Here is a 57671-nt window from a genome sequence, read left to right on the forward strand (position 1 = left end):
ACTCAAATAAAAATTGCTGGTTTACTTAAATGTATTTATCTTATTCTGTTCAATTTTCAAAGACCAATTTTCTTTCTAAAGCCTGCTGTTACAAAGCTTATGAGTCTCTGTCGTTTCTGACAGCTCACTCAGTATATCACCGCTTTCGAGGCTTGTCAATAATCTTTTTAAAAACTTTTTGAACTTCATTTTCTCGAGTTCTTTCAAACTTTAAGCTATTGATTTCGCATCACTCAGCGAGGAATTACATCATATCATCACCACTCGACATTGTCAACAACTTTCGTAGAAAACTTTTAATTTCTTCTTTATTAAAATCTTTTCAAGTCTTAAGTTGTTTTGTTCATATCTCTTAGTGACGTGTTTTATCTTAACACCTCTGGCATATATTAATTTCTTATCTTCTTACATTTTTGTGAAGTTATTCTAATTTTTCGCTATTATTCGCTAATATGCTAACTAATACATATGTTGATACACTAGAAACAGTTGTATACACCGAATATTCTAACTTAAATATTAAAAAATCTAGTCTCCTTACTTTTGATATTTTAAAAATATGAAACCTTAATTTATAAATTCTTTCAATTCACTTTATATACTATTCAGAAACATTTGCATACAAGGTTATATCTAAAATAAAATAATAAAAAATTGATGATATAAAACATTTTATATCATCAATTTTTATTAAACTATATTTATTATTTATAAATGTATATATAAAACCTATTCTCTAACCCACAATCTCATTTAGACTTTCCTCTTTGAAATAAAGTCATACCCACATTTTTTAAACTCACTTATTAATACTTATTGAAACCGCCATTATATACTACAAATCCTGATTTAGTATTTGCGCCTTTAGACGTATTATAAACTACACTCAACTTACCATTTTTACGATACAGTGGTGTCGCATTCTCACCAGGAGATAGTGATCCTATTACATTTCCATTAGAATCATAAACAGTTTCCGATGTAGAACCATTTTTCCAAGCTCCAGCATTAAAATATTTAATTATATTTGTAGCATTTGCAACATATCCTGTCCTTACTCCACTAGGTGTTGGATATTCTATCAAAGCCAATTGAGTTGAATAACTAACATCCAATACTGTTATTTTATCCCCATCATCAACTCTACGGCCAGGAATAATATTCCCACTCGAATCTCTTACGTAAAGAAAATCTCCTGATACTTGAGCATTATTTGGATAAGTAAATCCACTTTGTGTTGGATCACTCGGCTCAGACGGATTACCCTGTAGATATATGAATCCAAGAAAATTCGCAGATCTGCTCTTAAATGCTGATACTGTCTGATTTTCCTCTGCGCCATCATATGCCTTACTCACATGATAGTTAGCTTCATTAAAGTATATTGTGTCACCAGAAACACTTTCAATAAATACAACATGCCCCGCACTGCCATTCCCGAATACGGCTATGGAATTAGCAGATGGTGTTTGTCCTTTCGGATAAGTAGTTTCATTCCACCATTGTTTTGCATTCCCATAAAACTGAGAGTTTAACTTTATTCCTAATTTCTCATATGCACGTCCCCATACAAACCATGTGCATTGTCCTTTGTAACCACTCTGCGTAAATATGTTTTCGCTGTTATAAGCACTACTTGATATGTTTGGTGAAGTTGCAGCGAAAACAATGTTAGGAGTTTGTCCCAAAAGCATTAATAATGATACAGCTAAAATCATCACTTTTCTAAGTTGTTTTTTCATCTTACCTCTCCCCTCTTAATTACTAGCATTATTAACAACACTATGAGCTTAATCTAATCGTTAATAACACTCTTTACCACATTTATATATTCTCATATTGCTAAACCTAAATAAATAGTGTTTACTCTAAACATACAATATAAAGTATTAAAAGCAACGCAATAAATTATTTGCTTAATTATTAAGTAATTATTCTTTTCATTCCAAAATTTGTACGTTTTATTCCAATAATATTGTAATTTTATCCAATATACTTTATAAAGATATTGTTCACTAAATAATCTAGAGAGGTTAAAATGATAAAATTAATATCAACTTTTATAACAAGGTACTTAGAAGAAAATAACTCTTCTTTAATTAAAACAGATTTACTAAAAATCCAATATACATTAGAGGTTATTTTAGGTAATTTATTTGATTTTGTAGTTATATTATTAATATTTCTAGGCTTGAATAAAGTTCCTATACTTTTACTATCTTATGTTATTTTGATTTCAATTAGGCCCTTTATGGGAGGTGTCCACTGTAAAACTTTTATTTCATGTTTATTTGTTACTACAATGTACTTCATAATGGTAATGCTATTTACTACATTAGCACCTAAGCTAAATAATAGTTTTAATATAATTTTCTTTACAATATCTTTTATTATAGTCGCAGCTTATGCGCCATGCCGTAATTTAAAGAGACCTGTAAAAAATAAAGCGACATTAAAAATAATTTCTTTAATATCGCTAACATTTTGGATTGTAGTATTCTTTACCCTGCCAAATGTGCAAATATGTAATTGCATATTTGCAAGTATATTCATACAAATACTTCAAATAATTATTATTAATACGAAAGGAGTGCTTTCAAATGCAAAAATCTATAAACATTTTTTCAGCTATACTTCTTAAGCTATTTAACTTAGCATCTAAATCAAGCTGTGCAGGCGTATGGGGCGAGCCAGATTACCCTGAAGAATTATTAAAATAAATATCAAAAATAATTTCATTACATTGTATATTAATTTTAATATATCCCTTATGTAAATCAACTATTTGTTGTACATTATATAAACCATAACCTCTTGTATCTGTATTTTTAGTAGAATAGCCTCTTGTAAAAATCTCATCTAAGTTAATGTCACTAGGATTTACTACTTGATTCTTAACTATTAGATGAGATTCTTTATTTTCATTAAAAATCTTTATTTCAATACATTTTATTAAACAATCTTTTTGGGTCACCTCATCAAAAGCATTATTTAGCAAATTATTTAATATATTAGAAAATTCATTATAGCTTAATATATGATCTAAAACATTATTTTCTATTTCATATTTAAAAGCAATATTATGCTTTTTTGACCTGCACATGTTTCTATATATTATAGATCTAACAACTACATTATCAATATATATAAGTTCATTTATTTTACTATCATATATATCTTCGTCTTTCATATAGGTTCTAATAGCTTCCTTTAAATCTTTTTCACTTAAAACTTCCACCATTCCCCTTATTGAATTTTTATAATTAACAAAATCATGTTGTCTCTGTTTTATTTCTTGAACTATTTCATCGATAACAGCATTATACTCATTTGAAATTTTTAATGATTCTTTTTCTCTTGTCACCTTAATAAAATACAAGTATATCAAAACTTGAGATAAAGCCAATATGCCAAATATTAAAGATGAAAGAAATAAATTGTTTAAAATTACTATGTTATCATAATACCAACTAATCTTAAAAAGCATAGCATATATACTGCATATTAGAATAGAATAAATAAAAACGACATTATCCTTATTCTCAAAAATAAAATTTTCATTTAATAAATTTATCTTTGAGAATATAATCTCTCCTACCAATATTATTCCTTCCACACAAATTTCCTTGACTATATTATCGTAAATAAACTTATCAATAAGGGCCGCAAATATTAATTCTAAACTCATTACTGCAATCAACACTAAAAAAAATCCTAGTATAACTTGTTTAAAATCTGCCTTATATATAATTTTTATACTCAAGATAACTGCAATATACTCTATAATAAAGTTCAATTGTAACACTTCAATAACTGTAACTAAAATCGAAGCAACAAGTACACTTGGCACTAATTTAAGCATATTATTATTTTTCTTGGTTAATGTTGCCCATAAATAAATTATATTGAATGTATTCATACCATTTATAATCGCTGAACTTAACATATTATCACTTTTCCTTTTTTAAATTCAGACATAATGCTATTTTTAAATTTGTATCCTAAAAACGCTGTCTTGCTACATTCATTAAAATATACTTCGCTAAGTTTAACGTCTAGTTTTTCTATCTTGTATATATAATTCGTGTTTATTGCAAAAGCTCTATGGCTTTGAACTATATAATTGCAGTCAATTAACTGTAATATTTTTTTTAAACTTATGTTATATGCAGTATAAACTCCATTGTAAGTATTAATATCGCAGTTTTTACCATCAACTTCTATAAATATAATATCATTTACCTTTATTCCAACGTACACGCCATTTTTTAATGTGATTACAATCTCTTTATCTTTTTCCTTGCCATAATTATCAACTTTGTTATTCAAATCGCTTGTTTCATTAAGAATAATCTTATTCAACATAGCTTGTACATCATTTTTATCATATGGTTTTACAATATAATCATAGCAATGAGTTTGTTTAAATGCTTGGGTTATATATTCCATGTGTGTTGTTAAAAATATGATTTGCCTAAATTCGTATTTAGCTATGCTTCTAATCTTCATAGCAAGATCCAATCCTGAAGATTGTTTTAAACTAATGTCTATTAAAAACATATTAATATCATTATTCAAAATTATTTCTAATGCTGACATCTCGCTATCAGCCTCATAAATTTTTACAAAGTCACATACAGATAATATCATTCTCTTTAAAATGTCTCTTTGTATAGAATCATCCTCTACTATAATAATAGAATACAAAAGTACCACTCTCCAATCCATATACAATCTAAAAAATATGTCAATAATACTGTCTCATATAATCATGAGGTTAAAGGCTAATTTCCCTTAATCTTATTTTTTATTAGATTATTAAAACGCCTCTACCTATATAATACAATATTATATAATTATATACAATTATCCCACTTTTGTGTAATTTTTATTTATTATTCTTTAAAGACAGTGATAAAACGTGCTGTATAGACTATTTAATCTTACTCAGCACGTTTTAATTATAATTATTCTTATTAAATTTTTTCTAAAATTAATTATATAAAAATCACTATTTTTCAGAAATAAATATATCTAATTGCCCATTTCCTTCATACTATAATCTGCATATGAAGCATACTCAGTTTTAGGATATTTATCTTTTACCTGCCTAAAATATGTAAGAGCATTGGAATAATCATTTGTCTCTTTATAGCATATTCCTATTTGATACATTAACCAAGGCATAATATCTATGTCAGAATCGATTTGTGAAGTCATTTTTAATTTAGGAAGTGCTTCTGCATACTTTTTTTGTTTATATAACTTATTTCCATCATTGTATATAGGCCAGAGTCCACTTATCTTTAAATCTTGCCATAATTTATCGAACTTCGCTTTCGTATCATTATCAAGATTTTCGTTCTTCAAATTTATTAAATCCTCAGCAGCCATTTCATATTTTCCATCTCCAATTGATTTCTCAGCATCATTTAGCATACCCAAGATATTATTTTTATAGCTATCGCTTTTTACTTTCTTATCTTCTGAATCTATTTTAGCTTTCTCACTACTTTCAAGATTTACCATATTCTCTTCTAACGAATCATCTACTTTGTTCTGATCTTTATCCACTTCCTCTTTCTTTACTATTAGTTTATTATTTATACTAAGCTTATTCAAAAATTCTTGAGTTTCGATAGGAACCTTTGCCATTGCTATCTGAATAAACTTTGGATAAAAATAATTCATTGCAATACCGCCCATAATGATTACTATGCTTAATATAGCCATAATTTTTTTCCCTGTGGAACGCTTTGGTTCTGTAGAGTACTCATTCCATATATCACTATTAGTATGATTTATAACATCCATATTATTTACATTTCTTCCTCTAGATGATTTTATTTTTAGGCTTTGTATATAATCATTTGCTAAACTATCGTATATAGCGTATTTTTTGAGTTTCTTAAAGACCTTTTCTGCATTTCTATATTGCTTCATGCTAACATAGCACAATCCAATAAGCTTAATTGCATCTGAGAACCCCTTATTATAAGATAAAGCTTTTTTCAAATCATTTACAGCCAACTCAAAGTTGCTTTTTTTTATTTCTCCTATTGCCGAATTATATAGAATAATGGATTTCTTAATGTCATTATTAATCTTATATCTATTCAATTCCATTTCCTTTATATTGATTGGATTTATTTTTTTAATCTCCATCTCAAAATTAACCAAATAATTACCTCCTAAAATATTACACAATAATACATTAATGTTTAAACAATAATATCCTCCCATTAAAATCAGAAAAACTTTGCATTTGCATTTAAAATTTAATTTATTTCTATGTATAAATCTTAGCAAATTATGTAATATAATTCAATATAAAGTCTTATTGGTAAAATATTTTCTAAGATATTTTTAAACGTACACAAAATTATTTAATATCTTCATTTTAAAAGTTGTATAAAAAACTTAAGACTATGTATAAGCTTAAAACAATTCTCTCTTATACATAGCCTTCTTTCGCTTCCAAATAATATTTTATTATAAGCAATTTCCTTAATTTAAATTTTGCCCGCTTCCAATTTGTATTCCTTGAGGAAATTTAAACACCTCATACGGATCATATTTCAATTTAACTTCTCTTAATTTTTCTAAATTTTCTCCATAATACTCTTTTTCATAATCCTCAATATCTGCGCATGGAAAATTAATATATGAACCTGTTGTGATACTATTTATGTATTTAAGCTTTTCTTTAACCCATTCTATATTCATAGGCGCATACTCAGCTTCTTCCCAAACAGATTGAAGTCCCATTATAAATTTCGCATCTCTATAATAAAAAGCTGTATCATTTTTATCTTTTTCCATAATTGCTCCACCTAATCCATATAGAGAAACAGCTGCATATACTGCACCTTTAGCCCTCTCTTCAACAAGTTCTATGATTTTTTTCATTTCACTTCTACTATAATCCTTATATACGAATCTTCCTGCCGATTTATATTTTTCATATGGAGGATGACTATCTTGAATCCTTCTATTTACATCTAAGACTGAAGTATAGTTAAAATCAAATACTCCTTTTTTAGAAATATTCTTAAAGTCGCCTAAAATTACATCTGCCTCTTCTCTGGTACCATATAATATTCCTGTAATTCTGACTCCTCTTCCTTTTATTTTTGAATTATATATCCCCATCTTTAAATTAACTCTTTTATTTAAACTCATATATAAATGTGTCCAAGTCTCAAATATATCTAATATCTCATGATCATCAGCACCTATATAATCTATATCTATTAAAGTTGCCATCTTAATTTTCTCAGGAAGTTTAAATATCATGCTAGTAACTACTCCAAAATTTCCTCCACCAGCACCTCTTAAAGCCCAAAACAAGTCTGTATTAGATTTATCTGTAGCAACTATTCTTTCCCCCTTATAATCTATCAATTCAATTTCAAGTAAGTTATCAGAGGCTAATCCAAGTAATCTATTTGAATAACCCCATCCGCCGCCTAAAGTTAGTCCAGAAACCCCAACCGTTGGACATCCTCCTCCTGGAAATGGATAGCCTAGTTCTCCCAAAACCTCGTAAAGTTCCCTATTCCTAACTCCGCCTTGTATTTTTACTATTCCTATTTCTTCATCTACAATAATCGCATTCATTTTACTAATATCAATGACCAAAGCATCATTCCCTGTTGAATATCCCTCGTAGTGATGTCTGCCTGACCTTATTCTAATTTCTACTGAATGCAATTTAGCCCAAGTTATTGCATTTATGATATCATCATTAGTATGGCAATATACAATTGCTAATGGATATTTTTCTATAGCTCTATTCCAAGCTTTTCGTTCTTCTTCATAACTAAATTCCTCTTTTGTAATGATATCTCCGGTCAATCCTCTGTAATCAAAATCTATCAAGTCTATCACCTTCTACTTTTCTGCAAATTATTTCATCTACTTCCATAATAACATATTATATTTTTTATAATAAGCGTATTCTATCTAATAAAATACTTTTTTTATACAATCTTTTGATATAAAAATAAAATTTATATAACCCTACCATGAATTTCATAGTATCAAATATATCCTTTAGGATATGCTAATATCATAAAGGATATAACAGTTAAGCAAACAAATATGTTTGAAAAACAATATACTTGTTTATCAGAATTTAATACAAGTCAAAAGACTTGTATTAAGATTAGATGCGATTTTATAGGGTTAGGAAAAGTCTTATTGTAGTAGATTAATTTTATTATAATAAGATTCCAACTTATCTTATAAGGTCAAGCTAAGATTATATTTGGTAGTGTAATAATCATATATAGTCAAAAGATTATATATGGTCGTGTAAGTATCTTATTTAGTCGAACAAAATATTAATATGGGTATTGCACTGTTTAATTATGGTCGAAAGATTATAATTAGATACTAAGTTATCCATATTAGTGTGAGTTATACTGTTATATTCTTTATTTAATGGCCATAAGTAAATTTACATAAATTTACTTATGGCTTTTATTTCTACTCATTTCCTATAACAAATCCTTCTTTGCCTTCTAACTATCCATACAATAAAGTTTTTTCCATATACCAATAAAAGTACATGGGAAGAAGTTACTTTTAGTAAATCTTCACATGTACTTTTATTTTATGTTGGAATATTTGCAAATAATAAAATTCATACAAATTATTTTTAAAGGTAATTTTTCTTAGTTATTTATTAATTTAATTTTGCCAGAAAAAATATACAACTTAAATTCAAAGTTATAAATTAATCAATATACAAATCTAGTTCTATTTTTCTGCTAATTTAACTAATTGTTCACCGAATTCTTCTGCTTTCATATCTGGTACCCATAGCCCAGATTGTGCATCCTTCTTAAATTTATAGGTACCCTTATTGGTCTCAGATGAAGGTTTAGCGCTACCTAATTCAGCTAATAAATTTTCTATATATTTATCTTTAAATTTATTAATTGCTTCTTTTTGATCAGTAATGCCTAATGCAATGGTTGAATCCTGTGCATCATTAGTTGCTTTGGTATCCATTGCATTAAAATCGATGTATGGTGTTGTTATTGTTATTGTTGCTTCACTTCCATTTTCAGAACCTGCCTCAACAGTTGCATCTAATGACTTTAATGCGTTATATTGAGCTTCTGTTATCTTGTCCAATTCTTCATCTGAAATAAGAATCCCAGCCTTAGTAAAATTCATTCTAGTTTGGTTTTTAGTTGCATCCATTTGAGTCTTGATTATGTTATTAGCATCATCTTCTTTAATGCCAAACTTACCTATATCTGTTTTATCATGTTTTATTAAAAAGTTAAAAAAGAACTTTCCACTTTCACTAGCAGTTGGTTTTTTGCTGCATCCAGCTGTTGTCAGTATAATTCCTATACATAATAAAGTAATTAGCATTAATACAATTTTTTTATTAATTTTCATTTTAAATTTTACCCCTTTTTTATTTTTTGTAAAACTTTAAAAATAAAGTATTTAATGTTTTATTTTTACAATTTTCCACTTAAATATTATATCATAAAGATTCTCAATTTCAATAAGTACTGCTTATATCTAGACTAAGAAAAATAAGCGTAAATTTAGTATTTTTTATATCATTTTTAATTTAAGAATCTATTGATCTTAACTATATATCAACCTCTTATATCTGCTTCAGAATTTTCTTTAAATAAAATTTTATCCGAATTCAATTCAGTTTCATCATGTATATATGGCTTTTTCCTAAATGCCCTTATCACTTTACCGAATAGACCTACTATGCCGGCTAAAACAAATATCCATGCTTTCTTAAATATTATTAGTATTTTGGTAAGCAAACCTGTCTTAGACACTGTACCTCCGACAATTAGTGCTGCCAATCCTACTTCTGCTACTTTATCACCCTTTATGTAACCTGAGTATCTTTTTCCTTCTTTATAAGCATAATTTTTAATAATATTTTCTAACTTAGGTTTAACTGCTGCCATTAATTCCTTTGCATCTTCTCCATCCGCAAAAATGTACTCACTAGGCAGATTTAATTTCGCTAAGTCAGTTCCTACATTTACAGTCTTCGAACCTTTAGTCCAATTTATTCCTGGAACACCTATTAAATCATAAGCATATGAGATAATTGGAATAAACGTAAATATAGTTAAAGCAGCTAATGTTCTTAATATTTTTTTCAACATTTTTATCCCCCTATGTACTAAGTTACATTTCTTATTCTAAAGTTATTTTCATTTGTTGTATATTATACTTTTGTATACTTTTTCGCTTTCAAATAATACAAGGATTATGTAAAGAAATATATTCTATAATTAGAAATATATTGAGATATTTAAAGTTGATCATCTAGAAAAAATTCAAGAATTAATAGAAAAAAGTATCATTACTAGTTTACAATTCGTCCACCATTTTTTATCGCTAATGTCAGCGCAGTATCACCTGCAGCTATTTCCATGAAGCAATCTCTACCTTTTCTTTGGGATCCATATCATAACAACACAACTACGTAAAAATTCATGGTAATATTTACAATTCAAATTCATCCTCTTAACTCTGTATATTTAATTAAGTTATGCAAATACTAACTTCGAATGATTTATATAGGAGGTGTTAAATATGCCAGGAACAGCTAAACAATATGTTGACCAAAGCGTATCTTCTTGTAAAGATACTATTAACTCACTACAACAAGCACTTAGCTCTGCAGAAAAACAAGATAATAAGAATAAAATTCAACAAGCAATAAACTCTCTTAATTCTGCATGCCAACAATTATCTGAGTATCAAGACTAATTCAAACTTAGATGTATTGTTAACAATATAATAAACCACTTTATTCTGATTAATTTAGAATAAAGTGGTTTATTATCTTTTATCTTAAATATTTCTTAAAGTTATACTTTATAAAACATAAAATTAATATAATCAGACTTATTAGAAATAGCTGTTATATCAAAACCATGATTCTTTAACAGATTTATCACAGCATTAAAATCTTATGCCAAATTTCTTTTAACAACTTCTTTTGTTTCTGCTTTTGATTTAAGTCCTTTATGAATCAACCAAAGCATAATGAACCATACAGGTGTTACAAATAGAGCTACACGAGTTTCATTATTAAATGCTAATGTAATTATAACAAAAGCTAAAAATGCTAAGATTATATAGTTCATAATTGGGTAAAGTGGCATTTTAAATTTGTTCTTAGCTGCAAGTTCAGGATTAGTTTTGCGATATTTCAAATGGCAAACAACAATAATTGCCCAAATAAAGATAAAACAAAATGTTGATATACTTGTAATTAGAACAAATACTCCTTCTGGCATAATGTAATTCAAAATAACTGAAATCAAGATAACAATTGCTGAAAACATTGTGGAATTAGCAGGTACTTGATTAGAAGTTAATTTATTCATCGACTCTGGCGCATTACCTTCTTTTGCAAGAGAATAAACCATACGGCTTGTACTGAAGATGCCGCTGTTACATGCAGAAGCAGCTGATGTTAATACAACGAAATTTACAATACTTGCTGCTGCAGCAATTCCCACTGCTGAAAACACTTGAACAAATGGACTTTTATCCGGATTAATTGAAGTCCATGGATATATGCTCATGATAATAAAAAGTGCTCCAACATAGAAAATAATAATTCTAATCGGAATATTATTAATAGCCTTTGGAATAACACGTTCTGGATCTTCTGTTTCACCAGCTGTAAGTCCTACTAATTCAATTCCAGTAAAAGCAAACACAACCATTTGGAATGAAAGAATAAATCCAGTTGCACCCTTTGGAAACAATCCGCCATGACTCCAAAGATTTGTAAAGCTAGCTGCACCAGCATCTGTAGAAAATCCTTTAATAACCATAAATATACCTATTATAATTAGAGCTAAAATTGCAACAACTTTAATTAAAGCAAACCAGAACTCCATTTCGCCGAATAACTTTACTGCTGTAAGGTTCATAATCAATAAAACGATAAGAATTATAAGACTTGGAACCCATTGAGCTACATTCGGGAACCAGTATTGTATATAAAGACCTGCAGCAGTTACATCCGCCATCGCAAGTGAAATCCAACAAAACCAGTAAGTCCATCCAGTAATAAATGCTGCTCTCTCTCCTAAATAATCATATACAAAATCTACAAATGAATGATAGTTTAAATTAGAAAGTAATAATTCCCCAAGGGCACGCATAATAAAAAAACAAATTATTCCTGTTATCATATACGCAAACAATATAGATGGTCCTGCTAAGTGAATAGACCTTCCTGAACCAAGGAATAATCCAGTACCGATTGCTCCTCCAATTGCGAGTAATTGAACATGACGATTTTTTAGTCCTCTTGATAAGTTTTGATTTTCTGATTTTAATTGATCCATTTTATCCCTCCATCTTAGTTAAAAGGCATGTACTAAAAAGCCCTTTACTAATATAAATATTTTGTGATTTGAGATATAAATGGGAATAGATAAGATCTAAATGAAGTAATCTATAATATATTACTTTGATAAGATATGTTATCTGTCCCCTGTCCTTTTACCTGAGAGTTTCGCCTTTACAACTTTCTCCTTCGGTGCTCTTTTCGAGTCTCTCCAAGGTTTCATCCAATAGCGGTCATCTCTAATTAAATAGGTACCTGAAAGATTTACTTCTTCGGTGAATGACTATAGTCATTACTCTCCCGCTATCTTCATCTGAACTTTTAGATTTTACTGTTATATAGTAATACATTTTTAATAAAGTTGCAACATTTTTTTCATTTTAATCAGAATTCTTAAGTATTTTTATCATAATTTTAAAACCATAACAAAAAGAACCCTATTTCTAGAGTTCCTAATTTTTGATATTTTATGTATCACTAAATATTTTTCCTTAACTCACATTATTTATCTTCTTTTATATAGAAATGATTTGGATATCGCTCTTTTTTAAGTTCCTTTTCAGTCCCCAATTTACACGCCATGGTGAAATAATCAACCTTGTAATTAATATGTTCCATATATTTATTTAATTCATCTATCTTCTTTTGAACATTTTCCCTGTGCTTTAATATTAACTCCAACCTTTTATATAATGTACAATCACCTTGGCTATTTAAAACAACGAATTCTTTTATCTGCTCAATGGGCATATTCGTGTTCTTTAGACAATTAATTACTGCTATCCACTCTAGATTTGACTCATCATAATATCTATGTCTATTTTCAGCTCTTTTAATATTAGGCAATAATCCTTCAGATTCATAATATCTTAAGGTAGATGCTGTTAGTCCTGTAATTCTAGCTGCTTCTTGTATAGAATATTTCATAGTTTCTCTCCTTATACTAGAAATTTCTAAGATAAATTATACGCCAAAATTACTATTTTTAGAATAGAAAGAAAAAGAAAATGTATACATAAAACTTGATTTTTTATCCCTAGCCTAGTTAGCACTTATTTCATCAATCATCCTTAACTCTTCATCTGTGAATTCAATTTTATGAACTATTCCTACATTTTCAATGATTTGCGATGGTTTTGATGCTCCAATAAGTACACTTGTTACTTCTGAATCTTTTAGTACCCAGCTAAGCGCCATTTGAGCAAGAGTTTGCCCTCTATTTAAAGCAATATTGTTTAATCTCCTAATTTGCTCTAACTTCTTCTCTGTCAATATATCTTGCTTTAAGAATCTTCCATCCACCTTTATCCGGCTATCGTCTGGAATTCCATTTAAATACTTATCTGTTAATGTCCCTTGGGCTAATGGACTAAACGCTATAATTCCTTTTCCGTTTTCTTTTGCTGCTCTTTTAAGTCCATTATTTTCAATAGTTCTATCAAATATAGAATATCTATTTTGATTAATTACAAATGGACATTTTAATTCATTTAAAATCGCAGCTGCCTTTTCCATTGTCTCTCCATTATAATTTGAAATTCCTGCGTAAAGTGCTTTTCCACTTTTTACAGCTGTATCAAGAGCCATCATAGATTCTTCTAATGGAGTATCAGGATCCATTCGATGGTGATAGAATATATCTACATATTCCAATCCCATACGCTTTAAGCTCTGATCCAAACTTGCTAATATATATTTACGGCTTCCAAAGTCTCCATAAGGCCCTTCCCACATCTTATAACCTGCTTTTGTGCTAATCAATAATTCATCACGATATAATGCTAATTCCTCTCTTAAAATACGCCCAAAATTTTCTTCTGCACTTCCTGGAACTGGCCCATAGTTATTTGCTAAATCAAAATGAGTTATTCCATTATCAAAAGCAGTAAAACATAATTCTTTCATGTTATTATAATCTGCATTGCTCCCAAAATTATGCCAAAGGCCAAAGGATATCATAGGAAGCTTCAAACCACTTTCCCCACATTTACTATACTTCATCTCATTATATCTATTTTTTGATGCTTGATATTTCATTCTCTCAACTCCTTTGTTTTTATAACTTTACTTTAACACTTAAAGTTAACTTTAAGTCAATATTACATTTTTAGATTTTTGTAAAATGAAAAACTAACTTCTTGATTGCAAGAGTAAATTCATTATTAATGACTTTAATCTCGCACTACTTTTTTTGACAAAAGGATTGAAGCCTTGTATTTTCAGAAATTATCAAAGATCAAGAATTTACTTATTCACTTAATGATTTTTAGATTGTTTAAAATATATTATGCAAAAATAAACTACCTAAACCAGGACTACCATAAACATTTAGTATTTTATATTGCATAATATATATTTTCATTTAAATTGAATTGTATACCTAATTAGCATTTGGATAAATCGAGGTGTCCCATGAATGATCTGCACTTATTTCTTGGTCTGTTAAGTTATAATAGTCATATTGTATAACATCACCGTAATTAGATACAGGATCATCCCACGTACAGTCCACATGACGCCATTTGTTATTTATATAAACCAAGTTCCATGCATGAGCCTGTCCATCAGCAGTACCCTCTACAACCATTGATTTAATTCCTGCAACAGTAAACATTTTTTGAGCTAAAAGAGAATATCCCTCGCAGACTCCAGTATGTTTAATTAAAGTATTATAAGGATCATATATAGTTAAAGATTGATCATATTTTGTATTATTTATTATCCAATCATGTATCGCACGTTCTTTCTCTGGCTGACTCATGCTATCTGGAGCAATCTGTGCGACTATGGACCTCACTTTCGAATCCAAATCTGCTTCCATTCCTGCTGTCATTTTATAATTGCATTTAACCTGTATTCCAATATTACCTGATCCATAGCTTGTCATGGTTACATCATAATCAGATACATTAAACATTTCATAAGAGTTAGTGATTTTTAACTTACTTATCTCATCTTTAATAATATTTTCTAGGTTGTTAATATCCACTCCACTACTTGGACACTCTATATAAAATGATGGATTTTGAATACTGACATTCTTTAATATTTCTTGTCCTATTAATGTATTTACTGAGTCAATCCACACTCCTCTGGAATTCAAGTAATACCCATCAATAGTAGTGTTCTGTGCCATATATCCATTTTGGTAGAAATAATACCAAAAGCCATCTATCTTTCTCCATCCAGCGGCATACGAATTACCTTCTGTATACCACCAGCCTTTATAATTAGACTTCCACTCTGCCGAAACTCCTATTGGGGTTAGCGCTGTAATCGAAGCTGCAACTAATGTACAAATAACGACATTTCTTAATCTTAGACTTTTCATTTTATTCCTCCCTTCAATACTTATAACATAATTGTATATTACTTCATCTTTTTTCAAATATGTTACAAAACAGTTTTACACAAAAAATCTAGTTACTGTATTTATATTTTACTATACAGGTTTAAATGTTTATTTTTTCAATATTCAAAAGTTACAAGTAAATAATGTTAATTAGAAAATAGAGCTAGTATTTTAGTACCCCAAAATTAATCTTTGCCTACACTCTGCTCTTTGATATGATGACATCTTTAATATATTTTCTTCCATCCATTTTCGCTGTTCATAAGAAAATCTTTTTCCAAAGAATAACATAAATTGATTGTCATAATTATCGCCTATTAATCCATAGGTAGATTGAGTAAATTTAATAAACCCAAGAGTCTCTAGCAATGCTGTGTCATGAAGATAAATTGATTTCTCTTCATCAAACATTTCTAATCCCAATTCTTTTTCCAACCTGGATGCTAAAAGATTATGTTTAGATTCACCACATTCATAAAATTTTCCATCTCTTGATAACCAACCACATATACCTGTTTCACTCATTCACTTAATAGGATAGATACTTATTATCTAGATTGTACCTTCCTATTTTACACCTCACTCTCTTGCATAATAATCTGAATATATTATTGCTAATTTTTATGTTTAAGCAGCGTTTTCATTCTGTAAACCAAGAAAATTCAGCATATTAGTATAAAAAAAACTTTTACTTTAAATTTAATATATTTCATAAATTCTATATTTCCACAAAAATGTTCAAATTCCTCTATTTTAAATGGTGTAATGATACATGAAATTAATGGATTGATATGTCAAGTTTACCAATCAATCATATAAGTGACATGCAATAAAATGCTCACCTTCAATTTCTTTAAAGACAGGAATTTCATTTTTGCATCGCTCATATGCATATACGCAGCGATTACAAAATTTACACCCATTTTCTCTATCTTTCAATGTTATCTCTGATTCTTTTAGACTAAGCCTCTGCTTTCGCAATTTTGGATGACTAACCGGCATAGATTCAAGTAACATTTTTGTATATGGATGCATCGGATTATCAAATAAATCTTTTTTTTCGGCTAACTCAACAATGTTCCCTAAATACATAACTGCAATTCTATCACAGAAGTATTTTACAACGCCTAAGTCATGAGATATAAACAAAAAAGTTAGTAGGTATCGTGTTTTTAATTCATTCAGTAAATTTATAATCTGTGCTTGAATAGAAACATCTAATGCAGCCACTGGTTCGTCTGCAACCACAAATTTAGGCTGGACAGCCAAAGCTCTAGCAATTCCTATTCGTTGACGTTGACCACCACTAAATTCATGAGGATATCGATTTATAGCTTCTTTATCCATACCACAAATCCTTAAGTATTCTTCTGCTATATTAAATGCATCTTTCCCACGTATCAATCTATGTTTCTTAATTCCTTCTGCTATAATTTGTCCAACTTTCATTCTTTTATCTAAACTAGCAAATGGATCTTGAAAAATAATCTGCATATCTTTTCTTAATCTGTACATTTCCTTGTTACTAATTGATTTATTATTTTCGATATCAAATAAAGTCTTATCTTCAAATATTACTTTTCCACCATCAGCATCTATTAATTTCAATATAGTTCTGGCTGTTGTAGACTTTCCACATCCTGATTCTCCTACCAACGCAAAACATTCTCCTTTTTTTATTGAGAATGAAATATCATTTACCGCATCTAAAACAATCTTTTCTCTTCCCAAAAAGCTTTTTTCAATTACATATTTCTTTCTAATCCGATCTACTTCTAAAATAGTGTCAATCAAAATCCTTTCCCTCCTCATATAACCAACATGCTACTTTATGATTATCTCTAATATTAAATAATGGTGGAATCTCGCCTTCGCATTTTACACAAAACTTTTTAGAACATCTATTACTAAATCGGCACCCTGAGGGCATATCTGATAAAGATGGCACTATTCCTTCAATACTTTTTAGAGGTTTTCCACTTTCACACCTATGCGGTTGTGACTCCAATAATCCAAGAGTATAAGGATGTCTAGCATTATCGAATAACTCATATACATTACATTGCTCAACCACCTTTCCTCCGTACAATACCATAACTTCATCACAGACTTCAGCAACTACCGATAAATCATGGGTAATAAACAAAATAGATGTTTTTGCTTTATTATTTAATTCTTTTAATAGAAATAGAATTTGAGCCTGAATAGTTACATCTAGCGCTGTTGTAGGTTCATCTGAGATTAATATTTCTGGTTCACAGCTTAGAGCCATTGCAATCATTACTCTCTGACGCATCCCTCCACTCAAGTTGTGTGGATAAGAATTATAAACTTTTTCTGGATTTGGAATATGGACTGCTATAAGAATCTCAATTACCTTCTCCTTAAGTGCTCTCCCATGCAAACTTTTATGTATCTTTAGTGGCTCTGCTATTTGCCTTCCTATTTTAAATACTGGATTTAGTGAAGTCATTGGTTCCTGAAATATCATAGAAATTTCATTTCCACGAATATATTCAAACTGTTTTTCTGTAAACTTACTTAAATCATTTCCATCAAATAATATTTCTCCATTTTCAATCTTACTTATCTTATCTGGTAGCAGTCCCATGATAGATAAAGCTAAAGTACTCTTACCACAACCAGATTCCCCAATAATTCCTAATATTCTGCCCTTTTCAAAAGCAAAGCTTACATCATCTACAGCTATTACTTTATCTTTTCCTTCCCCAAAACTAACAGATAGATTATTAATACGGAGAATTTGTTTATCCATATTTGCACCCCTCCTATATATTCATTTTGGGATCAAGAGAATCCCTAAGTCCATCTCCTACAAAATTAATTGATAGAACTGATAAGAATACCAATACTCCTGCCGGAATCCAAAGCCACCATTCGTATTGCAATACACGCATACTTTGAGCTGCTGATAATATATTCCCCCAGCTTGGCTCAGGCTGTTTTACTCCTAATCCTAAGAAGCTTAAACCAGCTTCCATTAAAATCCCTTGTGCAACAGCTAACGTAGCATTCACTATAACCGGTGATAATGTATTGGGTAGCAAATGATTAATAATAATCTCAAAACTGTTAAGCCCCATAGCTCGTGCAGCTTCAATAAATTCACTTTGTTTAATAGAAAGAATTTCAGCTCTTACAATTCTAGAAACTCCCGTCCATTGTAAAAGACCTATAATCAAAATTACGTTCCAAACACTAGGTCCAGCTAGCGCAGCAACTGTAATTGCTATCACAAAGAAAGGAAAACACATAATTGTATCGACTATACGCATGATTGCATTATCAATCCAGCCTCCATAAAATCCGCTGATGCATCCTAACGTAACTCCTATTAGCAGCTGCAAAACAGTTGCACTTACTGCAATCCCCAATGAAATACGTCCACCATATAATAATCTGGTAAATACATCTCTTCCAAGTTCATCTGTTCCAAATAAATGTTTTAAACTTGGTTGACTTTCTATATTCATTAAATCTATCGAGTCTCTCCCATAACTTGACAAAAAGGGTGCAAAAATCGCTGCTAATACAAATATACTCAAAAGACAAAAGCCAATTGCGGCCAGCTTATTCTTTAGAAACCTCGTTAAAATTACATGTTTTAGCACACTTTCCCTCCTTTAATCAAATTCTATACGTTTATCTACAGCTGCATAAAGTATATCTGCCAATAAATTCGTAAATAAACTTATTATTGCAACCATCATAACTATGCCCATAATAAGTGGATAATCCCTGCTAATAACAGCATTGTAGTTCAGCCTTCCAATCCCTGGCCAAACAAAAATTGTCTCTGTAAGAAGAGCGCCTGATAATAATGATGGTATCTGCATAGTTACTACTGTAATTAAAGTCAGTAGTTCATTTTTTAAGGCATGCTGGTATATAACATTCCTCTTCCTAACTCCTTTTGAACGTGCTGTACGTATATAATCTGTTTTTAAAATTTCAATCATATCAGAACGTGTATAACGCATTAAACTAGCCGTATTCATTAGTGCAAGAACTATCATCGGCAATAACATATGCTTTGCAACATCTATTACGAATGCCAAGCCAGTTAAATTAACGCCTGTAGTCACCATACCCGATATAGGAAGCCATCCTAGATTTACAGAAAACACTTTAATCAAAATCATACCAAAGAAAAAGGATGGAATAGATAATCCTATAAATGCAAATACTGTGACAATGTAGTCAGTTTTAGTAAACTGTTTTGTGGCGCTTATAACTCCACATGGAATCGCTATCAAAATACTAAGAATCATTGAACATATAGATAAGATAACTGTATTGCCCAGCCTGCTGCCTATAACATTTAGAACTGGCTGTTTAAATTGAATAGAATATCCAAGATTTCCTTGTAAAGCTTGCATTAGCCACTTAAAATACTGAATTAATATGGGATCATTGTATCCCAACTGTTCCAACATTTTTTCTTTCATTTCTTGTGAAAGATTAGGATCCATCATAGATGAAAACGGATCTCCTGGTTGCAGCTTTACAAGCATAAAAACAATTATAGAAATTCCAATTAATACAGGTATTGTTTGTATTAAACGCCTAAATACATATTTTTTCAGAACGATCACCTCCCCTTATAAAACTATATCGGTTAGGGCTTTTACCCTAACCAATACATCAAATTTTTAATTTTTATATTTCACTTCTATATCGCTCCTGCGCAGTAACTTCCTATTTTGAAATCGTCCAGTTTTGTATGTCTGGAAATACAGAATATGCTGAGTACTTATATCCTTGCAATTTAGGATTATGAGCACGAATAGCATTTTGTGAATATAAAAATACATATGGTGCTTCATCATTCAATAATTGTCCCCATTTTGCATAAACTTCTTTACGTTCATTACGATCAATAGTAGTTGCAGCCTTTTCTATAAATTCATCACTTTTAGCATTTATAAAGTTAGAAAAATTAAATTGAGAATTATTTGCAATGCTTGAAGACCAATAACGATCGGCATCACCCGGATCAACTTCTAAGGTGAATCCTAATAATCCCATGTCATAATCTCCTTGTCCTTTAGTTTTTGCCATAGCAGAAGCAACATCCATAGTGCTGATATTTACTATAATACCTACATCCTTTAAATTTTGCTGAATAATTGGAGCACTTTGTTCACGAACCTTATTTCCTGTGGGAACCATTAAATCCACTTCAAATTTCTTACCATCCTTTTCAAGAACTCCATTATTTCCAATCCATCCAGCTTCTTTTAGTAATTCTTTAGCCTTATCTGCATTATAATCATAGGTATTAAGTCCTGACTTAGGATAAGCCCATCCAGCTAGAGATATAGGTGCATTTATTACTTGTCCATGTTCACCTAGTAAACTATCAACTATGCCTTTTCTGTTTATCGCATAAGTGATTGCTTGACGTACTCTTTTATCTTTAAAGAAATCTCTATTGCCATTCATAGTCATAAATTGATAATTCGCACTTGGTTTCTCCTCTATTTTTATACCTGCATCTTTTAACATCTTTAAATCTTCTTCTTTTGTGCTTGAAAGTTCAACAATATCAAGATCCTCCTTTGCTAACTCTGAAAGCTCTGTTTCTGTATTAGCAACCTTAAAAATAAATTTATCTATTTTAGGAGCCCCTCCAAAATAACTATCGTTTTTAGCTAATTCAACATATTGGTCTGGTTTAAAATCTATAAGCTTATATGGTCCGGTTCCTACAGGCTTGTTAAGTAAATCACTTTGTTTGTCCCAATCAGCAACATTTACTTTACTCCAAATATGCTTCGGAATTATTCCACGCTGTGAAAAATTTGATAATGCTGGTGCATAAACTTTAGAATATGTAAAGCTTATGGTATATTTATCAATAACCTTAATTCCACTTATAGAATCTGCGTTACCATCGTGATAATCCTGCGCACCAACTATTTTGGAAATTTCATTGAATCTTGATCCTGTATACTTTGGATCAGCCATACTAGTAAATGTAAATGCAACATCATCTGCTGTAAAATCTTCTCCATCATGCCATTTGACATCTTTTCTTAAATTGAATGTCACAGTAAGATTATCACCTGAAAATTCATATTTATCTGCAAGTCCAGGCTTAAAATCATTATTCTCATCCAATAAAATCAATGGTGAATATACCAAGCTATTTACATTATTATCATACGTTGTATTTGATAATAATGGACTAAACAAACCTTTAGGTGAAGATTCTACAGCATATCTTAATACAGATTCACCACTTGATGATTGATTATCTGCTGATGAATTAGTTGGTATTTCTGCAGATGTACTTCCACAGCCATTTAATAGCAATATAGATAGTAACATTGAAAGCATACCAGCTAATATTTTATTTTTTCTCCGAAACATAAATATTCCTCTCTTTCATAACTTGATTTTGATTCATATAACTTAAAGTATTGATTTTATTAAAATACTTTCCAACACAAATTCTAGGAATATATTTTTCAAATTTCAATTCATAGTATTTTAATATGATTACTTTTTTTAAATTATAACCTTAGCACATTAAAATTTTTATCAAATATATATTGCAATTCACAATGCACATTTCAAAATTCACAATTGCGGCTAAAATCCTTGTAATCTTTTTAGAATTATGATGAAGAATTGTTTTTGCAACGTATATATAAAATATATTTATGAATTTTAATGTGAATAAGCACTACAATTAGACCATCCTATTTATACAAATATTAATCAGTACAAAAAAATCAATCACTACAAGATTGTAGTGATTGATTTTTACTTTTTATTTATAAATATTAGTCCAATAATGCATAATATTATTCCTAGTAGTTTATTTATATTAAAGCCTTCCTTATAAAAAATTATACCTACCGGAATGAGTATAAGTGCAAGAAAAATATTAGATACTAGAGAACCTATACTTATATCCCAGCCTGATCTATATACCATTATATATCCAAATTCAAGACCAACAATAGCAAAGCCAAGTAATATACTCGCCCAATTCAGATCATCAAAGGATTCAAAAAATCCTTTATCTGATTTATAAAATCTAAATGCTATAGCAGCTACAATTACTCCAGTTAAATAAGTGATGAATAAAGAAGAGAAAGGGTTAGCCTTCTCCGGAACTGATTTTGAGCAAATATGATAAATCATATTTGATACAACAACAATTATAATAGAAAATGCATACATAAACATAAAAATCTCCTCCATTAGTTTTACTGTAATTCTTTTATGGTCATAGATAAATATCAGAAAATTCCACCCTAGTTGATTCTAAAATATGATTATAAAAAAACTCTTTTGATGATCTGTACTCATATGTTTCGGTAACCTTTTCATTTGGTAGCATTACTATAAAAGCGCTCCCTTTGCTAACTTTACTATTTACAAAAATTCTCCCACCTAGATCCTCAACAAATTTCTTAACTAATGATAATCCTAATCCTGTTCCCTCCACTTGACGAGATAGAGAACTATCTACCTGCCCAAACTGCTCAAAAATTGTATCTATTTTATCACTTGGAATACCTATACCTTCATCGCTTACTTCTATAAATATATTTTCTTTTAAAGCATTAAACCGTACAGTTATTTTCTTATTATCAGAAGTAAATTTAATAGCATTAGAGAGAAGATTTAAAAGTATCCTTGCGAATTTTTCATTATCAATAGCCACCTCAAATTCTTTATATGATGTTTCTAATATCAAATCAATTTCTTTTTTAGTAGCATATGATCTTACAGACTCAACAATCGCATCTATAAAAAAAACAATATCTATATTCTTTTTATTTATCTTAGTACTCTTCAAATTTGAACTAGTTATATCGAGAATATTGTTTACTAGCCTTAATTGTCTAAATGTATTAAGTTTTATCATCCCCAAATATTTTTTAGTATTATTTGATAACTCATTAAAACAAATATACTCCATAGCCTGTACTGCTGAATTAATTACATTTAGTGGTGTCCTGAATTCATGCGATATTATGGAAAGAAATTCATCCTTCATAGCTATTGTTTTTTCTAATGTTTCATTCCTTTCAAATTCAGCCTGCAAAACCGAATCATGTTGAGATTTTATGATCCTTTCCTGCTTAACTTTTTCCGTTACATCTTTCATACACATCATTCCAAATAAGAAATTACCACTATCATCATATACAGGACTACCACTTATACACATATATATATTTTCGCTATATCTCTTTATAATTATTCTATACTCAGTAATTATTTCTCCTCTTAAAATTCTATCTGACGGAAGGCTCCCCTCCCTCAATTCCTTCATATTAACATCAAAATATTTTATTTCACTATCATTTTTATTTCTTCCTTCAATTATTTTTATAACATTAAAATGTTTCTCTGCTGCTTTATTAAGCATAACCAGATTGCCGCATTTTCCTATAGCTACAACTCCATCAGACATGTTATCAATAATTGCTTTTAATTGCTCTCTATTATTTCTAATTTTTTTCTCATTACTTACAAGTTCTGTAATATCATCAAAGGCGGTAACTGACATTAACACAGTATTTTCTTTATCATAAATAGGTGAAGAACTCATATCTAAAACACTTTCTTTACCATTATCTACAACTGTAATACGTTGATTTTTAATTTTCTCACCTTTTAAAGCGCGAAACGATGGCATGTCTTCAATATCAATTTCTTTTCCTGATTCATTAAAGTATTTAACTTCACTATTTTTTCCATATGAAGTCTTTGACTCATTAGAGTGTTCAATCAATTTTCTCGATATCTCATTTTGCTGAAGTATATCTCCTTCTTTTGATCTAACGAATACTCCATTTGGAATACTTTCAAATACAGCCTCCATTTCTTTGTTTTGAAGGTTAATGGCATCAATTTGTTCTTCAACTTTCTTTCTATTAAGTACCTTTTCTGTAACTTCAGATGTATTACTTACCACATATTTTATACTTTCACCTTCTGTAACTGGAATAATTATGGAATCCCAATATGTAATTCCTCTTTCATATCCAATATGTTCATATTCTTTTACTTGAACTGCTTTTCCTGTAAGTATAGCTTCCTTCCAAAACTTTTCTACTTTACTTCCGCTCCATCCTAATATAATCTTATCTATATTTTTTCCTATACTATAATATGATTGATTAAACGGATGTTCTAAGAAATCTAAATATTGCTGATTCGCCTTGATAAGTATCATATCAGGAACACTATAAACAGCTACTCCCACGAAGTTTGATTTACATAATTCCGATAAATATGTATGTTTAGCTTCAAGTCTTGAATTTGGTTTTTCTCTAATAATAAATAATTGACTATCTTCTTCCTTAATTATTTCTATTGAAATTGATCTAAATTCAAGAGATTTAGTAAATAAAAAATAGTCGGCCTTTTCAGCGATGTTTTTTATATCAACGCTTGGGCCGACTCTTAGAATTTTAAATATCTCTGCGATACTTTTTTCAAGCAAGTCAGCAGTTGTATATTCCGTAATTTCTGCAAACTGTTGACTCACCTTAAAAACCTTATGATTTTTTAATAATATATAAGAAATCTCTTCTATGCACTCAAGGTACCTTCTATCTTCCATAATAGTATCCTCCTAAGCTATCCATTATCATTAGCATATGCAACAAAATAAGTAATATTTTACCACAGTATTTTGTATATTTCTACTCCTAAATTTTCTTAATTTAAATTATTTTGAATTTTTCTGCATTATTCTTTCGTTATATTTCATTCTAAGAATAAGTTTAAATTCCCAATAAAGTAAATCTTCTTAATTCATTTATATTTTTGCAAATGTCTTACTATAGGAAATTTATAAAGGATATCATATATGGATTATTAATATAAACCATAAAAATATTTTTCTTCTGTTAACTAATCTAAGTAATTGCAGTTGTTCTTCTAATTGCACCATTAATATGATCTCAGTATTTTAAACTTAATCCTTCCTACCTCTGTCCATTATTTAAACTTCTTCGCCATTAGATGAAATTACTTTCTTATACCAATCAAATGATTTCTTCTTCGATCTCTCTAACGTTCCATTTCCTTCATTATCTTTATCCACATATATAAATCCATAACGTTTCTTCATTTCTCCTGTAGTAAATGAAATACAATCAATACATCCCCACGGAGTGTATCCAAGCAAATCAACACCATCTAATTCAATGGCTTTTTTCATTTCTTTTATATGTTCCCTTAAATAATCTATTCTATAATTATCATTACATGAACCATCTGCCTCCTTAACATCAATAGCACCAAATCCATTTTCCACTATAAATAATGGAAGTTCATATCTTTCATATAATAAATTTAAAGAATATCTTAAACCAACAGGATCAATTTGCCATCCCCAATCTGAGGCTTTTACATGTGGATTCCTAACACTTGCACTTGATCCTCCATTTACCGAATCCTTATTAACTTCATTAACTCCTGATTTAACTACATCAGACATATAATAACTAAACCCTAAATAATCTACAGTCCCCTCAGCTAAAATTTTAGCATCTTCTAGTTCCATCTTGATATCATACCCTTTTCTACTCCATTCTTTTAATGCATAAGAAGGATAATGACCTCTGCAATGTACATCAGCAAAAAAATAGCGATCATGCATTGATTCAACTTGAAGCATCATATCATCTGGATTGCAGGAGAAAGGATATATGGGAACAAATGAACACATACATCCAATTTTAAAGTCCGGATTTATTTCATGCCCCTTTTTAACTACTAATGCACTAGCAATTAATTCATGATGAACAGCTTGATACATTACCTCTTCTCTATTCTCGCCTTCTTTAAACTGAATTCCTGAACAAGTCCATGCAAATATAGAATTTACAGTATTTTTCTGATTATTAATTTCATTAAAAGTCATCCAGTACTTAACTTTGTTCTTATAACGCTCCATTACAGTGGTTGCATAGCGTACGAAAAATTCAATGACTTTTCGATTACTCCATCCTCCATATTTCTTGACCAAATGATAAGGCATTTCAAAGTGACTTAATGTAATAACAGGCTGAATTCCATGCTTTAATAATTCATCAAACATATTGTCATAAAATTTCAAACCTTCTTCATTAGGCTCAAATTCATCACCTTTAGGGAAAATCCTCGTCCACGCAATACTTGTTCTAAAGCATTTAAAACCCATTTCTGCAAAGAGTGCAATATCTTCTTTATAATGTCCATAAAAATCAATAGCTTCATGGTTAGGATAATTTTCTCCATTAACCACTCCATCTGTTATCCTTCTCGGTACTCCATGAGCTCCTGCGGTCATTACATCTGCGACACTCGGGCCTTTCCCTCCTTTATTCCAACCACCTTCAACTTGGTGAGCTGCAACAGCACCACCCCATAAAAAATCTTTACCAAAAGCCATAAAACTTCCTCCTGACATTTACAATAAAAAAATAATTTTTTAAATAACTATATTATAATCGAGTTTCTACACTCTAATTTTATTTTAATATTTAGCTTACTTCAATTCTAAATACAAATTCACTATTAAAGCATAAATATTAACATTAATACGATAAATAAAATTAATGATTATAAAAACTCAATGATACTTCCTATATAATGCATATTTAAATTTCGCTAAAAATCCCAAATAAATTAACTATTTAATTGCGGAAATTTATTCAAATATTATGCTAAAATTCTTTCGATGTTAACTATAAATATTACACTTTTCATTGGGTATTATAGTTACATTCTATAATAAGCATAACCTAAAATTATATACATATGTACTAATAAGACAAAAAAGTATACCCTAAACGGCACAGTCTTTTAGACATTACCTTTTAGAGTATACTCTCCTCAGTTCAATTCTATTGATTATGTATAATTAAATTAAGCTTATGATTAAACCAAATATCAAAAACTAGAAATAAAGGACTTTCATAAAAATAATTGTCCTTTATTTCGATAAGCCACATGTAATTATTATAGCTTACTAGTTTGAGAATTCTTGTGTTCCCATGTATTTACCATTTCCATAAAGAACCCCTACACCAACTTTAGTATATGCAGAATTCATCATGTTTGCTCTATGACCTGGTGAGTTCCACCATTGAGTAAATAATTCAACAGCGTCATATGTGTTGTATGCTATATTTTCACCTGTTGTAGTATATTTATAGCCTACTGCTTGCAACCAGTTTGTCCACTTTGTTCCATCTGGATTTGTATGGTCAAAGAAATTATTTTGGATCATATCATTACTCTTATACCTAGCCACTTGTAATAAAGTATTATCTAATGTTAACGGTTTTAAACCAGCTTCTGTTCTCTTTGCATTCATTAATTCAAGAATCTTTTGTTCAGCAGCAGCTTGTACAGTTACAGAATAATTAGCAGGTAACTTAGGCAACCCCTGAACATCTAGCGAGCTTGTACTTGTAGAAGTATTAGCTGTACTTCCTGAATTTGTTGTATTTCCAGTTGTTGTAGTACCAGTACTATTTGTGTTTCCTGTTGTAGGTTTTGTTGTCACAGTACCAGTTGTACTTCCTGTTGCAGGTTTAGTTGTTGTTACAGTTCCAGTTGTACCTCCTGTTGTAGGGCAAGTTGTACTTGTCGTATTTGAAGGTTTTACTGTAGATGTTTTATTATTATCTTGTACTACGTTATTTCCAGAATCGAATACCTTATCACTTGATGGAGCTTTAGTCCCTATAATTTGTCCACTTTGAGAAGTTGTATATATTCTATTGTTTACTAAAACCTTTCCAATCTCCATTATACCATTCTGATTTAGGCAATAAGTCTTACCATTAACTTTAATAACACCAGTTTGCATTACTCCACTATTATCAAAGTATGACCATTGACCATTGTTATTAACCCAACCAGTTTGTAATCCTCCATTAGAGAATACATTGTAATAATTGTTAAACATTGAATTAGTAGTCGCTGCAGATACTCCTAATGGTGCAATACTAGTCATTGTTGTAGCAGCAATAACAGCCGTCACTATCTTTCTTAAAAAAGCTTTCTTCATTAGTTTTTCTCCTTTGTTTTTTTATTTGTCTTCTGAATTTTTAAAGTAAACATTTTCTTTATTAATTGCTTTACTTGTTTACTCTTTCAACGAAGTCCATGCCTTAATACTATCATCTTTTCGACATTATTCAACACGATTTTCCTTAAAGATTCTCTTTGAAAAGAAAATAGCTGTAACTTTCTCTATTTTGCTTATTTTTACTCCATCATCCGCCCTTATATGCTCTAAACCCTGACTCTGCAAAGGACTCCCCCCTATATATTTTTTCAAAAATATAATAGTATTATTAAAAATATTACTAATTGAAAACCTTATTTTTTACATTTTATTCATAATTGTTATAATAATTTTAACATTATTTATCTATATTTAAATTTTATAGTTTCACAAAAAAATACAGGTGGATAATCCACCTATAAAATATTAATATAAGAAAGTTAAGTATTAGTTAATGGGGGATCTACACAGTATACATTTTTTTCTCTAAATATATTCCATGTCATTAAAAATAAATAAGATTTATTTTTAAATAATTTTCATTATTTTATCTACAGTTTCCAATACAGAAATGTTGCTTGTATCAATCTTTTTAGTTGACATTTCTTTATATAAATCAAGACGTTCAACACTTCTACTTACGCACTCTTCATCCCGTAACTTTAACTTTACATCTCCTAAAATTCTCTTCTTTAGAGCATCTTCATCACAAATTAAAGTTATCTTGATAACCTCAAAATTCAAATCATTTAGTGGTTCTAATATATCATCAAAAATATCTTCCATATGTATAACCCAATTAAAAATAATATATTCTAATGATGAATTAGTAAGAAAGTTTCTCAATAAATAATTTATATTATTTATCACCATTTTCTTATTTTCATCGTTAACCACGAAAGGATTTATCATCCAGCACCAATCTCCATCAAGCCACACTGAATTTTTCAACTTTTTATTTAATTCTCTACAGGTTGCACTTTTTCCAACCCCCATAGTTCCATTTATTATTATCATTTTTTTCTTCATAACTCTCTCTCCTTTTTATAATGTCCAATTCACACAAACTAATAGGGTACCTCTTTAGAACAACTCCTTTTATAGTCCCATATTTATAGTAGCACTGTCCATTTGATTGTTAAAGATGCCCTTTTTATCATATATCTTCAATGATAATCAGTACATTGTCTATAAAAAAACTTTTAACCCTTATAACAAAAAGTCAAAAAATATAGATTGTACTGCAATCATTTCATGTTTTTCATATAATATTCCAACATTGCCACATAATATTCTAAACTATATGATATAATAATTAATCAAAGTTATTTATTCTATGAAACAAAATATAATTATATCGAAGTGCTAAAACAATTATGTTTTTAAAAGGAGCTTAAAAATGAAATACGAAAAAATATTCCTATCAATCACTTTTTTATTAACTTACTTTATAAGTATAATACTTTTACCGAAAGGTTTTATCGGAGCCTTAACTATTATAATGGTTATTCCAGCTTTCGCTGCTATAATTTCAATATTGATGGAATCAAGGTCATTAAAAGTATTACTAAATCCCTTTACTTACAAAATCACATTGAAGGGCTTAATTTTCGCTATTGCATTTCCATTAATTGTGATCTTTCTATGCGGGTCATCTGCATATTTAACTAAACAAGGTGTATTATCAGAAAATATATCGTACATATTTCTCGATGCTATAAAGATTACTTTGATCTCGTTAACACTTTTTATAGCAGGATTATTTGAAGAGTATGGTTGGAGAGGTTACCTTTTACCTCGACTCTTAAAAAGATACAGTATTAAAAGAACTAATTTTATAATGGGTATTATTTGGTCATTATACTATGTTCCCGCATTCTTTATTCTAAATATGCATTTTGGCTTACCTAAAGCCGTTACATATGTAGTTTTGCAATGTGCAGCTATTTTTGCGTTAAACTACTCCTTTACTTATCTTTATACAATGTCACCAAATGTACTTCTACCAAGTATAATGCACATATTATGGAATAATATAAACATAGCCACACTTGGCTACTCTTATAATAATGTTTCTTATGGATTTGTTATTGGCAATGTAAAAATTATTAATGGGGAAGGATTATTAGGGTTGATTTTTTTAAGCTTATTTGCTATTTACGCTCACAGAAAATTTTCCAATCATCCAAGTTTAAATATATAGATATCTAAAATTAGCTTAATCATAGTATACCACTCAAAAAAAAAAAAAAAAAAAAAAAAAACAGTATAACTCCATACTATGATATCATTACAGACTATCGCATATATGGTTTCGTTCTTTAAAACTCTATCCTAATATTTCTAGTTTTAAATCTAATTTTCTTAAAGAATTAAAGATAGGCCGAGCCACGCTCTACCTATCTTTAATTTTGTTTTTCAGATTATTATGTTTGAATTGTTTTGCTTATGTCTACATTATCATATTATAACAAAATAATCCATATTTTCTTATACATTTGTAAAATCTCACAAAAATAAGGAACCTTCAACAATTTTAATATAAAAGTCGTTTCTAGAGCTTCTTTGAATAAAATAAACTAGCTTAACTCGTTATATCATTTAAACTAATTAAATGCTTTTAAAACCAAAGTTGCATTGTGTCCCCCAAAACCAAATGAATTACTCAAAGCATAAGTAAATTCGAAATTCTTTCCTTCATTAGGTACATAGTTTAAATCACAATCCGGATCTTGATTTTTGTAATTTATTGTTGGAGGGATGAATCCTTCTCTTAGCGCACATGCTGTTATAATCGCCTCTATAGCACCCGAAGCCCCCAAAAGATGACCCGTCATTGATTTTGTTGAGCTTATAGCAAGCTCATACGCATGTTTCCCAAAAACAGATTTTACAGCCATAGTTTCATTTTTGTCATTTGCTTTTGTTGATGTTCCATGAGCGTTTATATATCCTATATCAGAAGGTGTAATCTTTGCATCTTCAAGCGCAATTTTCATACATCTTGCAGCTCCCTCCCCTTCTTCAGCCGGAGCAGTTATATGGAATGCATCATTAGTACATCCATATCCAACTATTTCGGCAATTATATTAGCGCCTCTATTTAAAGCATGCTCATATTCTTCAAGTATAAGCACACCTGAACCTTCTCCAAGTACAAATCCATTTCTTTCTGAATCAAACGGCCTAGATGCAGTAGCCGGATCATGATTTGTTGTCATAGCTTTAATTGCACAAAAACCAGATAAAGTTAGTTTCGTTACACAAGCTTCTGCTCCACCAGCAATCATTATATCTGCATCATTTCTTTGAATTACTTTGAATGCGTTCCCAACTGCATTTGTTGAAGTTGCACACGCTGTAACAGTACATTCATTATAACCTTTAGCTCCAAATTTTATAGCAACGAGTCCTGAAGCCATATTAGCTATCATCATTGGTACCAAAAATGGACTCACTCTTCGAGGACCTCTCTCTTTCAATTCATCATACTGACTTTCTAGGGTTCCAATTCCTCCTATGCCGCTGCCAATTATTACTCCCATGCGTTCTTTATTTATTTTTTCCAAATTAAGCGCTGAATCTTCCACGGCCATTTGAGCTGATGCCAGAGCAAATTGTGCAAATCTATCCATTCTTTTAACTTCTTTTTTATCGACAAATCTACTTGGATCAAAATCTTTTACTTGAGATGCAACTTTAGTAGGTAGATCAGAAACATCTATTCCCTCAATCATACTAATTCCAGACTTTCCAGCCTTTATTGACTTCCAAAGTTCATCTGCTCCAATTCCAAGTGATGTAACTGCTCCAATTCCTGTAATAACTACTCTTCTACTCATACTTAACCTCCTACTTTCTGTAACCAATACAGCATAATTCTTTCTAATTTACAAAGTATTTACTTTATAACTTTTAATCGATATAATAAATCTAAACAATTTAATATCGTCTTTCAATATGATTTTATATGTAAATTGTTAATTAAAATGAACAGATATTGCTTTTTTAATGTCCGATATATTTCCAAAATGAATAAATTAATATATTTAATTTTGTTCAGCATCAAATATATTATATAAAATTATTACCTCATTATCTTTCGTTTATCTCAATAACTATTTTTTTAGAAAAGGTGTTTAAAATATGAAAGACTTAAAAGAAACTATTATTGAAACTGTAGATTATATTGAAAATAACCTCTATAATAAGATTTCTTTGGCTGATATCTCACTACATACAGGGATATCAAAATATTATCTACACAGAATCTTTAAATCTTTAACCGGCGAATCTATTATGGAATATGTTCAAGGTCGAAAATTAACATCTAGCCTTAATGAATTAATTAATACAACTATGCGAATTATTGATATTGCTCTTGAGTACGGTTTTGATTATGAACAATCCTATATTAGAGCATTTAAAAAATGTTTTGGACATACACCTCTTAAAATCAGATCTGATAAAATTTCTTTGAGTTTAATACTTAAAGAAAAAATTAATTGTAATGATATCTTATCCATAGGTAATTCTATTACATATAATCCTCAATTTGTCTTTAAACAAAAATTCAATTTGATTGGGATAAAGCATAAGATATTAAGTAAATCTGGTGATAAAAGCGCAAATTCATATGGCCGAGATTTCTTCTATAATCATAAGCATAAAATTAATAATTTGATAAACCCACACGAATACTTTGGTTTTACAGATTGGGGTAGTGATGATTTCATATATTACATTCCAAGTGTCCAAGTTTCTGATATAAATACTATACCTGAAGGAATGATTAGTATTTCTATACCGGCTCATAAATATGTAGTGTTTCGTTTTGTTGGTTTCTTTCGCCCTGACGATCTTAATGGAAGACATTTAGGCCGTTTATTAGTTCAGTTATATAGAAAATGGATTTTTAAATCTGGCTATAAATTTGCTGCCACCTTCAGGTTTGAATATATAGACAATTCAAGATCCAAAGATAATTACTGTGAACTATACGTATATCAGCCAATAGAAGATCTAAAAAGAGAAAACTAGACTCGTATTTACTAATTTAAATTAATAAATACGAGTCTAGTTTTCTTAGCTTCTGAATATCATATATTAACAATATAATTAACTTTTATAATTATAATTGAAAAATTATAAGGGAGCAATTTTATGGTATTATTTTTGTTATTAGTTTGTGGATTTTGTTGGTCGATTGTTTATGTAAAATTAATTCATTTAGGTTTTAGATATAAATCTTGCGGAATTCCATTTATTGCGTTAGCTCTTAATTTTACTTGGGAAAGTGTCAATTCTTATTTTGATTTAAAAGGTAATATATTAAATATTACAACTTATATCACTTTAATTTGGCTATGCTTAGACATTTTAGTCGTCTTAACTTACCTATTATATGGGAAGCGCTATTTCCCAAAACATACAAATAAAGAATACTTCTGGCCATGGACTTTGATTATATTTATAATGTCTTTTGTTATCCAATATTTCTTTATCATAGAATTTGGTGATTTAGCTAAATTCTATTCCGCTTTTATTCAAAACCTCATAATGTCTATATCATTCATAATAATGCTTGTCGGTAGACCCGATATAAAGGGGCAAAGTTTAACTATAGCTATTAATAAATGTATTGGTACCTTAGCAGCTACAATCTCATCTAGCATTATTTTGCATAGCGGATTAATCATTACTTTAGGAATTTTCTGTTTTATATTTGATACTGCATATATATACTTTTTAAGTCATATAAAACGATTGCATTCTGATTTTCTTAAATCATCTGCAAAAATAATTTCTAAATCATAATTCAATAAAAGATAAAGGCACCATTAGCGGTGTCTTTATCTTTCATTAAATATATGTTAAATTAGTAATACTAAAATGTAAAACCTCAATTACAATATGCATAATTTTATTAGCAATTTATTGCTGTAATATAAAACGATTCTAATATATAAATTTATGCACCTTGTTCCTTTAACCTCTTTCACAAAATAAATTCTAATCTACTACCAAATTTTCATTCTATCTTCTGGTTTAACATACATCTTATCATTCTCTTTAATTCCATATGTTTTATAGAATTCATCAAATTGTGCTAATACTATATTGTCTCTAACTTTATTTGGTGAATGCACATCATATTGAAGCTTATAATCCTCATATTCTTTTGTGCCAATTTCACGCCACATAGTAGCATTACTTTCAAAGAAGGCCTTGTAATCTGGGTCAGGCATTTTCTTTAAAATATCTAAAGCACAAGCCACTCCACCGATATCAGCTATATTTTCTCCCACAGTAAGATCTCCATTTACATTTTTACCATCATCTACTTTGACAGTATTGTAAAATTGTCTAACTTTATTAGTCTTTTCTTCAAACTTTTTATAATCGTCTGTACTCCACCAATTATTTAAATTTCCATCTGCATCAAATTTCGCTCCAGTATTATCAAATGCATGACTTATTTCATGACCTATAATTGTTCCTATTGCACCTAAGTTTTTTTCCTTACTAGAATTTACATCATAAAACTCACCTTGTAATATTCCAGCTGGAACTGTTATGGTATTGGCTGATGGATTGTAAAAGGCATTAATTGTTTGTGGTGTGCATGCAAATCTTGATTTATCAACAGGTTGATTTAGCTTGCTTATAGACTTTTCATAAGCGAACTTACCTAAGTTCTGAATATTTTCCCAAAGAGATCCACCATTTTCATATGATCTTATTTCTAACTTTGAATAATCTCCCCATTTATCTGGATATCCAATTTGTACATTGAGTTTGTCTAATTTTTCAATGGCTCTTTCCTTAGTAGCACCACTCATCCAATCAAGATTATTTATTCTCTTTTTATAAGTTTCTATCATTTCATTAGTCATATCTTTAACATTTTCTTTAACTTTATCTGAAAAATATTTTTTAATATAAATTTTACCAAAAGGCTCACCTAATGCTAAATTAACCATCCCAATAGCTTTTTCATCTCTAGAAATATCTCCTTGTGATCCTAAAAGTGCGTTTGTAAAATCATTTGCAGCCTTTTCAAAATTTTCTCCCAAATACTGTGACGCTCTAGTTATATTTATAACTTCAATATAATCTTTTATCATTTGCAAGTTTTCTTGTTTGTATACATCATTTAAGGCCTGAAACCATTTTGGTTGTGTCAAAATTATTTTATTTGCATTATCTACTTTAAAATTTTTCATAATTGTCTTTATTCTTAGGTTTGGTGCCAAAGAATCAAGCTGATCTAGAGTATACACATTATATTCTTCATCTATAGCATTATTATTTTTTGATGTTTCTTCTTTCCCCTTTATTGATGATGCTATTGTACTTTCAAATTTAAACAAGTTGTCCACTTTACTTTTAGCTTGTTCTTTTGTATACCCGCTTAATATTAAAACAGTATTATAATAATTTTCTGCCAAGCTTTTAATTCTTGCACTATTTTCTGTTGGCTTTACATATTCATCTGAATTTCCTAAACTAAGAGCTGTTGGTTCTATATAAAGAGCATTTTTAGTTGCATCTTTTAAATCTACAGAACAAGAAAATCCTATTAAAGGACTTTCAACTTTTGATTCAGGTGTCAACGCCGAAAGATCATCTATTGTTTTAATATTTCTCAATTCTTCCAACATTTCTTTTATCGGTTCAATTCCTTGCTTATTCCTTGCATCAATATTTAAAGTATTTTTGTATAAATTAATTATCTTCTTTTCATCACTATTCTCTGCGTAGTTTTTTTCATTAGCTAACAAATCATTTATTATTTGCTTTTTTTGTTCTGTTAACACCTTGTTAGTTTCCATAAATGTTGAATTAGATGTTTTACCAATATCAATTTTAGCTGTATTTAACCATTCTCTATTCACTGCTGAATAAAAATCATCTTGAATTCTTAATGAACTAGGCACGATTGCGCTATTTATATCAGCTGATTCTGCTGCTTTTGCATAAGTTCCCTGACACAGTAAAAATGAAAATATTAATGTACTTGCTACGACTCCTTTTATTTTTAATTTCCCCATCTAAAATCCCTCTTCTCTCATTTTGATAATTTTGCCAATTCACAATAATTATACATCTTATTTATGTTTTTACAATTCTAAAAAGCTTAATTTAACCTTAAATAAATTTATAGCTTTAATTCTTGAGAACAAGATGAAAGGCAGCTCTGTTTATTAATATTTCTGCACTTCTGCCTTATGGAACGCATGTGAGAAAAGTTTGGCAAGCGAATAAGATTTCTTTTTTATTCTTTTTAAAATACCAAAACTATTCAACTGACCTTTTTAAGCTATCCACAGATTTTAATGGAATATAAATTCCTAAGGAATAAAAAAACAGCACTCAGATATATGGAAATATCTAAAAGCACTGTTTTAAATTATTCACTTAAATTTTTGATTAATACTTGATTTATTCTTTTTCTATCGCATTTTAAAATTATAAATTCATACTTGTCATAATTTATCTTTTCTTTAGGTTTTGGATATGACTTCAATTGAGAGTAAATCCATCCACCAATAGTATCAATATTTTCAGCTTCAATATTAGTATCTAAGAGTTCGTTGATATCTCCGATTAAAACTTTACCATCAACTACATAGCTACCATTATCAGTCTCTCTTATTTCCTCTTCTCCGTCATCATCAAATTCATCTTGAATTTCACCAACAATTTCTTCTAAAATATCTTCGGTAGTCACAAGCCCTGCTGTACCACCAAACTCATCTATAATTATTGCCATTTGAGCTTTTTCCTTTTTAAAAGTTTTAAACAATTCACTAATTGATAATGATTCAGGAACAAATTTAATTTCTCTAATAATTCCTTCTATGTTATCACTGCCTTCAAATTTAAGTTTATATAAGTCCTTAATATGTATGAATCCAATTACATTATCTTTACTATCTCTACATACAGGATATCTAGTCAGTTGTTCTTCTAAAGCATAATTTATAATTTCATCAAAAGTATCTTCAATAAAAATACATGCCATATCAGTACGCGGTATCATAATATCTCTTACTGTTTTTTCTGAAAAGTCAAATATGTTATCTACAAAAGTTAACTCTGTTTGATCTATTAATCCATGTTTATAGCTATCTTCGACTAAAAGCTTTATTTCCTCATCCGTATGAGCTGCTTCTTGTTCATCAATTTGTGAAATTCCAAATATCTTTAAAACCAAATTAGTACTATGGTTAAAAGTCCACATTATCGGATAAGTCAATCTATAAAAAGCTATAAGCGGCAAAGCTGTATACATTGCTATATTTTCCGTGTTTATAATTGCCAATGATTTAGGCGCCAATTCGCCAAGTACAATATGAAGACCAGTTATAATTGAAAATCCTAAAACCACTGAAATTGAATGCAATGTTATTTCAGGCAAATTAAATAGATTTATTAAAGGTCTTAACATCTCTGCAAATGCAGGCTCTCCAACCCAACCAAGTCCTAATGATGCTAACGTTATTCCTAATTGACATGCAGATAAATATGAGTTCAAATCTTTAACAACTTTTAATGTATGCTTTGCATTTCTGTTCCCTTCCATTGCCAATGTTTCTATCCTTGACTTTCTTACCTTTACCATTGCAAATTCTGTTGCTACAAAAAAACCATTCATAAATACAAGCAAAATTACAATAATAACATTTAATATTATAATCATATATTGATAGTTTCCCTCCCAAGTTATTGTATGTATACTACTATATAATACTATTTTAAATACTAATTAACATTATAACATATATTGTTTAATAAGTTAGAGTATAAACAATTAATAATTCATTTTATTTTATATTCTCCATTCTCCAATTAATTAAACCCTACTATTTTTCTTACTAAAACAAAATCTGTATACACCTATGAGGAATGACTTTTTATCAAGTGTGTCCATTTAAGTTCATTTTTATCTACTCCTTATCTATACTTTCAACATCTGTTTTCATAGCTTCAACTATATAGATATCCAACTTCTGACTCAACTTTAAAATTTTATTATAGTCCAGCCTTTCACTAATTATTTTATTTAATTCATCCCTTAATTCTTCAATTTCTTTCTTTTTATCCATACCCTACCTCCAATAAAATACTTTTTAGCTATATATTGTATTTAATACCATTAGTAATTACATTATATAACAAATATTGTTTACTACCAGGAAACTTTCGACTTTTTTCGAAAGCTATATAATGAGGTGATAAGTATGTTAAAGAGAAAAAGAAGGGAATTAAATTTAACTCAGTCGAAATTGGCAAAAAAATTAGGAATTAGCAAAAGTTATTTATCTAAGTTAGAAAAACATCCTTCCACTTGCAATCCTAATATTAATTTTATTTTAAAATTATCAAAAGAATTAAACCTAGATCCTACAGAAATTTTTTTATATTTTATAGAAAATAAAGATCATCTTATTAAATAAAAATTATATACCATTATCACATGCAATTCTTACATATCCTATCTAATAAATTACATTAACAAAATAGAGTATATTTTTTTTACTAAAAGACAACCTAAAACTATTAATTATATTAAGAACCTGGAGGCTTCAAATGAAGGTATTAAAAAAAATAATAATTTTCACTACTATATTAACATTATTTATCGTCGCATCATTAAATATAGTAAAAAATAATATATATGCAAACGCACAAATTAAATCAGAAAAAACAAAAAGAATAGTAGTACTTCTCTCTTCTTTTAATGACGCATATATCTCTTTGATTAAAGATAGCTTAGAAAGTATTCAAAAGGAAAACGCTAACAATGTAGAATTTATATTTCTTGATGGGAAGAACAATACAGATATACAAAATGAACTTATAGATTCAACACTTTCAACAGATTTTGACCTTTTATTAGCAAACTTAGTTAATTTAGATGCAAATAATATAGATTCATTTATTAACAAGGTAAAATCCAAAAATATTCCTGTAATTCTATTTAATATAGTTCCATTTGTAACAACTTCAATAAAATCTTATCCTAAGGCTCTTGTAATAGCAACATCAGCTGAACAATCTGGAATTTTACAAGGAAATTTAATTGTTAATACATGGAACACTAATAAAGCAGCTATGGATAAAAATAAAGATAATATTCTTCAATATATTATGCTAACAGATAAAAACAATAACACACTAACTACCGCAAGAACAAGGTATTCTATATCAACAATTAATGACGCCGGAATAAAAACGGAGAAACTTTCCAGAATATCTTCAGAGGGAACTAAAGAAGCCGCTCAAATGATTATGGAATCAACGTTTCTAAAGTATGGTGATAAAATTGAAGCTATAATTGCAAATAATGATACTTTAGCTATAGGAGCTATTAACGCCTTGCAAAAATATGGTTATAATATAGGTAACAAATCAATACCAGTTGTTGGAGCTGATGCAATACCAGAGGCTAGAGAATTAATTAAAAAAGGTTCTATGCTCGGTACTGTTATCCAAGATCCATCTGCGATGGCAGAAGCTCTTTATACAGTTGGAATGAATTTAATTTATAATAGGCCACCTCTTAGTAATACAAACTATAAGTTCAACGAAACCGGCTTTGTAGTAGAAATGCCTTACAGCGAATATAAAGAATGAGTGAATTTAAAATTATTAATACACTCATTCATATGATATTAAGAGTAGCCAAATGGCTACTCTTAATTAAGTTACAAATTTATTATTTTTCATCTTTATTAGCAGCTGTTTCTGCTTCATTTAAATTCGAATTACTACTTGAAGTAAGTAGTGATTCAAATTTCCTTAATTCACTTTTTAGTTTCTCATTTTCTTCTTGTAACTTAGAATTAATATCATTCAATTCCTTAATTACTTTTGCATTACCAAATGTAAAATCTTTGCCTAGATTTAAATTCTCAAGTATATTTTGTTTTAATTCCTCAATGTCCTCTTTTTTTAATTCTGGAAACTTAGATATTAACGTATTATCAAACTTGTCTATTTTTAATTTCAACACATTTTCAATCGTACTTGAAATTCCAAAATCCTCATCAATCATATCCCAAATTTCTCGTGCTTTTGAAATGTAATCTGGATGCTTTGTTAATTCCTCCTTCAATCCAGATTTATTAAATCTGCTAGTAAGAATTTTCTCCATTGGCTTTAAAATTGCTTTTAACATTATATACTTCCTTCAATATTATTTTATAACACATATTATGAAATACCGACCTTAAAATCCACTTTTCTTATGACAATATAATATAAATAATTTTTAGTGAATGTTAAATTAAAATTTCTTACAAACTATACCATGACATTAGTATTATTAATAATGCACAAAAAAGATGCGGCCTAACTTAGCCGCATCTATATTTATAAGAGATTATGAGATTATTAAGGTTTTATATAATTTGAGACATACTCTTTTGTACACTTATATATTAACATAATCCGACAAAATATTCTATTGTTTTTATTATATTTTTATAAATTTAATATTTAAGTATAATAGATGACGATTTTGCAGAATATATTTAATGCATTAATCTCTATTCCTCTAATTAACTTAATTAAAGACGCAGCCAGTATTTTATTGGCTGCGTTTAAAAAATTATAACTGCATTAAAGCGAGGTATAAATAATGAAAATAAAAAACTTCTTAGTAACTCTCTTAATATTTTTTATCTTTACTATAAGCAATGCTAATGCAACGATTCCAATAGCAAACACTTACAAGCAAGGTATATATAAAATTTCCGAAAGCAGCAAAGAAAATTATACTGCAAAACTTATAACTCCTAATAACATTACAAGTTTAATTATTATAGATCCTGATGGAGATATAAAATTTTTTAAGAGATTCGATACAATCAATGAAACGATTAACTTAGGTCCTATGGTTAAAGGTGATATAGTATCAATAATCGGTACTGGAGAAATAGCCGCTAATTTTATAACCATAAGTTAAAACCACTCTCTCGAGTGGTTTTCTTACATTATTTTAACATTCCAAAATCTTTAAAAGGATAAAATATAAACTGAGCCTTTCCTTCTATTTTAGAGCTATCTATATAATGATCTTTCCAATACCTTGCATCTAATGATACAGGTCTATTATCTCCTAAGAAAAAATACTTTCCTTGTGGTACTTCAAATGATCCATTATAATCATCCTTATTTTTTACATAGTCTTCTTCCAACTTTTCTCCATTTACAAATACTATCCCATTTTTTATATCTATCTTATCTCCTGGCAAACCTATTAATCTCTTTACTAAAGTTTCTTTAAGTTCATCTGAATAAAATACAATTACGTTTCCTCTTTTTAGATTATCAAAGTTATGTATTCTTGTTACTAAAATTTTATCATTTAAATTTATAGTTGGAATCATTGATCCTGTTGGCACATATACATTAAAAAATACAAACTGTCTTAGTAAAAACGCTATTACTAAAGCACAAAATATTGGTACTATCCAATCTTTAATAAAATTACTTTTCTTCTTATCTTTTTCTTCTATTTTAGTACTTTCTTCCAAAGCATATCATCCTTCCTAGATTATAATTAATATTTCTGCTTTTACTATATATACAAATTAATTTAGTAACCATTTATTTAACTTACCAATAAAATAAGAATTAGTCAAGTTTACTTATGTTATATTAATCATCTTAAAAGAAAATATAAGGTACTATTCTAAACAATATATATTCTTTAGAATTTGTAACCTTATAAAAAAGTATAATTTCTATATCACATTACCATCTTTAACTTAAAATCAAAATTTCACTTAATGACATTCACTTACTTTTCATGAATATTACTGTTCAATGAATTTTGTTAACTCTTCATTAAATTTTTCTTTTTCATCGTAGAATAATCCATGTCCACTATCAGCAAATGGTATAATTCTAGAATTCTTAATGATTTGCTTTTGAGCTTCAGCCAAAGCAAATAAACAAACTTGATCATGAACACCATGAAGAATCAATGTCGGAACATTAATTTTTTCAAGATCAGAAAACAAACTTTCTTCACCTAACCAAGTATTAGCAACTTCTGCTGTAGCCCAACCTGCTGCCTGCAATCCAAGCTGAAAGAACCAATTTAAAAAACTCTCTGTAATATGCTTATAGAAAAAAATATCTCCAAAATCTTTAAGCATTTTAGGTCGATCATTATATGTTCCTTTAATTATATCAATAACAGCTTGTTTCTGTAACCCATGAGGAAAATAAGATCTTTGAATAAGACTTGGTGCTGCCGCTGCACAAAGAACCAACTTAGAAACTTTGTCATTATCATATCTTGACATATATCTAATAGCAATTGCTCCACCTGTAGAATGACCCAGTAATGTAAAGCTTTTTAAATTAAGTACTTCCACAACTCTTCTAACATCATCCGCTAATCTATCGTAGTCATACCCCCTATATGGTTTATCTGATTCACCAAAGCCTCTTTGGTCTATCCCAATACACCTGTATCCCATTTTAGGAAGGATATTAAACTGGTATTCAAATAATTTATGACTTCCTGGCCAACCATGTAAAAATACAATTGTATTTCTTCCTTCTTCATTAAGATCTTCTACATAAACTTTAACATCTGGTTCTACTTTAATATAGTAACCCATGCAAATTGCCTCCATTAATAAACTTTCTTTCTAAAAACAGCTTATTCTTTTACAACAAATAGGTGAATTACTACTATTAAGTTTCTAAAACTAATATTAACATGCAATTTGATTAAAATAGATATTTATGATTTATTTATACGTGTATTTATCATATATCGCTTACGCCTTCTATAAAAGCCTCTCCCTCATTCTTTCTCACTATTTCAATGAAAGCCGCCGAAATTTCAGGATCAAATTGTGTCCCGCTGCATTTTTCAAGTTCCTCTGCTGCTTCCTCATAAGTTTTTCTAGTATTATATGGTCTATTTGATGTCATCGCATCAAAGCTATCCACAACTGTCAGAATTCTTGCTAAGTAAGGTATTTCCTTGCCCTTTAATTTATTAGGATATCCGTTTCCGTCATACCTTTCATGATGACTTATAATTAAAGGTATGATATCTTTAAGTGATTCTACAGACTTTATTATTTCAACTCCATTAGCAGGATGTTGCTTTAATAATTCCCATTCTTCATCTGTTAGTCTCATTTTTTTCATTAACACTTCTTTATTAATGTTAATCTTGCCAATATCATGCATGTAGGCACCATAAATTAAAATTTCTTTTTCTCTTTTGCTTAATTTGAGTTTATCAGCAATCATTCTACTATACACTACAACTCTTTCTACATGACCATAAGTATATCTATCTTTAGCATTAATAACACTAATCAAGGTTTTTATCGAAGTGACAAGTTCAATATCTTTTTCATCTATATTTTTTTTGATTTCATCTAGAATTGAGGTATACGCCTCAACCCTATTCTTATTGAAAAATTTTGCTCTATATAACGCATCATCTGCACTTTTTATTAATTCTATATCATTTCTCGCTTTATTTGGATACACTGATACACCCATGGAAACTGTAACTTTCCCTTTAGGCTGACTTTCTTCCCCCTCAAAATGTGTACACTCTATTTTTTTTCTTAAATTTTCTGCCATCTGCATTGCTTCTTCCTCATTTGTATCGGGCAGTATTATCGCAAATTCTTCGCCCCCATATCTTGCTGCAATATCTTCTTTCCCTACATTACCTCTAATAATTTCACCAATTTTTCTAAGGACGTAATCACCTTTTTGATGGCCATGAGTATCGTTATATTGCTTAAAATAGTCTATATCTATAAAAATCATGGATACAGGTTTGCTATTCCTATCTCCATTCTTAACTTTCTCTGCTAACGAGTCACATAAATATCTATGGTTATAAAGTTCAGTAAGTCCATCAATATTTATTAACTCTTCTAACTTTTTAATGTGTTCTGCTTCTATCTTTACATAGAATCCCAAAGGCCATGCAGTTAAAATAAATACTCCTGCCAGGATCAAATCATTTTCAAAATATGTATTTACTATTATATTAGGTTCCATAAATATATCCATAGCTAAAATAATTAGAGATGAAATACAAGAAACCACAATACCTTGTTTCATTCCATATTGAATTGTTGTTGTTATTATTATAAATAAGTATAAAAATTTATACTGACTTTCATTTACTCCACATATAAATATAATTATCGAAAACACTATTATAAATACTGCTATTTCGATTTTATTGATAATGTCTACATATCTTTTATTAAATCTATTTCTAGTCGAAAAAATCCATATTAAATAAATCAAAACAGATACCATTAACGGTATAAATAAACATATCAACGTATAATATACTTCTGGAACCCATATTATCCTACTATCACTTTTAATAAAATTTTCACATAAAATTATCCCTATAAGCAAAAGTACAGCTAATTTCACTACAGATACTATATCATTTATTTGTTTTTGTTTATTATTTTTTGCTCTTCTCATATCATATACCTCATAATAAGTCACAATAAGACCAATATATATTGGTCTTATTGTGAAATTACTCTTCTCTTAAGCACTTTGGTTCCTGTGGCTGATAGTGACCATACCAACATGCTGAAGTTGCCATTATTGAAGCAATAATTGTTGCTAATGTTGCTATACTCATTAAAATTCTATTTTTCATTAATCTCACCTCCTTACAATCTAACAAAATAAAGGCTCCAGATTTATCCTAATTTCCCCAATATTAAATGTCCACTTTTAGTTAAAGAGAAAACTTGCCATAATATCCCCATATATATACATAATGAATAAGTCAATAATCTGAAGTTTTCTAAATACATATAACATGAAATATTACTTATTATAATAATCAAATATATACTTAGTATCTTGATAGAGACTTTTTTAAACTTATTTCTTCTTTCGATACTTTTGATAGGTTTTGCCACGCTATCTACAGGTGCCAACTTATATACAATATAATATGACCAGATAAATATAATACCTCCACTTAATATGACAGTGCTAAGAGTAACATCATTTATATACTTACATATTAATGCCATACCAACACTTGAGGCTGTACCTATAATCGCACATCGTTCAGGAGATTTTGAATGAACTCCACCAGAACTTTTTCTTAATATACTTATAGTAAATGATACTATGAGCGCTTCAATAGTCACATTAAAAATTAATCCAAATGCTATAACTAAGACTATACAGATTCCCATTTGAATAAATGCAAATATTCCATAATTTATTACAGACTTTTTATCATCATCAAAATTTAATTCTTTGGCAATATAGTTAGAAATTTTTTCACATGTATTTTCAATTTTAAGCATCTCTAAACATTCCTTCTTTTTAAATAATAAATCAAAGTTATAGTGGCAAAACATATTAATGAGGGCAATCCATATACTGTTCTTAATATTACATTTGACATTATTTTTTCAAATTCGTCCTTAAAAGTAATATTTAATACTAATATATTTACGCCTTCAATAATAAATAAAACTATAGTTATTATTAATGATGATTTTATAGCTGAGATAACATCTGCTTTATTTATACTCCACATAATAATAATCATTACAAATATATCAAGTATGGTTGGCACTCCATAATTTATAGGCAGAAGTCGTATTCCATATTCACATACTGCTAATAATAAACTCGAAATTATATATCTTTTTGCATTAAGTTTTACATTAGATAACGCTATCATTGCTAATATTAATACAAATGCTTCTGGAACTAACCTAAATATAAATTCAAATACTGTTAATCTCAACATTTTCTTTTCTCCCTTGATTATTAATTTTCTTTAAAGCACTATAAATTACTATAAACACAAATGCTCTTATAAATATATCACCTACGCTAAGAATAGTGTATCCTAAGTCTATAAAGTCAGTTAATATCTTTAATTTAGTTTGTGTATCTCCTAATATATGAATGTCATTCATTCCTTGAAAATTCTCTAATGAACGTCCTGTAAGGCGCGATAATGATTGGTAAACTGGCATAAATCCGCAATTAGCTTTTATTGCAATATCGTTCAATGCGCCGCCTAAAATCATAAAAAACGATCCAATTATCGAACTTATGTATAATTCATATTTTAATATTAAAAACAAATATGTAATTAAATAAATAGGCGTTAATCTCCCCATGGTTTTTATAAGCACATAATTGCCCGAAAAAGCAGCAACTTGTCCAACAAACGTGAATATTTCAAATATAATTAGGGGATAAATAGCCCATGATTTAAATAATGGACATATTTTGTATCCTCTAATTTTTGCTAAAAAAAATGTAAGTAGTACTGTTTCTGGCATGTTTCCTCCGTGATCAAATTTACTTATAATTCACAATAATATGCATCATAAGAAAACAAATAATTATGAATTATAAGTAAATTATTATGCATATTAATATATATTATAATACCTATTTTGTACAGTTTCTATATCTTTACCTACAAAAGGATAAATTTAATAAATTAGTTATAAAAATACTAAAATAAACTCTACCTATATAGGCTTATATCAAATTTGAATTCAGTTCTATTAATTTATATTTTCTTTTTAAATATACCTATTCTCATATCTATAGTTATAGCTAAGGATTCATAATCTTCTAGCTTCTCTTTATTCTCCGGTGTAGATTTCCAATAATGAGGTGTCATCTTTAATAAGCTCAATAATTCTTCTTTATTCAATGTTATATCAAAAGTTACATTAGCTTCTTCTATATAATCATTTTCTTCTGCATTTGCTTTATAAACTTTATCATTTAAATGAACCTCAGAATAAATAATATTCCTAAGTTGTATTAAATGATTAGTTCTAGGTAAAACTCTAACAAATATTCCATCATCCTTTAAAACTCTATTACACTCATCAATATCTATAGGACTAAATACTGAAATAATACAATCCACTGTTTTATCCCCAAGTGGTATGTTAAAATTGTTTCCGACCGCCCAAACACAATCTTTGTTTAGTTTACTTGCATATTTTACAGCTTCTTTAGAAACATCTAAGCCATAATAATTAGCTTGAATATTTTTCTTATTCATATAATCTTTTAGGTTTGTTAAGTAATATCCTTCGCCACATCCTAGATCTACAATATTCAATTTCTTGCTAGTTTTATCTGACATCCCATCAACTATTATTTCATTTATCTTATCAGACAGTGGTTTATAATATCCTCTGGATAAAAAATCTATTCTTGATAAAACCATTTCCTTTGAATCACCAGGATTCTTACTTCTTTTCTGATTGCTTATTAGCAAATTTACATACCCTTCTTTTGCTATATCATATGTATGTTTGTTACTGCATCTGTACATTTTATTTGAAATATCCTTAACTAATTTTTCCTTACAAACTGGGCAAAGCAGCAAGGTCTCATTTAAAATATCATTCATAAACTTACAACTCTCTTTCTATATATTATGTATTATATTTTAATTGCTAAAATCAACATCTACGGTAAAAATCTTCATTATTAATCAATGTTTTTAGACTATTGTATACTTCTTCTATTTCTCTTGGTATATCAACATGGACTATAAATCCCTTTCCATTAGGTCCATACCCATTTTCGTCATCTTTTAATCTTGGGATCTCTCCCATCAAAAGTTCAAAATATCTTTTATAATCCCAAATTCCATTAATTCCAATATTACTTAATTCTAAATTCATATCAATCTTAGGAATAAATGGAGCATAGTTTATTAACTTAACATTATTATATGTATACTTAGAAAATGAAGCAAAAGTTCTAAGCTGCATAGTAGGATCTTGAATCAAAATTAAAGATTCATATTCTATATTTAATTTCCATAATAATTCTATTGTCTTTTTAGCATTATCTCCACAATTCGTAGATTTATTTTCTATAATAATTTTATCTGAGTTAACACCATAAATTTTAGTCATTATATCAAAAAATATATCAGCTTCCGGCCTACCATCTACTTCAATCGAATTAAACTCTGAACTTCTCCTTATTTCATCTCTTAGTATTTGGGTAGAATGTCCAATCCCCCCACTAATTAAGATTTTATCACATATATTATTCTTCCATGCATTCACAGCACACTGTACTGTATAAGGGATAGAATTACCTAATAAGACTAATACATCAACTTTTTTTAATCCAAATTTTTTTCCTAGTTCCTTAGAATTTAACGTGTTGATATCTCTAACTGCTAAAAATTCAGATATCTCATTAATACAATATTGGATTTCTTCACTATTCATTGTTATTTCCTCCTACTAAAAGCATATAATAACAAAATCACTACTGATATGAATTAATAAATTATAACATAAACTATAATATATTTTTTTCACTAACTTTACCTATTTATTTTACCATAATATTATCTTTATGTTATTTATATCATCGTTAGTAAACTCTAATATAATAATCATTAATTGGATAAACACTATAAAAATATAAATATATATTATGAAATTAAATTTTAGCAAAAAACACATTTAAGAATCATTAAGTATTCTATAATAAAAACTTAGTTATAAAGTAAAAAAAAATAAGATAGACTAATCTTTTAAGAATAATCTATCTTATCCGTGGGTATAAATAGGAGAGGGTTTATATCTTTTGTATAACTACATATTAACATATTTCAACAATAAACGCCATATATTTTAATATATTTCCTATTTATTTTTCGACATTTATTCTCCTTTATCCAGCTAATGCCTTCGTCTCTTTTTTGTATTATTATTTCTAAATTCATTAGATCTATCAATATAACTGGTATGAAGCAAAGATTCTGCTTTTATACTATTAGGGTCCCCTATATAGCTCTTATACATATTTTCAAGATTCTCATTTTCGTCTGACACTCTTTTTATTGATTTTTTATCAATATTCCTTAGAATATCTGCTCTCAATATTTTATAATCTTTTCCTAACAACTCATTTGAGGATTTATTATAACATTTTACCTGTACAGCTTTAGCTCTGCAGACGTTATTACATAATTTACAGCCAACACACTCTTCTTCTTTAACCTCTGCCCTTCCTCTAACATTATATTGTATCGCATTGACAGGGCAATTTTGTATACAAGTACCACACGATATACATAGATTTTCATTAATTTGAGACTTTGCACCTATTCTAGGAGTCCCTCCTCCATTTATGCACCCTCCGTTACATGCCACTACTTCAATGAAATAATATTCCTTCCATTTGTTACTGATTAAAAATTTTTCGATTTCCTTTAGACCATTTACCACTGCAACTTTACAATTTTTATTCCCTAAAATAACCGATGCTTCCTCTATTTCCTCATATCCTTCTACTGGTTTTAATATTATATTTTCAGCCTCAGACATATCGTTCTTTAAATAACTCATTACTGTTCTAAAAATTGCTTGCATTGCTCCTTGACTCATACCAAAAAGAGCTGCTGCTCCAGTATATTCCCCCATAAAATCATCTGGTTTTTCGTCTGGTATAGCAGTTATATCTATGCCTTTCTCTTTTAAGAGATTTGCATATTCTTTTACAGTTAGGACAATATCAATATCTTTGTAACCATCTCTCCCCATATCCTCTTTATCAGCCTCATATTTTTTAGCACTACATGGTTGTACAGATACAACAACTATATTGGTAGGCAAAATATTATAAACATCTGCAAAATATGTTTTTATTCCTGCTCCCATCATCTGCTGAGGAGATTTTGCTGTAGATATATTATCCAATATTTCTGGATGATATATTTCAGCGTAACGTATGAAAGAAGGACAGAAAGACGTAAACATAGGAAGTTTTTCTTTATTAGCAATTCTTTTAATGAATTCACTACTTTCCTCTACAACTGTCATATCATTCCCAAATTCAGTATTAAATACTTTTTGAAAACCTAATTTCTTTGCAGATGGAGCTATTTTCCCTCCAACGTAAGTACCTATTGGAAGATTAAATTCTTCTCCTAGTGTTGCTTTGACTGCTGGAGAGGCCGTTAAAATTAAATATTTCCCACTGCTTAAGGCTTCTTTAACTAAATCTACGTCATTTCTTACATCAATCGCTTCTGTTGGGCAGACAAGTGTACATTGTCCACAATATAGACATCCAGAAGCCCCAAATCCTCCACTTTTAGTATCCACGGTTTTCCTTCCCGAATCTACTTCCTTTAATATCGCCATCTTAGTTTCTTGAGCACACGTAAAAGCACATGCAGTACATCCAATACATTTTTTCTTGTTTATTTGTATAATATTATCCTCTTCAATTCTATTGTTTTTCTTTGACTTTCCCATAAATTTCTCCATATTATTCATTTCTATAGTTATAATTACTTTTTATCTTCTTTTATTATTACTATATCTAGTTTATTAATTATTTAAATTTTTCATAACAACTGAAAACTATCATTTAAAAATAAACATAAAATCTTAACTCTGATCGTTGCTTAAATATTTAATGAGCAAAAAAAGACAGGATTTAAATAAAATGTTGCTATATAATATAGAAAAAGATTAAATGAGGTGAGTGCCTTACATGAATTATGATGCTTGTATAAAAAAGTCCATTGAATATATAGAAAATAACCTAAATAAGAAAATACAGCTAAAGGAACTTGCAGACAAAGCCTTTTTATCCAAATACCACTTTCATAGGGTTTTTCATTCAGTTGTTGGAGAACCTGTTGCTGAATATATCCGTAAGAAAAGATTAGAGGAAGCTGCAAATGAACTATTGACTACAGAAAATAAGATTATAGATATAGCGCTAAAATATCAATTTAGTAATCAAGAGTCATTTACCAGGGCTTTTAAAAAGCTTTATGGAATCCCCCCTAAGGAATTTAGGAAAAACAAAATAAATTTAACAACAATACATTCAAGAAAGAATTCTACAACTTACCTTTCTATGGTTGCTTAGAATTCATCAAAAATATTTTTTAAGGAGTGAATCTTATGAGCTATGTACCAATGGTTATTGAACAAACAAGTCGAGGCGAACGTTCCTATGATATCTATTCTAGATTGCTAAAGGAAAGAATAATTATGCTAAGCGATCAAGTCAGCGATTCTACCGCAAGTATAATTACTTCACAATTACTATTTCTTGAATCAGAAAATCCAGATGCTGATATTCACTTTTATATAAATAGCCCCGGTGGTTCTATTACAGCCGGAATGGCAATATATGATACAATGCAATATATAAAGCCTGACGTATCAACAATATGTTTAGGATTAGCTGCAAGTATGGGCTCGTTTTTACTTGCAGCAGGCGCACCTGGAAAACGATGTGCTCTTCCAAATAGTGAGATTCTAATCCATCAGCCATCTGTACATGGAGGTTTTCAAGGTCAAGCTACAGATATTAGGATTCATACTGAATGGCTGCTAAAAACAAAAAATAAACTAAATAAAATATATAGTGAAAAAACCAAAAAGCCAATAGAGGAAATCGAAAGAGACATGGAACGAGATTATTTTATGTCTGCTAAAGAGGCTTTATCTTATGGAATAATAGATAAAATTCTTTGATAAATATAAATTATTATTATAAATATATTAAAAAGATTCAAAAATTTTTGAATCTTTTTTATTATGTTTATATTATTCACATCTTCATTGGCTATAATATAAATAGTATTCTTATTCTTAACCAAAAAGCAGGTGAAAGTATGTATTATGTAATATATGATTTAGAATTTAATCAAAAAAGTAGTGCCTCTGAAAATTCGGATGTTATTAAACTTTCAGAATCTAATAACGATACTAACACACCAATTATTCCTTTTGAAATAATTCAAATTGGCGCTATAAAACTAGATAAAAATTTTCAAGAAGTATCTACATTCAATTCCTTAGTCAAACCAACTCTATATAAAACCATTCATCCATATGTTGAGAATTTAACTAAAATAACCTACGATAAAGTTTCTTCTTGCAAGAATTTTATTAATGTCCATGAAGCCTTTTTGGAGTTCATTGGAAATGATGACATACTACTGTGTGTATGGGGCGTTGGCGATATTAAGGAACTCTATAGAAACTTGGGATTTTATAATCTATCTACTTCATATATTTCAAAATATATTGACATTCAGAAGTATGCTTCAAAATACCTTAAAGCACCTAAAAATTCTAGAATTGGTTTGAGGAATGCTGTTGAAATTTTAAACATACCAATTTATGGTGAATTTCATGATGCACTTAATGATGCTTACTATACTTCTGAAATTTTTAAGCGCATTTATAACAAATACATGAAACCTGAAACTTACGTTCCTTCGCCATCAAAAAGAACTACAGAGCCCAAAGAAGTAGTTGATACTGTAGCTTTATTAAAACAATTTGAAAAAATGTATAATAGAGAACTGACTAAGGATGAAAAATCAATGATCAAAGTTGCATACATGATGGGAAAAACGAAACAATTTCTGAAATAAATGCAGCTAGTAGAAAACTTTTTTAAATTTAATATAGAAAGGATACTCTATTACTAATTTTTAGAGTATCCGTGAATTCATAAACCGTAACATTATAGACCTTTTATTTTATATTTATACAATGGCCTTCCAATCTTTCCATACTCTATGATTTTCTCTAGTTCACCTTGTTTGCTCATATAGTCAAGGTATTTCCTTACAGTAACTTTTGCAATGCCTAACTTTTCTGATAAGTCCTCAGTAGTAAAATACCCTTCTTTAGTATTATTAAGCTCATTAGCAATTGAATTATAAGTATACTTATTCAAACCCTTTTCTAGATTTGGTTTTGTTTCACTACTGTTTGTTTTCTTATTTTTATTACTTAAAATAAACTTATCTAAATCGCTTTGTTCCATGGTCTGGTTATTTTCAAAACTATTTAATCTTTCTCTAAAAATATTTAGAGATTCGTTAAACCTTTCAAATGTAAAGGGTTTTATCAAATAGTCTACAACACCATATCTAAAAGCATCCTTTACTCTTTCTACACTCTTATCAGCAGTAATTAATATAACATCAGATAATATTTCATTTTGCCTTAACCACTTTAGCAAATCTATGCCATTTTCATTAGGAAGAAAAATATCTAATAAAATTAAATCCACCTGCTTCTGCATCAAAAATTCTTTTGCTTCAGAAAGGTTTGCAACCGCTTTTTCCAGTGAAAATCCCTCTATTTTTTTCAAAAACTTAGAATTAATTTGTCTTACCATCGGATCATCTTCAACAATCATAGTTTTAATCATATATTCAACTCCTCCTCATAGGTATAGATATATCCCATTCAGTACCATCATCAACTTTAAATTTAATAGCTCCTTTAGCTTCATCAATGATCTTTTTCACTATATACATTCCAAATCCCCGTTCCCCTTCTTTACTTGTGATTCCAATGTTGTAAATAGAATTTCTGATATTCTCTGGTATCCCACAGCCATTATCCTTCACCATAATTTTCATTTGATCATCTTCCTCAAAGATTTTCATATATATTTCACCAGATCCATCATTTTTAACTGCATCAATAGAATTTTCTATTAGATTTCCTACAACAGATCCTAACTCTTCTGATGTCATATATTGTGGTAATTTAATTACTCTTGAGTTATCATCTATTATCAAATTGATTCTAGCTTCTTCACACTTACTGTATTTAGATAGTATTAACGCTGCTAAAGATACATTTTTTATTTTATCAGATATTATAGTGGTTATATTCTTTTTACTTTCCACTATTACATTAACAAACTTAATTACTTCATCATATTCTTCTAGTTGTATAAGTCCTGAGATTGTGTGAAGTTTATTCATAAATTCATGATTTTGTGCTCTAAGTGACCATGCCATTTTCTTTATACCAGTTAACTCCTCAGCCATTTTTCTAACTTCACTTAAATCTTCAAATGTTACAACTAATCCAAGAATTTGTTTTTTAAATCCTCTTATAATACTGTATTTACACATAACGTTTACTCCAGGGCGTACTTTTATCTCAATATTAGTCATAGATTTCCCGCTGTTTAAAACTTTTAGAGCCATACTTTCGTAAGTAAAATCAGTAATCGGCTTCCCTATATCATTTTCTTCCAAATGTAAAATTTTACTAGCTTGCCCGTTAAATAGCGTTATGCATCCATTATTATCTAAAGCTATTATACCTTCCTTTATATTTTCAATTACAGTTTCTTTTTGCTTTAAAGCCAAGGCTATTTCTTCTGGTTCAAGTCCAAATATTGACTTCTTTATATTATAAGAAAGAGCTATAGCTCCCGATATACCCAATATTAATCCCATTAATATTATAGGAATAAATTTATACATTTTCGTATAGACTTCGTTATCAAATTTATTATACAACATACCAACAGCAACTGCACCTATCTGCTTATTACTATCATCATAAATAGGTGCAAATGCTCTTACAGAAATACCAAGTGTACCGCTTCCTGTTGATATATATTGCTCTCCTGTGCTTAATACCCTATCTTCATCTCCACCAGCAAATCTTTCGCCTATTTTACTTTTATCTGGGTGAGAATATCTTATACCATTCATATCCATAATTACTATAAACTCTACATTTGTCTTTATACGGGCCTTCTCTATCTCACTATTTAACAGATCAATCGGAATTGCCTTATTTCCTTTCAAATATTCTTTAACTTCATAGGTTGATGCAAATGAATCCGCTATATTCAACATATTTTTATCTATTTGATCTCTTAATAACTTTTTCATTTCGATAAAAGAAAGTATTGTTATACTTCCAATTGAAATTACAAGGATAGCTATTACAAGAGATATTATTTTTCCTTTTAGCTTCATTTTATCCCCTCTATCTAATTCTAAATTTTAGTTTACTTACATTATATATAAATAATTCCTTATTACCAAATAGTACAACTTCTTTAGTAATACGTTTACTTACTGTTTGTCAAAGCAATTTCCCACAAAAAGTTAAGAGCGTATCCCTAGGAATCCGCTCTTAATTCATAGTTTATTAAAGCTAATAAACTAATACTCAATAATTATAGTAATACTAAATGTTATCTTTTCAACTACTTTCTAATCTTTAGTATATATAGAAGTCTATTTATATTCTTTAACTTCTTCTTGCCCGTTTAAAACTCTTAGTGCACCTTGAGCTAAAGCAAGCATTTCATCTTCACCTGGATAAACAGTTATTGGAGCAATAAATTCCACTTTTTCTTTTATGATGTCTACCATCATTTTTTCGTAGGCAATGCCTCCAGTTAAAATTATCGCATCTACTTTTCCACATAAAACCGCAGCTGCTGCACCTATATCTTTTGCTACTTGATATCCCATAGCTTCATAAACTAACTTTGCTTTCATATCTCCTTCTGATGCAAGCTGTCTAACTATTCTCCCATCGTTTGTATCAAGATATGCTACAAAACCTCCTTTTCCAGTTATCTTCTTCAATATTTCTTCTAAAGTATATTCCCCGCTAAAACACATTCTAGCTAAATCACCAGATGGTATACCACCACTTCTTTCTGGTGAAAATGCGCCTTCTCCATCAAGAGCATTATTTACATCAATTATTCTTCCATTTTTATGTGCGCCTACCGAAACACCGCCTCCCATATGAGCAACTATAACATTTATATCTTCATAGTTCTTCATATTTTCTTGCGCATACCTCTTAGCCACTGCCTTTTGATTTAATGCATGAAATATACTTTTTCTTGGAAGTTCTGGCACTCCTGAAAGTCTTGCTATATCTTCCATTTCATCTACAACTACTGGATCTACTATAAAAGCAGGTTTATTAATAGACCTCGCAATTTCATTGGCAATTATAGCACCAAGATTAGATGCATGCTCTCCTTGAACATTTTCTTTTAAATCTTTTAACATATTATCGTTTACACTGTAGGTACCACTAACTATAGGCTTTAAAAGTCCACCTCTTCCAACTATTGCATCCATTTCAGTTATATTTATTTTATTGTCTTCTAGTATTTTTAATATAACATCTGTTCTAAAGCTTTGTTGATCAACTACGTACTTAAACTTTCCTATCTCTTCTGATGAATGTCTAAGTGTTTCCTCAAAAATTTCCTTTTCACCTTCATATACTGCTATTTTAGTTGATGTGGAACCTGGATTTATAATTAATAATTTATGACTCACACATTTTCCTCCCCTACGTTATATTTAATTATAGTATTTGCATCTATTGTTATTATTATAAACACAGATACAAAACCTGTTTTTAAATTATACTCTGTAGGTATCAGCTTTAGCAAGTATTTTTCAATATTAAAATTAATTTTATTAATTCATACTATAGCTCTTAACCCAATACTAATAATTATTTTATTATTGTACTACTGCTTCTCTGCTCAATTTCTTTTCTTTATTTGCTCTGAGCATTTTAAACACATAAGAAACAATGAATGGACAAACAATAGCAGATACTACGCATGCCGCTGCAACTTGTGCTGTTGCTATTGTTGCTATTGCAGCCAATGTTGGATCTGCCGCTGCAACAGCTGCTGGTGTGGCTACTGCATTTCCCGCTGTTGATCCTGTTGCAAGTCCAATTATAGGTTCTTCTCTAAATAATTTTAAAAGTATATATGCCCCTATTCCAGTAAAGGCAGCTATCACTCCTAATAATATACCAGGACCTCCAGCTTTTGCAATTGTATCAAGATTCATTCCTGCACCTAATGGGAATGAGAAGAATGGAATTAATAACAACTTACTGCTTCCAAGAAACTTTCTCATATCAGGGTCGGCGTTTCCTAAAATCATTCCTATTCCTATTGGAATTAACACTGCAACAAGTGACATAAATGGAATTTGAGCAAGCCCTGATGCACCTAATGCAACCAAAGTG

53 protein-coding genes and 1 riboswitch (1 of these 54 running past the window's edge) are annotated in these 57671 nt (G+C 29.2%); of the genes, 12 read left to right on the top strand and 41 right to left on the bottom strand.

Translation table 11 applies throughout. The annotated features are described in order from the left end of the window. Positions 1 to 806 precede the first annotated feature (806 nt). Positions 807 to 1742, bottom strand: coding sequence for a CHAP domain-containing protein (locus tag ACJDTP_RS19530; protein WP_406762184.1), 936 nt, complete (start codon positions 1740 to 1742; stop codon positions 807 to 809). Between the two features lie 296 nt (positions 1743 to 2038). Here ACJDTP_RS19530 and ACJDTP_RS19535 point away from each other — a divergent pair, with 296 nt between their 5' ends. Both ACJDTP_RS19535 and ACJDTP_RS19540 read left to right on the top strand, forming a co-directional pair. Beyond that, a complete protein-coding gene (locus tag ACJDTP_RS19535; protein ID WP_406762185.1) occupies positions 2039 to 2641 on the top strand; it encodes an accessory gene regulator B family protein in 603 nt (200 codons plus the stop codon). Beyond that, the gene (locus ACJDTP_RS19540) at positions 2601 to 2720 is read left to right on the top strand and encodes an AgrD family cyclic lactone autoinducer peptide (protein WP_085953365.1); all 120 of its coding nucleotides are present in this window, start codon (positions 2601 to 2603) and stop codon (positions 2718 to 2720) included. Before ACJDTP_RS19535 ends, ACJDTP_RS19540 begins: the two co-directional genes overlap by 41 nt. Here ACJDTP_RS19540 and ACJDTP_RS19545 read toward each other — a convergent pair. The 6 genes from ACJDTP_RS19545 to ACJDTP_RS19570 all read right to left on the bottom strand — a co-directional run bounded on the left by ACJDTP_RS19545 (position 2696) and on the right by ACJDTP_RS19570 (position 10163). Beyond that, entirely contained in the window at positions 2696 to 3946 is a 1251-nt protein-coding gene (locus ACJDTP_RS19545) for a GHKL domain-containing protein (protein WP_406762186.1), read from the bottom strand. The genes ACJDTP_RS19540 and ACJDTP_RS19545 overlap by 25 nt on opposite strands. Further along, entirely contained in the window at positions 3940 to 4707 is a 768-nt protein-coding gene (locus tag ACJDTP_RS19550) for a LytR/AlgR family response regulator transcription factor (RefSeq protein ID WP_173712110.1), read from the bottom strand. Before ACJDTP_RS19550 ends, ACJDTP_RS19545 begins: the two co-directional genes overlap by 7 nt. Before the next feature lie 327 nt (positions 4708 to 5034). Next, on the bottom strand, positions 5035 to 6180 hold the full coding sequence (locus tag ACJDTP_RS19555; RefSeq protein ID WP_406762187.1) for a tetratricopeptide repeat protein: 1146 nt from the start codon (positions 6178 to 6180) through the stop codon (positions 5035 to 5037). A gap of 327 nt (positions 6181 to 6507) precedes the next feature. After that, complete coding sequence (locus ACJDTP_RS19560) at positions 6508 to 7881, bottom strand: FAD-binding oxidoreductase (RefSeq protein WP_406762188.1); 1374 nt, start codon at positions 7879 to 7881, stop codon at positions 6508 to 6510. A gap of 882 nt (positions 7882 to 8763) precedes the next feature. Then, a complete protein-coding gene (locus ACJDTP_RS19565; protein WP_026888620.1) occupies positions 8764 to 9417 on the bottom strand; it encodes a hypothetical protein in 654 nt (217 codons plus the stop codon). Positions 9418 to 9626: 209 nt separating this feature from the next. Next, the gene (locus ACJDTP_RS19570; protein ID WP_406762189.1) at positions 9627 to 10163 is read right to left on the bottom strand and encodes a DUF2167 domain-containing protein; all 537 of its coding nucleotides are present in this window, start codon (positions 10161 to 10163) and stop codon (positions 9627 to 9629) included. A 433-nt stretch (positions 10164 to 10596) separates the two neighbouring features. On the opposite strand from ACJDTP_RS19570, the gene ACJDTP_RS19575 reads away from it, so the two are divergent. Beyond that, on the top strand, positions 10597 to 10773 hold the full coding sequence (locus tag ACJDTP_RS19575; protein WP_171772376.1) for a hypothetical protein: 177 nt from the start codon (positions 10597 to 10599) through the stop codon (positions 10771 to 10773). A gap of 203 nt (positions 10774 to 10976) precedes the next feature. On the opposite strand, the gene ACJDTP_RS19580 is transcribed toward ACJDTP_RS19575, so the two are convergent. From ACJDTP_RS19580 to ACJDTP_RS19650, 15 genes are all read right to left on the bottom strand, one after another. Continuing rightward, the gene (locus ACJDTP_RS19580; protein ID WP_078114743.1) at positions 10977 to 12371 is read right to left on the bottom strand and encodes an amino acid permease; all 1395 of its coding nucleotides are present in this window, start codon (positions 12369 to 12371) and stop codon (positions 10977 to 10979) included. A gap of 139 nt (positions 12372 to 12510) precedes the next feature. Further along, a riboswitch (glycine riboswitch) is annotated at positions 12511 to 12598 on the bottom strand. A 276-nt stretch (positions 12599 to 12874) separates the two neighbouring features. After that, complete coding sequence (locus ACJDTP_RS19585; RefSeq protein WP_406762190.1) at positions 12875 to 13300, bottom strand: MerR family transcriptional regulator; 426 nt, start codon at positions 13298 to 13300, stop codon at positions 12875 to 12877. Between the two features lie 114 nt (positions 13301 to 13414). Continuing rightward, entirely contained in the window at positions 13415 to 14410 is a 996-nt protein-coding gene (gene mgrA / locus ACJDTP_RS19590; RefSeq protein WP_406762191.1) for an L-glyceraldehyde 3-phosphate reductase, read from the bottom strand. 343 nt (positions 14411 to 14753) lie between these two features. Beyond that, positions 14754 to 15704, bottom strand: coding sequence for a transglutaminase domain-containing protein (locus ACJDTP_RS19595; protein WP_406762192.1), 951 nt, complete (start codon positions 15702 to 15704; stop codon positions 14754 to 14756). A 192-nt stretch (positions 15705 to 15896) separates the two neighbouring features. After that, on the bottom strand, positions 15897 to 16250 hold the full coding sequence (locus tag ACJDTP_RS19600) for a hypothetical protein (protein ID WP_406762193.1): 354 nt from the start codon (positions 16248 to 16250) through the stop codon (positions 15897 to 15899). A 282-nt stretch (positions 16251 to 16532) separates the two neighbouring features. Continuing rightward, the gene (locus ACJDTP_RS19605; protein ID WP_406762194.1) at positions 16533 to 17519 is read right to left on the bottom strand and encodes an ABC transporter ATP-binding protein; all 987 of its coding nucleotides are present in this window, start codon (positions 17517 to 17519) and stop codon (positions 16533 to 16535) included. Continuing rightward, positions 17512 to 18501 (bottom strand): ABC transporter ATP-binding protein, encoded by a 990-nt coding sequence (locus tag ACJDTP_RS19610; RefSeq protein WP_406762195.1) that lies wholly within the window; start codon positions 18499 to 18501, stop codon positions 17512 to 17514. The genes ACJDTP_RS19605 and ACJDTP_RS19610 overlap by 8 nt, the downstream gene beginning before the upstream one ends. 13 nt (positions 18502 to 18514) lie before the next feature. Next, positions 18515 to 19357: an oligopeptide ABC transporter permease gene (gene opp4C / locus ACJDTP_RS19615; protein ID WP_406762196.1), complete on the bottom strand. Its 843-nt coding sequence runs from the start codon at positions 19355 to 19357 to the stop codon at positions 18515 to 18517. A 12-nt stretch (positions 19358 to 19369) separates the two neighbouring features. Then, a complete protein-coding gene (locus ACJDTP_RS19620; protein WP_041899072.1) occupies positions 19370 to 20341 on the bottom strand; it encodes an ABC transporter permease in 972 nt (323 codons plus the stop codon). A 103-nt stretch (positions 20342 to 20444) separates the two neighbouring features. Beyond that, on the bottom strand, positions 20445 to 22121 hold the full coding sequence (locus tag ACJDTP_RS19625) for a peptide-binding protein (RefSeq protein ID WP_406762197.1): 1677 nt from the start codon (positions 22119 to 22121) through the stop codon (positions 20445 to 20447). A gap of 396 nt (positions 22122 to 22517) precedes the next feature. Then, the gene (locus ACJDTP_RS19630) at positions 22518 to 22946 is read right to left on the bottom strand and encodes an EamA family transporter (RefSeq protein WP_406762198.1); all 429 of its coding nucleotides are present in this window, start codon (positions 22944 to 22946) and stop codon (positions 22518 to 22520) included. 40 nt (positions 22947 to 22986) lie between these two features. Beyond that, positions 22987 to 25338 carry a sensor histidine kinase gene (locus ACJDTP_RS19635; RefSeq protein WP_406762199.1) on the bottom strand — a complete coding sequence of 784 codons (2352 nt, stop codon included), beginning with the start codon at positions 25336 to 25338 and terminating at the stop codon, positions 22987 to 22989. Positions 25339 to 25722: 384 nt separating this feature from the next. After that, positions 25723 to 27156, bottom strand: a complete 1434-nt coding sequence (locus tag ACJDTP_RS19640; protein WP_078114735.1) for a 6-phospho-beta-glucosidase — start codon at positions 27154 to 27156, stop codon at positions 25723 to 25725. A 579-nt stretch (positions 27157 to 27735) separates the two neighbouring features. Then, positions 27736 to 28782, bottom strand: coding sequence for a CAP domain-containing protein (locus ACJDTP_RS19645; protein ID WP_171772388.1), 1047 nt, complete (start codon positions 28780 to 28782; stop codon positions 27736 to 27738). Positions 28783 to 29310: 528 nt separating this feature from the next. Beyond that, positions 29311 to 29811: an AAA family ATPase gene (locus ACJDTP_RS19650; RefSeq protein WP_077843950.1), complete on the bottom strand. Its 501-nt coding sequence runs from the start codon at positions 29809 to 29811 to the stop codon at positions 29311 to 29313. A gap of 370 nt (positions 29812 to 30181) precedes the next feature. Between ACJDTP_RS19650 and ACJDTP_RS19655 the strand changes: the two genes are divergently transcribed. Continuing rightward, the gene (locus ACJDTP_RS19655) at positions 30182 to 30985 is read left to right on the top strand and encodes a CPBP family intramembrane glutamic endopeptidase (RefSeq protein ID WP_077843949.1); all 804 of its coding nucleotides are present in this window, start codon (positions 30182 to 30184) and stop codon (positions 30983 to 30985) included. A gap of 403 nt (positions 30986 to 31388) precedes the next feature. On the opposite strand, the gene fabF is transcribed toward ACJDTP_RS19655, so the two are convergent. Then, positions 31389 to 32624: a beta-ketoacyl-ACP synthase II gene (gene fabF, locus ACJDTP_RS19660; RefSeq protein ID WP_078114733.1), complete on the bottom strand. Its 1236-nt coding sequence runs from the start codon at positions 32622 to 32624 to the stop codon at positions 31389 to 31391. 304 nt (positions 32625 to 32928) lie between these two features. On the opposite strand from fabF, the gene ACJDTP_RS19665 reads away from it, so the two are divergent. Both ACJDTP_RS19665 and ACJDTP_RS19670 read left to right on the top strand, forming a co-directional pair. Continuing rightward, on the top strand, positions 32929 to 33822 hold the full coding sequence (locus ACJDTP_RS19665; protein WP_041899086.1) for an AraC family transcriptional regulator: 894 nt from the start codon (positions 32929 to 32931) through the stop codon (positions 33820 to 33822). A gap of 123 nt (positions 33823 to 33945) precedes the next feature. Beyond that, positions 33946 to 34599 carry a transmembrane-type terpene cyclase gene (locus ACJDTP_RS19670; protein WP_406762200.1) on the top strand — a complete coding sequence of 218 codons (654 nt, stop codon included), beginning with the start codon at positions 33946 to 33948 and terminating at the stop codon, positions 34597 to 34599. A 203-nt stretch (positions 34600 to 34802) separates the two neighbouring features. Here ACJDTP_RS19670 and ACJDTP_RS19675 read toward each other — a convergent pair whose 3' ends face one another. The 3 genes from ACJDTP_RS19675 to ACJDTP_RS19685 all read right to left on the bottom strand — a co-directional run bounded on the left by ACJDTP_RS19675 (position 34803) and on the right by ACJDTP_RS19685 (position 38894). After that, positions 34803 to 36836, bottom strand: coding sequence for a M13 family metallopeptidase (locus tag ACJDTP_RS19675; RefSeq protein ID WP_406762201.1), 2034 nt, complete (start codon positions 36834 to 36836; stop codon positions 34803 to 34805). A gap of 359 nt (positions 36837 to 37195) precedes the next feature. Then, positions 37196 to 38488, bottom strand: a complete 1293-nt coding sequence (locus ACJDTP_RS19680; RefSeq protein ID WP_077308835.1) for a hemolysin family protein — start codon at positions 38486 to 38488, stop codon at positions 37196 to 37198. A gap of 247 nt (positions 38489 to 38735) precedes the next feature. After that, positions 38736 to 38894, bottom strand: coding sequence for an aspartyl-phosphate phosphatase Spo0E family protein (locus tag ACJDTP_RS19685; RefSeq protein WP_077838692.1), 159 nt, complete (start codon positions 38892 to 38894; stop codon positions 38736 to 38738). 135 nt (positions 38895 to 39029) lie between these two features. On the opposite strand from ACJDTP_RS19685, the gene ACJDTP_RS19690 reads away from it, so the two are divergent. Both ACJDTP_RS19690 and ACJDTP_RS19695 read left to right on the top strand, forming a co-directional pair. After that, positions 39030 to 39245: a helix-turn-helix domain-containing protein gene (locus ACJDTP_RS19690; protein ID WP_077844031.1), complete on the top strand. Its 216-nt coding sequence runs from the start codon at positions 39030 to 39032 to the stop codon at positions 39243 to 39245. A 133-nt stretch (positions 39246 to 39378) separates the two neighbouring features. Beyond that, positions 39379 to 40425, top strand: coding sequence for a substrate-binding domain-containing protein (locus tag ACJDTP_RS19695; RefSeq protein WP_406762202.1), 1047 nt, complete (start codon positions 39379 to 39381; stop codon positions 40423 to 40425). Between the two features lie 82 nt (positions 40426 to 40507). Here the strand turns inward: ACJDTP_RS19695 and ACJDTP_RS19700 are convergent, their stop codons facing one another. Next, positions 40508 to 40969: a hypothetical protein gene (locus ACJDTP_RS19700; protein WP_077844033.1), complete on the bottom strand. Its 462-nt coding sequence runs from the start codon at positions 40967 to 40969 to the stop codon at positions 40508 to 40510. Positions 40970 to 41431: 462 nt separating this feature from the next. Here ACJDTP_RS19700 and ACJDTP_RS19705 point away from each other — a divergent pair, with 462 nt between their 5' ends. After that, on the top strand, positions 41432 to 41758 hold the full coding sequence (locus ACJDTP_RS19705; RefSeq protein WP_077844034.1) for a hypothetical protein: 327 nt from the start codon (positions 41432 to 41434) through the stop codon (positions 41756 to 41758). Positions 41759 to 41786: 28 nt separating this feature from the next. Here ACJDTP_RS19705 and lepB read toward each other — a convergent pair whose 3' ends face one another. From lepB to ACJDTP_RS19755, 10 genes are all read right to left on the bottom strand, one after another. Next, positions 41787 to 42329, bottom strand: coding sequence for a signal peptidase I (gene lepB, locus ACJDTP_RS19710; RefSeq protein WP_171772394.1), 543 nt, complete (start codon positions 42327 to 42329; stop codon positions 41787 to 41789). A 282-nt stretch (positions 42330 to 42611) separates the two neighbouring features. Then, positions 42612 to 43427: an alpha/beta fold hydrolase gene (locus ACJDTP_RS19715; protein WP_406762203.1), complete on the bottom strand. Its 816-nt coding sequence runs from the start codon at positions 43425 to 43427 to the stop codon at positions 42612 to 42614. 151 nt (positions 43428 to 43578) lie between these two features. Next, the gene (locus ACJDTP_RS19720) at positions 43579 to 45288 is read right to left on the bottom strand and encodes a bifunctional diguanylate cyclase/phosphohydrolase (protein WP_406762204.1); all 1710 of its coding nucleotides are present in this window, start codon (positions 45286 to 45288) and stop codon (positions 43579 to 43581) included. Between the two features lie 58 nt (positions 45289 to 45346). Next, a complete protein-coding gene (locus ACJDTP_RS19725; RefSeq protein ID WP_035790417.1) occupies positions 45347 to 45472 on the bottom strand; it encodes a cyclic lactone autoinducer peptide in 126 nt (41 codons plus the stop codon). 43 nt (positions 45473 to 45515) lie between these two features. Beyond that, on the bottom strand, positions 45516 to 46139 hold the full coding sequence (locus tag ACJDTP_RS19730) for an accessory gene regulator ArgB-like protein (protein ID WP_406762205.1): 624 nt from the start codon (positions 46137 to 46139) through the stop codon (positions 45516 to 45518). A gap of 2 nt (positions 46140 to 46141) precedes the next feature. Continuing rightward, a complete protein-coding gene (locus ACJDTP_RS19735; protein ID WP_406762206.1) occupies positions 46142 to 46591 on the bottom strand; it encodes a hypothetical protein in 450 nt (149 codons plus the stop codon). Further along, positions 46569 to 47135: a DUF5317 family protein gene (locus ACJDTP_RS19740; protein WP_406762207.1), complete on the bottom strand. Its 567-nt coding sequence runs from the start codon at positions 47133 to 47135 to the stop codon at positions 46569 to 46571. Before ACJDTP_RS19740 ends, ACJDTP_RS19735 begins: the two co-directional genes overlap by 23 nt. A gap of 236 nt (positions 47136 to 47371) precedes the next feature. Then, positions 47372 to 48232, bottom strand: a complete 861-nt coding sequence (locus ACJDTP_RS19745) for a putative RNA methyltransferase (protein ID WP_406762208.1) — start codon at positions 48230 to 48232, stop codon at positions 47372 to 47374. Positions 48233 to 48284: 52 nt separating this feature from the next. Further along, positions 48285 to 49070: a YdcF family protein gene (locus ACJDTP_RS19750; RefSeq protein WP_406762209.1), complete on the bottom strand. Its 786-nt coding sequence runs from the start codon at positions 49068 to 49070 to the stop codon at positions 48285 to 48287. 459 nt (positions 49071 to 49529) lie between these two features. Then, positions 49530 to 51110 (bottom strand): [Fe-Fe] hydrogenase large subunit C-terminal domain-containing protein, encoded by a 1581-nt coding sequence (locus ACJDTP_RS19755; RefSeq protein ID WP_241395680.1) that lies wholly within the window; start codon positions 51108 to 51110, stop codon positions 49530 to 49532. Positions 51111 to 51351: 241 nt separating this feature from the next. Between ACJDTP_RS19755 and ACJDTP_RS19760 the strand changes: the two genes are divergently transcribed. The 3 genes from ACJDTP_RS19760 to ACJDTP_RS19770 all read left to right on the top strand — a co-directional run bounded on the left by ACJDTP_RS19760 (position 51352) and on the right by ACJDTP_RS19770 (position 53257). After that, positions 51352 to 51735 carry a helix-turn-helix transcriptional regulator gene (locus ACJDTP_RS19760; RefSeq protein WP_077868433.1) on the top strand — a complete coding sequence of 128 codons (384 nt, stop codon included), beginning with the start codon at positions 51352 to 51354 and terminating at the stop codon, positions 51733 to 51735. A 35-nt stretch (positions 51736 to 51770) separates the two neighbouring features. Beyond that, positions 51771 to 52349, top strand: coding sequence for an ATP-dependent Clp endopeptidase proteolytic subunit ClpP (gene clpP / locus ACJDTP_RS19765; RefSeq protein ID WP_171772398.1), 579 nt, complete (start codon positions 51771 to 51773; stop codon positions 52347 to 52349). Between the two features lie 140 nt (positions 52350 to 52489). After that, positions 52490 to 53257 (top strand): 3'-5' exonuclease, encoded by a 768-nt coding sequence (locus ACJDTP_RS19770; RefSeq protein ID WP_171772399.1) that lies wholly within the window; start codon positions 52490 to 52492, stop codon positions 53255 to 53257. Between the two features lie 92 nt (positions 53258 to 53349). Here ACJDTP_RS19770 and ACJDTP_RS19775 read toward each other — a convergent pair whose 3' ends face one another. The 4 genes from ACJDTP_RS19775 to ACJDTP_RS19790 all read right to left on the bottom strand — a co-directional run. Then, positions 53350 to 54045, bottom strand: a complete 696-nt coding sequence (locus ACJDTP_RS19775; protein ID WP_171772400.1) for a response regulator — start codon at positions 54043 to 54045, stop codon at positions 53350 to 53352. Positions 54046 to 54049: 4 nt separating this feature from the next. Then, the gene (locus tag ACJDTP_RS19780; protein ID WP_171772401.1) at positions 54050 to 55624 is read right to left on the bottom strand and encodes an ATP-binding protein; all 1575 of its coding nucleotides are present in this window, start codon (positions 55622 to 55624) and stop codon (positions 54050 to 54052) included. Between the two features lie 264 nt (positions 55625 to 55888). Then, the gene (buk, locus tag ACJDTP_RS19785; RefSeq protein ID WP_078114716.1) at positions 55889 to 56959 is read right to left on the bottom strand and encodes a butyrate kinase; all 1071 of its coding nucleotides are present in this window, start codon (positions 56957 to 56959) and stop codon (positions 55889 to 55891) included. A gap of 189 nt (positions 56960 to 57148) precedes the next feature. Continuing rightward, positions 57149 to 57671: the 3' portion of a 2-keto-3-deoxygluconate permease gene (locus tag ACJDTP_RS19790; RefSeq protein WP_207716043.1), read on the bottom strand. The gene runs 452 nt beyond the window's last position; only the last 523 of its 975 coding nucleotides appear in the window; its start codon lies beyond the right edge, outside the window; the stop codon is at positions 57149 to 57151.

The sequence above is a fragment of the Candidatus Clostridium helianthi genome (genome assembly GCF_045310795.1).
Classification (GTDB): Bacteria; Bacillota; Clostridia; order Clostridiales; family Clostridiaceae; genus Clostridium; species Clostridium helianthi.

Bases quoted from the DNA above. Each gene is read 5' to 3' on its own strand.
- ACJDTP_RS19530 (WP_406762184.1), bottom strand. From the start codon at position 1,742: ATGAAAAAACAACTTAGAAAAGTGATGATTTTAGCTGTATCATTATTA.
- ACJDTP_RS19535 (WP_406762185.1), top strand. From the start codon at position 2,039: ATGATAAAATTAATATCAACTTTTATAACAAGGTACTTAGAAGAAAAT.
- ACJDTP_RS19540 (WP_085953365.1), top strand. From the start codon at position 2,601: ATGCAAAAATCTATAAACATTTTTTCAGCTATACTTCTTAAGCTATTT.
- ACJDTP_RS19545 (WP_406762186.1), bottom strand. From the start codon at position 3,946: ATGTTAAGTTCAGCGATTATAAATGGTATGAATACATTCAATATAATT.
- ACJDTP_RS19565 (WP_026888620.1), bottom strand. From the start codon at position 9,417: ATGAAAATTAATAAAAAAATTGTATTAATGCTAATTACTTTATTATGT.
- ACJDTP_RS19570 (WP_406762189.1), bottom strand. From the start codon at position 10,163: ATGTTGAAAAAAATATTAAGAACATTAGCTGCTTTAACTATATTTACG.
- ACJDTP_RS19575 (WP_171772376.1), top strand. From the start codon at position 10,597: ATGCCAGGAACAGCTAAACAATATGTTGACCAAAGCGTATCTTCTTGT.
- ACJDTP_RS19580 (WP_078114743.1), bottom strand. From the start codon at position 12,371: ATGGATCAATTAAAATCAGAAAATCAAAACTTATCAAGAGGACTAAAA.
- ACJDTP_RS19585 (WP_406762190.1), bottom strand. From the start codon at position 13,300: ATGAAATATTCTATACAAGAAGCAGCTAGAATTACAGGACTAACAGCA.
- mgrA (WP_406762191.1), bottom strand. From the start codon at position 14,410: ATGAAATATCAAGCATCAAAAAATAGATATAATGAGATGAAGTATAGT.
- ACJDTP_RS19595 (WP_406762192.1), bottom strand. From the start codon at position 15,704: ATGAAAAGTCTAAGATTAAGAAATGTCGTTATTTGTACATTAGTTGCA.
- ACJDTP_RS19600 (WP_406762193.1), bottom strand. From the start codon at position 16,250: ATGAGTGAAACAGGTATATGTGGTTGGTTATCAAGAGATGGAAAATTT.
- ACJDTP_RS19610 (WP_406762195.1), bottom strand. From the start codon at position 18,501: ATGGATAAACAAATTCTCCGTATTAATAATCTATCTGTTAGTTTTGGG.
- ACJDTP_RS19625 (WP_406762197.1), bottom strand. From the start codon at position 22,121: ATGTTTCGGAGAAAAAATAAAATATTAGCTGGTATGCTTTCAATGTTA.
- ACJDTP_RS19630 (WP_406762198.1), bottom strand. From the start codon at position 22,946: ATGTTTATGTATGCATTTTCTATTATAATTGTTGTTGTATCAAATATG.
- ACJDTP_RS19635 (WP_406762199.1), bottom strand. From the start codon at position 25,338: ATGGAAGATAGAAGGTACCTTGAGTGCATAGAAGAGATTTCTTATATA.
- ACJDTP_RS19640 (WP_078114735.1), bottom strand. From the start codon at position 27,156: ATGGCTTTTGGTAAAGATTTTTTATGGGGTGGTGCTGTTGCAGCTCAC.
- ACJDTP_RS19645 (WP_171772388.1), bottom strand. From the start codon at position 28,782: ATGAAGAAAGCTTTTTTAAGAAAGATAGTGACGGCTGTTATTGCTGCT.
- ACJDTP_RS19650 (WP_077843950.1), bottom strand. From the start codon at position 29,811: ATGAAGAAAAAAATGATAATAATAAATGGAACTATGGGGGTTGGAAAA.
- ACJDTP_RS19655 (WP_077843949.1), top strand. From the start codon at position 30,182: ATGAAATACGAAAAAATATTCCTATCAATCACTTTTTTATTAACTTAC.
- fabF (WP_078114733.1), bottom strand. From the start codon at position 32,624: ATGAGTAGAAGAGTAGTTATTACAGGAATTGGAGCAGTTACATCACTT.
- ACJDTP_RS19665 (WP_041899086.1), top strand. From the start codon at position 32,929: ATGAAAGACTTAAAAGAAACTATTATTGAAACTGTAGATTATATTGAA.
- ACJDTP_RS19670 (WP_406762200.1), top strand. From the start codon at position 33,946: ATGGTATTATTTTTGTTATTAGTTTGTGGATTTTGTTGGTCGATTGTT.
- ACJDTP_RS19675 (WP_406762201.1), bottom strand. From the start codon at position 36,836: ATGGGGAAATTAAAAATAAAAGGAGTCGTAGCAAGTACATTAATATTT.
- ACJDTP_RS19680 (WP_077308835.1), bottom strand. From the start codon at position 38,488: ATGATTATAATATTAAATGTTATTATTGTAATTTTGCTTGTATTTATG.
- ACJDTP_RS19685 (WP_077838692.1), bottom strand. From the start codon at position 38,894: ATGGATAAAAAGAAAGAAATTGAAGAATTAAGGGATGAATTAAATAAA.
- ACJDTP_RS19690 (WP_077844031.1), top strand. From the start codon at position 39,030: ATGTTAAAGAGAAAAAGAAGGGAATTAAATTTAACTCAGTCGAAATTG.
- ACJDTP_RS19695 (WP_406762202.1), top strand. From the start codon at position 39,379: ATGAAGGTATTAAAAAAAATAATAATTTTCACTACTATATTAACATTA.
- ACJDTP_RS19700 (WP_077844033.1), bottom strand. From the start codon at position 40,969: ATGTTAAAAGCAATTTTAAAGCCAATGGAGAAAATTCTTACTAGCAGA.
- ACJDTP_RS19705 (WP_077844034.1), top strand. From the start codon at position 41,432: ATGAAAATAAAAAACTTCTTAGTAACTCTCTTAATATTTTTTATCTTT.
- ACJDTP_RS19715 (WP_406762203.1), bottom strand. From the start codon at position 43,427: ATGGGTTACTATATTAAAGTAGAACCAGATGTTAAAGTTTATGTAGAA.
- ACJDTP_RS19720 (WP_406762204.1), bottom strand. From the start codon at position 45,288: ATGAGAAGAGCAAAAAATAATAAACAAAAACAAATAAATGATATAGTA.
- ACJDTP_RS19725 (WP_035790417.1), bottom strand. From the start codon at position 45,472: ATGAAAAATAGAATTTTAATGAGTATAGCAACATTAGCAACAATTATT.
- ACJDTP_RS19730 (WP_406762205.1), bottom strand. From the start codon at position 46,139: ATGCTTAAAATTGAAAATACATGTGAAAAAATTTCTAACTATATTGCC.
- ACJDTP_RS19735 (WP_406762206.1), bottom strand. From the start codon at position 46,591: ATGTTGAGATTAACAGTATTTGAATTTATATTTAGGTTAGTTCCAGAA.
- ACJDTP_RS19740 (WP_406762207.1), bottom strand. From the start codon at position 47,135: ATGCCAGAAACAGTACTACTTACATTTTTTTTAGCAAAAATTAGAGGA.
- ACJDTP_RS19745 (WP_406762208.1), bottom strand. From the start codon at position 48,232: ATGAATGATATTTTAAATGAGACCTTGCTGCTTTGCCCAGTTTGTAAG.
- ACJDTP_RS19750 (WP_406762209.1), bottom strand. From the start codon at position 49,070: ATGAATAGTGAAGAAATCCAATATTGTATTAATGAGATATCTGAATTT.
- ACJDTP_RS19755 (WP_241395680.1), bottom strand. From the start codon at position 51,110: ATGGGAAAGTCAAAGAAAAACAATAGAATTGAAGAGGATAATATTATA.
- ACJDTP_RS19760 (WP_077868433.1), top strand. From the start codon at position 51,352: ATGAATTATGATGCTTGTATAAAAAAGTCCATTGAATATATAGAAAAT.
- clpP (WP_171772398.1), top strand. From the start codon at position 51,771: ATGAGCTATGTACCAATGGTTATTGAACAAACAAGTCGAGGCGAACGT.
- ACJDTP_RS19770 (WP_171772399.1), top strand. From the start codon at position 52,490: ATGTATTATGTAATATATGATTTAGAATTTAATCAAAAAAGTAGTGCC.
- ACJDTP_RS19775 (WP_171772400.1), bottom strand. From the start codon at position 54,045: ATGATTAAAACTATGATTGTTGAAGATGATCCGATGGTAAGACAAATT.
- ACJDTP_RS19780 (WP_171772401.1), bottom strand. From the start codon at position 55,624: ATGAAGCTAAAAGGAAAAATAATATCTCTTGTAATAGCTATCCTTGTA.